Source organism: Desulforhopalus singaporensis, from assembly GCF_900104445.1.
Taxonomy (GTDB): Bacteria; Desulfobacterota; Desulfobulbia; order Desulfobulbales; family Desulfocapsaceae; genus Desulforhopalus_A; species Desulforhopalus_A singaporensis.
Genome location: NZ_FNJI01000027.1, coordinates 1 through 57,671 on the forward strand (window position 1 = coordinate 1; position 57,671 = coordinate 57,671).

Sequence of the window (57,671 nt, forward strand, 5' to 3'; positions counted from 1 at the left end):
GCTCTTGTTGAGGCTGCATGGACCTATCGTTTTCCCGCACGAGTTAGCCGTCAATTGAGAAAACGTAGTGACCGGTTGCCTGTTGCGATACGGCAGATATCCTGGAAGGCCCAATTGAGATTATGTGAGAAGTACAGGAGGCTAAGCGGTAGGGGAAAACCGAAAACGGTTGTAACCACAGCGATAGCCAGGGAATTAATCGCATTTATCTGGTCTATCGACAGAGAAGTTGATTTGCAAGGCAAAACCCGATCTGCGGGCTGATAATCCAAAACGGTAATTAATCCGCCCCGCCAAGCCTCAATATCCTCCGACGAGCATTTTTTTGAGGCCATTCTCGGAATCGAGCCTTGACGGGGCTACCGACGGTAGAAAATGCCGGGAAGCGGCTTTAACAAACCTAAAAAACAAAGAGAAGGAGGCAGGCAAGGAAAACAAGCTGACAGTCCGGCCCTGGACATTGTCAGAGGCGCAATCACGGTATGGGGAACCCTCGTTCCGGATTTTAGGATAAGGTTGAACCGAACTCCTGTTATTAATCCGGTGGGCAAATACGTCTTATCCGGATGCCGCTTTCGGGTTCGCGTCTGACTATCTGGCTGTTTATACGTCAATAAAATTGACTCCTAACTAAAAAATACGAAAAGTTTAAACCTAAATGCCCGCCGGATTAATATTAGAGAGAGGCAAACCCCACGACGTATCCAAGTCAGGCGGTATCTAACCCGCGAATATCAGTATGAGCAACCGTCGTTATACTGGTTCCGCCTCTGATAATGTCCAGGGAGATATAGGCAATAAAGCCGACAAAAACGGATGGGAAACTTGCGTTTTTCCTTGACCCTGTCAAACATATCAATCCGAAGGCTAAATAGCAGACATTGTCTAAATTTCAAACAAACCTATTATCAATATGTTACGAGTCAATTCCTCGTTAGCGAATGTCTACTAATCAACGTACTGATTAATAATTTGTGAGTTTAGGTGTTTACTTTGGAAGATGTTGGAGAAATAAATGAATAAGAATTTACACTAGTCGAGTGGTGTTGTGAAAATAAAAATAATTGTGGGAAAATTGTGTTTAAAGGAAGAAGAGTATGCAGAGTTGTTGTTCTGAAAAATCTATAACATATTGTAATGATGTGGGTAGTGATGTTGGTGTACTATTTTTGTTTGGTGCTTTTTGTTGATAGGAGGGAGGTTGTTTTTCTTGGGTGTTGATTGAAGTTTTCTTGGTATGTTTTCAAGCATTCGATTAATAATTAGGTGAAAAATGCAATGCTGTGGGGTGTAAAACTTTTCGATACGATAAATTAATTAATATCGAGCATGTTTTTTATTTCGGGGATGTAGTAGGTTGTGTCATTGTTTAGTGAAAAATTTTTCAAGACACCATTTTTCCCCCTGAAAGCAACACAGAACTTATCATTTTTCTTGTCTGTAAGCGGATCAATGTATCTGCATTTGTCTACTAAGATGACTGGAGAACTGTTCTTTTCTGCAAGAATTTTTTTGGTTAAGTAATTGCCCGATGATCGCTTCTTTTCATAAGGGAATCTCATGATAGTATTAAGTTGATCGTCGAGCTCAACTAATACAGGTATATTAAACTTGCGTAGACCGATCTTGACTATTTCATTTTTAATGTCTATTTGAAACTTCCCTGTAATTTTAGGGAAGCCCCATAGATTACTTATTTCTCTGCCCCAGTTTTTTATATTTTGGGCGATATGTATCCTGGTTTTTTCAGTTGTTGCGGATTCGTCAAAGAGATTTCTTCCTAAACCTATTTGTCCTTCAATTCCCAACACAGAAAGAATGGTTGAGCCAATGTCCAGAGTGGTACCTGCTACATCAATTTTTTTGTTTTTGTATTTTTCAGGATCGATAATAATTAATAAATTTCTTCTGTCTTGTCCTTTAAGAAAATCAGAGGCAATACTTCTCATTCCAAAATGATCTGACTGTAATACAATGATGGTATTCTGGGCAAATGAGGAGTTGAGAATCTTTTGTATAAAATTTGCAACCATCCGGTCAGAACATTTGACTGCATCCAATAAAGAATTGTCAAAATTTCCATATGAATCAGTTTCGCAGCTGGCAGACCGGTGCCCCTTTGGATGATGGGTATCCAATGTTAAGGTTGTGAGCGCAAAGTTTTCGTTGTTTGCGGATAATTTTAAATATTTTTCAAAAGCGATTTCAAAAAGGCTGTCGTCATAAAGGCCCCATCCATGCGCATAGTTCTGATTTTTCAGTTTAGGTAACAATTCATTTTTTCCTAAAACTTCATCGTATCCATGGGTTTGAAAAAACTTGCCTTTTCCCGCAAATGTGTGATCGGCTCCTCCTAAAAATGTCAGGTGATAGCCCTGTTCTTTCAGGATATCGCCAAGGCAAACGGCATAAGGTAGAAAGGTATCATAACTGGACATGGAGTTCCCGTTGCTTGGTGTATATAATGGGATTCCGCATTCGCTGGAAGTGATACCACCAATTGTCCAGCCGGTCTTTGGGGCTTGTTTGATTTCTGTAAAGGTAACGCCCAGTGACTCAAGATTTTTCAAGTCTGTTATAAGATTTGGAAAGAGCTCTGAATCGAAGTATGTTCTCTCCAGGCTTTCGACATAAATATGTACGAGATTTTTTGGATTTTTGAATCGTTGGTGAGTTTTGTCTCCCATATAGTAGTTGTAGAAATCTGATCTCGCTGTCTGGCTACCTTCAAGAGAGGTTTGATTTGTCTGATATAGGCGAGCTATGTCGAAAATACTTGGATTTAATAAAAAAGATAATGTTAAAAAAGTGTAGGTTGTAATCGATATTTTTCTGCTGATATATTTGCTTTTGTTTTCATATTTGAAAATGAGATAAGTGATTAATGTCAAGGAGGTGATCAGAGCTAATAAAGAAACTGTAATTAGAGATAAATAGTCCTTGAAACCTGCTCCATCAATTCCATATTTAAGATGAAAAATAGTGGAGTAATCAATTCCATTGCCAGTGAAATAATTTGCGATAAAATGAACTGCTGTCAAAAAAATTAATAAGAGAGAGAGGATATACGCAGGAATAGCTTGGCGTTTTGGGATTCTAAATTTCGCAAAAAGAAAAATGCTCAAGCAAAAAGTTAAAATAAAAGGGGCGTAGTATATAAGTTTATTTGTCATCTTTTATCAGTTCTCATCCTGTTGTCTGTCAAATGCTGGTCGTCTTTTCGGTAAAATGCGTAATGTTTTGTATATGCCGAGGTTTCGTTTCACAACGTAGATTGTTAAATTCGGCGGTTTTGGACTGAAGTGTCGAATAGATTAAAGCTGGAGATCATATGGAATATCGGAAGAATGACTGAATAGAACTTAATGTGAATGGGAATCATTTTCATTTATAAGGGCGCCGAATTACTGTTGTTGTGACTTGCGTCTCTTTATTGATTCAATAGACATTTGTGCAACCTTTTGGTGGGACCATAAACTGACGTTTTGCAGAGGTATTAGTCTTTCATCATACATACAGAAGTGAACCAGACGTTTAGTGATACTATTTAAGTATCAGTTTTATTCTTGTTTTGATAACTATTTTAAATAGTTAAGCTTAATGCGTAGCCAATATTATTATTTTGCACTTGTATGCTGTCCTGAAACCTTGAGATTTTATTTTAAATAGAGCGATAATCTTATCTTGATGTGAGTAAAGTGCAAGGCCTGTTTTTCTTCTAATGAAAATGAAAATTCTAATTTGCCAATGAAGATAAATTTTTGGCCTTTATTCCTCTTACTTGAATATTGCAGGCATGAATGAAACCGATTGAGCAATTTGTCCATCAAAAGATGATTCCGGTTTGGAGCTGGGCCGGAAATGGCAAGTCGTGGCTTTTGCCTGCAATTCTCAGCCACCAGTGTAGTTAGTGCTTATGTTAAGTCTGTTCGCAGGTTTCATGAAAGATGGTTCTGCGGCGGGCAATGTTTGTGGTTTTCAATGTTTCAGAAAATATATTGGTAAGTACTGATCATGAACGATCTGCCAAAACATTCACGTTCAATGAGTTATCTGGTGCATCCTAAGATAAGAATAGATACTGGATAATATAAGAACAAAGTGTTCAGAGCTCTTGAATCGGTCGGGTTTTGAAAAGTGATGGCTTGAGAGAGAAATTAACAATAATTTGCCTTGCTGGTTTAACACTTCATATCGTTTCCCCTCTACTCTTGGGTGGGTACAGTCATCTGCCTACCAGTCGGTTATCAATAATAATAGTGGTATAGCGGAAAAAACTATGGTTTAAGTGGATTCGGGACGGAAGGTTTGATTTGCTTATGTCACTGATGTCGAGATACTGAAGTAGGTGGTAACGTTCTGAAATATATAAGAAATAAAAAATACCGTAGTAGCGTATGAGTTTTTTAAAAAGCAATAAAGCAGTCATCGTTCTTGGTATGCACAGATCCGGAACCTCGGCATTGACCGCTGGGCTTACGGCATTGGGGTTTAACTTCGGGCACCTGGCTGAGCACAAAAGTATCGAAAATCCTAAAGGGTATTTTGAAAACCAGGGAGTGGTTCAGCTCAATGAGCGTATCCTCAACCATTTAGGGTATTCATGGTCCAATCCGTTTGTGATCGGCATCGGCGATTTGGCTGAAATTACCGATCAGTTTTATGTTGAAGCCAGTAATCTTCTTCAGAGCAATTATCAGGATTGTCCGTTATGGGGAATTAAGGATCCCAGGGTGAGTCTGCTGCTTCCTTTCTGGAAACGGGTAGTACGCGAGACCTTTAATGACACCGAGGTTTACTATGTTCATGCTCTGCGCTCTCCTGTAGAGGTGGCGGAGAGCCTTCGGGTCAGGAGCGAGAAATTTCAGCAGTTTCTCTGTGGTGACACAGAACAGAGCCTGCTTTTATGGTTTGCTTACCACTTTCATGCGCTGAAAAATGTTAAGGGAGAGCAAAATATTCTTGTCAGCTTTGAGGATCTGCTGAACGACCCGGCAAAACAACTCAAGAGATTATCCGCTTTTCTCGGGGTGTGTCCGGACCCCACGAGTGTTGATGAATACTGTGATTCCTTTCTAGAGAAAAAATTAAAACACCACTCGTCCCTTAGCATAGCTATAAAAGAAGACTATAGGGACTACCTGTTTATCGATGACTTTTTCCGTAATCTTCTGGGATTGACAGCAAGCAATAGTTTTGGTTCGTCGCAAATTAAGAGCATTGTATCCGATCTGCCTGATCTTCGTTATCTGCATACCTGTGCACGGGTGGGGGGAGCGGTTTTTCAAGACTTGGATTCGGCCAGGAGACAGCTGCAGGCAACAATAAAGGAAGCAGAGGTTCTGGCCAGACAGGTGCAATATACAGATGAAATGGAGCAGCACGTTTCAGGGTTGGAATCGAAGCTGGGAAACAGTGAGAATCAGTTGCATGAAACTGTGTCGAAACTGAAGGCCAGTCGTCTGGAGCATGCGATCATAAAAGCGGAACATGAACGAGTCGTTAACGGGACGGTATACAGATTCGTTGCGGCAGCCGGCAATGCGGTTAAGAAAAACAGCGTGTTCAGCTGGATTCTTGAGCGTCTTTTGGGAAGGAAAAATTATTGGTCGACCAGCGGAGCGCTCCGGCTTATAAATGCAAGTAACTCTTTTGACCGGAAATACTATTGTGATCATACGCCGGGCGTTGCAGAAAAAGGGGTTGACCCGGTACGTCATTTCCTGACTCAGGGGTGGAAACAGGGTGTCAGACCTAATCGTTTTTTTGATCCTCTGTACTATATTGAAGCGTATCCCGATGTTGCGGCAACGGGGCTGAATCCTCTGGTACATTATATAATAGCGGGAGAGAGGGAAGGACGCAGGACGGAGGATTCTGCATCAGACACCACCACTCACAAGCAAATTTCTGTAAGTGATAGGCAACAAAATTTTGATCCGGAGTTTTATCAAAAGGCGTATTCCGATGTCGGGGGGAGTGATCCGTATTATCACTATCTTCATTATGGGAAAAAGGAGGGGCGGTTAGCCAACGCAGCGCAGCAGCATGCGTGTGTTGGTGTTGACAAACTGGCGAAAAACAGAAAGACGGTCATCGTCGTAACCCATGACGCCAGTAGAACCGGTGGTCCGATGTTGACCCTGAAGATAATAGAGCAGTTGAAAAAGCGTTTCAACATTATCGGGATACTGCTTCATGGTGGCGAGCTGGTAGAAGAGTATAAAAATAAATGTGATGTCACGATAGGAGTGCCGGAAAGCGGTACGGAATATTTGATAGGTGCAATTGTTGGGCAGGTTGCCGCTCACACAGCGGTCTCTTTTGCCATAGCAAACACCATAGAGTCTCGCTACGTGCTTCCGGTGCTGGCAAAGATTTTTATTCCGGCACTTTGCCTTATACATGAGTTTGCGTCCTACGTCCGTCCTGTTGGAGCAATCGCCGAAGCCAATTTATGGGCAGCACGGCTTATCTTTTCAACGGAAATAGTATACAAGAACGCGGTTGAACATTGCCCGGATGTGGCCGGGGACCAGCCGCTGATTTTACCGCAGGGCCGTTCCGCACAACCGCTTGATAGAAATCGAGACGAGCTGCAGCAGGAGGGAACTCGGGTAAAAAACCTGATGCGACCGGGTTCTGATCCTGAGGGGACAGTTGTTGTTCTGGGGGGCGGGACCGTCGAGTTGAGAAAAGGTGTCGATCTCTTTATTTCCTGTGCAGCTGCCATATTGCAAAGATATCCGGAAAAGGCTTTTCGTTTTGTCTGGGCCGGGAAAGGGTTTGTCCCTGACACGGATACGGATTATTCAGTCTATCTCAACGACCAGATTGTAAGAAGCGGCCTGCAGGATCATGTAGTTTTTCTGGGTGAGCTAAAAGATGTGACCTTGGCTTATGAATTGGCAGATTTGTATTTTTTGAGTTCGAGACTTGATCCTTTGCCCAATTCGGCAATTGACGCAATGTTTTACCGGTTACCCGTGGTCTGTTTTGCCAACACAACGGGAATCGCTGAAATACTGAAAAAGAAAAAACTAACCAGGGAGTGCGTGGTTTCCTACCTCAATGTCGAACAGGCAGCAGACGTATGTGGTCGACTGTGTTTCGATCCTGATTACAGGAAACTGGTGGGAATGTCTGTTGAGGAGTTGGCAATGTCGACTTTTGACATGGAGACGTATGTAGAATCTCTTGTCCGGATTGGCGAGAAATGTGAGATCGAGGCGCGTAGGGAGGAACAGGATTGTCGATGTATTAGAGAAGAAAAGGCTATGGATCCTGATTTTTATAACTCTCCGTTTGGTAAAAAGAAGTCTCTGGAAGAATGCGCGGTACACTTCGTTAAATCATGGCGGGATGGAAATGGATCGCGAAAACCTTTTCCGGGGTTTCATCCGGGGATCTATCTGCAGCACCATGGCGTTTCCCCGGGTGGAAATCCCCTGGCCGATTTTCTTCGGCAGGGCCGTCCTGCCGGGCCCTGGCTGACCGAGATAATCCGCCCTGATTTCCAGGGGCCTCAGGACTTCGGGAATTTTACAGAGAAAGCAGCTCTTCATATTCATGTCTTTTATGACGATCTTTTTGAGACAATATGGAGTACACTGTCCGCCCTTGATTTTCCGTTGGATTTGCTCTTAAGTGTCGTTTCACCAAGTGTTGCCGCTAAGCTGGCCGGGGTAACAGCGGGGTATACCAATGGTCGGGTCGATATCAGAGTGGTGCCGAACCGGGGGCGGGATATAGGGCCGTTGTTGACTGAATTTAATCGAAAAATCGTGGAAAATTATTCCATAATCGGTCATCTTCATACCAAGAAAACCCTCGATATCAGTGAGTCAGCTGTAGGGCGTATATGGTTCGAGTTTTTACTTGAAAATCTGCTTGGAATAAAAAAACAGATGGCCAGGATTATTGTTGGCAGGATGGCAAATGACCCGAGTATCGGCCTGGTTTTTCCCGATGACCCACATGCCGTCGGGTGGGATGAAAACAAGAAGATTGCATCGGAAATGGCGGGAAAAATTGGGATTTCTGCAGGGATGGATAGATGTTTCAACTTTCCCGTGGGGACCATGTTTTGGGCAAGAACCGATGCTATAATGCCTCTTTTTCAGCAAAATTTTACCTGGGACTGCTATCCCCGGGAGCCGCTGCCTTATGATGGCACAATGTTGCATGCCCTGGAGCGTATTCTGCCTTTTGTTGTCAAACAGACCGGCTATCGTTCCGTGGTAACCCATGTGCCGGGAGTAACCAGGTAATCACAAAAAATTACGAAAACCATGTCAGAAAAATCAGGTATGAGAACAGTAATCCTGCATTACCATCTATTCAAGAATGCCGGTACATCGCTCGATGCTACCTTCCGTGATAATTTGGGTGACCAGGGGTGGGTAACAAAAGAATTCCCTCCGCAGCGGCCCAAAAACAGAGCGGAGGTTGCAGTCTGGCTCCAGGAGAATCGTACCGCAAGGTGTTTCTCTTCCCACACGGCAATGATGCCGCCTCCGCTCATTGAAGGGCTCAGGGTTCTGCCTGTTATTTTTGTTCGGCATCCTCTTGATCGGATTGCATCTGCATATTTTTTTGAAAAAAACCAGGCAAGTGATACCTTTGGAGCTGTACTGGCACGAAACACCAGCCTCGCCGGGTATATTGAAACAAGGTTGGCCCTGCCGCACGACCGGCAGTGCAGAAACTTTCATGTCGAGCGTTTTGCCAGTTTTTTTGATGAAACTGAAGGCGGTGAACTGGAGCGGGCCAAACGGGCCTTGGCGGCTCTTCCGTTTTTCGGTGTCGTTGAAAAATATGATGAGTCTCTTGCGCGGTTGCAGGCCTGGCTCCGGCAGGATGGGTTTGGCGAGTTAGAGCTTGAAGCGATGAAAAAAAATGTTTCCCAGAGAACAAGCAAGAAGCTGTGCGATAAGCTCAATAGCCTGGAAGAAGCTGTCGGAAAGAAACTGTACGCCAAGCTAAAGGAAGTAAACACGCCGGATCTTGAATTCTACAGCGAAGCCAGGAGAATATTTGGTGCATGATGCTGTGTGTTGAAAGGGTCGCCAAGATTTTTGCATACTATCCACGCGATGTCGGGAAAATGACTCCCGGATCCGGAACCCAGGGCCAGGAAACTTACTCATATCTGATGATCGAGAGGATGGGTTCATGTGGTGCTAACTGGTGAGGCCAGAATAATGTTACGTCAAATAGTCGAAAAAATATTTAGAACAAAACAAAAGCAAACAAACATAAAAGTAACAATTATCGGCAGTTGTCTGTCTAATTTTGTTGTAACAGATTATTTGGCGAATTGTTTAGATAATACTGAAATAGTCAGGTTGACAAGCGCGTTGCAACTTCGGAGCGATATAGTTTTAGAGATTATTGAAAACGATAGCTTTGACTACGATTTAGTGAATAGTTTTCTGTCCTGTGGGCAATGGGGAGGTTGCAAGGAAAAACAGGATTATGCAAAATGGTTTTCGTCGTTTGTCATGGACAAGGTTGACAATTGCAGAAACATAGCAATGGATATTCCTGATTTGTTAATCATGGATTCATTGTGTGACATTCGACACAGTCTTTATGCCCATAAGGAGAAGGGGTGGAAAGCGTTTTTCGGTAATATACAATTTAAAGATCCCGAAGTATCCCGACAGTTTAATGAAAAATTTCAATATATAGGTTTGCTTGACCCTCAGACACAGCTGGATAATATTGTTCGGATATACAATTTTTTTAGAAAAAAATCGCCAAAGGTGATTCTGTGTTATATGCATTTCCCAATGCATCCGAACTATTTGGATTCAAAGTGGATTCAGAGGAGTCTTGAATTCAAGGCGTTATTTGATGAGTACAGCAAAGGTGGCAAAATAGCGCAGTGCGAAATTATTTCACTTCCTGAGGATCGGATTAAACCTGTAACCGATCCTGATGACCCAAACTATAGCCCGCAGATTTGGAACCACTTTTACCCCGAGGTTTACCAGTTTTTTTCCGAAAAAATTTCAGACAAAATTGCTCTCTGTCGGTAAAAATTCAGTAATATCTTCTTATTATGATGTTTTTTGAGTGGCATGTGTTATGTTTCGCTTTTTGTATAAAACAGATGGGCAAAAATAAATGAAAACGCATGAGGTCGTCTGCGTCAGGCCGTCAACGTGGGGTTGTTAGAAACCAAAGGAAACTGTGCCGGCTTGTAATAGGCGACCCTTCTCTCAGGAGAGTTTCGTTTTAAGTTTTCACTGCCCTGCTCAATGAAACGCGGGATGGGGGGAAGATTTACCCAGTCTTATACATGGATGACGGAAAATTGTCTGGCAACTCATGAAGTTTTCTAGATGATTCGTAAATAAAAACGAAGAAACCTGTTTTTCCTGTTGCTGATTGCGTTGCAGGGTTGTGAAGTTCAAAAGTCTCTATATTGAATCATTTGAACGGTGATGAAATTGGGCGTTAAACCGCTGCCGCAGAGCAGGGAAATTGTTTGAAAGTTATAAAACAGCCAGCCATTGTTCCGACACTATGTTTAAAATATGCACTCGTATCCGCACTAAGTAATGTGCGGATCATTAAAAAAAATGAAAAAAGTGGTTAAAGATATGTTGTCCTCATCTTTGCGTTTTCCCCTTGCCGTAGCAAAGCTGCGCAGACTGTTGGCCCCCGCTGAAAAAAAGGACACGCAGGAACAAGAGGCTCTCATAGAAAAAGATACGGAGATCATTCGGTCTTCGGGATTGTTTGATGTCAATTATTACCTTGCAGCCTATCCTGATGTTGCCAGGTCCGGCATTGACCCTATTTACCATTTTGTGGTTCACGGCTGGCTTGAGGGAAGAGACCCGTCTCCCGATTTTTCAACGAAATATTATCTCGGTCGATATGCTGATGTCAAAGAGGCGGGGATAAATCCTTTTCTCCATTACGTTTCGTTCGGGCAATATGAGGGGCGTCATGGCTCCCTGGAGAGCGAACAGGTCTTTACAGGACAGCTGATCCCTTTCTGGCGCTATTTCCCTGAACTGGACCGGGAGGATTTGTCTATTGACAAGATCCAGCTGGATGTCCTCTATCAGTCGGGTAAGCTCTGCAGACACAGCATTCATGTAGCGATATTAAATGGTCAGCTGGCTTTTCAAAAATATGAGCACCCCGATATTTCTATTATAATTCCAGTTCACAACCAGATTGACTACACCCTGCAGTGTATAGCATCGATAAAAAACAATGTTTCCCCTGCGGTGACATATGAGGTTGTTGTTGTTGATGACGCGTCCACAGATGGCACCGCGGATATGTTGCAGACCATCGACGGTCTGCGGTTGATTGTCAATGACAACAATCTTGGGTTCGTCGGCTCCTGTAACAATGGCGCAATGGCTGCAAAAGGAAATTACCTGGTGTTTCTCAACAATGACACCATTGTCCTTCCGGGGTGGCTTGAGAACCTGCGAAAAACTTTTGCAACAATCCCTGGTACCGGTTTGTGCGGTTCGATGCTGCTCTATCCAAACGGGCTGCTGCAGGAAGCAGGCGGCATAATCTGGAAAGACGGTTCCGGGTGGAACTATGGAAATCGGGACAAACCTTATCAGCCAAAATATCTTTTCGCAAGAGACGTCGACTACTGTTCGGGGGCGAGCATCATGGTGCCCAGGGCGCTGTTTGACGAATTGGGGCGGTTTGATGAAATATATTCACCGGGCTACTATGAAGATACAGATCTTGCCTTCAAGGTAAGGGAAAAAGGGCTCAGGACCGTCTACCAGCCTTTTTCCCGGATAGTCCATTTTGAAGGTATGACGGCCGGTACCGATCTGAACAGTGGAATGAAAAAGTATCAGCTGGTAAACCAGGAAAAATTTGTCAAAAGATGGTCTGAGGTTCTCTCGGGCCATGATAACCCGGAAGATCGAACATATTATTTTCAGGATCGTTTAGCGAAAAATCATGTGCTGGTAATCGACGCTTCCACCCCGACACCAGATCAGGATTCCGGCTCCAATGACACTGTTATTCATATGGATTTTCTGCAGCAGGCCGGGTTTCGGGTCTCTTTCGTGCCTGGTGCCAATATGCTGCAGTTTGGCAAATATACAGAAGATTTGCAGCAGCGCGGTATTGAGTGCATTTATTCACCCGATTATTACAGTCTCGACAATTATCTTGAACGTGAAGGGTGGCGGTATGATCTTGTCTGGGTATACAGGTGGACCATGCTCGACAAGTACCTTGCAGATATCGAAAAATATTGTCCTCGGGCAAAGGTGGTTTTTGACACGGTAGATCTGCATTACCTCCGGCAGGAAAGAGAGGCGAAGCTGCGCGATGATGAAAAACTGCGGGCTGTCGCAGAAAAGGTTAAAACCCGGGAGCTTGAGTTAATGAAGGAGGTCGATACCACCATTGTCATAAGCGAGGAGGAAAAGAATCTTCTCGACCGGCAGGAGCAGGTTGACAATGTCGTGGTTCTGCCCATGTGCCGGACTATCCCCGGACGGGTGAACAAATATAGTGAAAGAGGACGCAATATTGTCTTTATCGGCGGTTTCCAGCATTCGCCAAACGTAGATGCCGTGTTGTATTTTGTTGAGCATGTCTGGCCCGTTATCTACAGCAAGGTCCCCGAGGCAACGTTTCTTGTCGCCGGGAGTAAGGCGAAAGAGTTTCTGCCGCCAATATCTGCCGATGGGGTCAAGGTCCTGGGGTTTGTGGAGGATCTGACAAAACTTCTTGAAAACTGTGTGATGACGATCGCTCCGCTCAGGTTTGGTGCCGGGGTGAAAGGCAAGACGCTGTCCAGTCTCAGTCATGGAGTTCCCACCGTACTGTCTTCGGTAGCGATTGAGGGAACGGATATAGTCCCGGGTAAACATTGTCTGCTTGCGGATACGCCAGCCGAGTATGCTGCCGCAGTATGCACTTTGCTGGAGGATGAACAGAAGTGGTATGATCTTTCCGATGCAGGGCTTGGGTTGATGAACGAGTCCTATTCAATGGGTAAGGTGCAAAAGAAATTTACTGAAATTCTAAGCGGTCTGGGGTTTTGACACTCTTTTGTCAGGTAATCGCCCTGCATAAGGCAATTTCTCGCTTGTCTTCATGGCCCACTCTTCAACAACTTTGGAATTTGCCGGCTTTCATCGGAGTTGTTTGCATCAAGGCGACAAAGGTTGTATAACAGTGACCGGTTCAGGAGAGGTTTAAGTATACCGGCAGTCGCGGCACTTTCATGGATCCGTTTCGTGCTTTACATTTTATAAATCCCGGGTCACAACCAGGCCGAATAAAACACAATGCAACAATTCCCCCTTTCTCCCCGAGAAATGATAGTCAGTCCCTGGCGCAATCGTTATCTCATAAAAAAAACAATACAGCGTGAAGTTGTTGGCCGTTACAGAGGATCTTTTCTTGGTGTTTTCTGGTCTTTTTTTACGCCGCTCCTGATGCTTTCTGTTTACACTTTCGTCTTCAGCGTGGTCTTTAAGGCACGGTGGGGAGGAGGTGGCGAATCGAAAACCGAATTTGCCCTTATTTTATTTGCCGGGCTGACTGTCTACCAGCTGTTTGCTGAATGCATAAATCGGGCTCCGGGGTTGGTCGTCGGCAACAGCGACTATGTAAAGCGGGTTATTTTCCCCCTGGAGATTCTGCCCATCAGTAATATGGGAAGTGCTCTTTTTCACGGCTCGGTCAGCATGGCTGTATGGCTGCTTGCCTATGTGGTCCTGTTTGGGACGCCCCACCTGACCATCTTGCTGTTGCCTGTTGTTGTCATGCCCCTGATTTTTTTTACCTTGGGTTTTTCATGGATGCTGGCGTCCCTTGGGGTCTACCTTCGTGATGTTTCACAGGTAACCGGTATCGTAACGACAGCTCTTCTGTTTTTATCTCCTATTTTTTATTCGGCGTCCAGGCTCCCTCCGACGTACCGGATATTTCTCAACCTCAATCCCTTGACAAGTATTATAGAGCAGTCAAGGGGAGTGATGCTTTGGGGGCAGCTGCCAAGTATTACAACCTTGATTATCCAGTACGTTTTCTCTCTGCTGGTTTGCTGGCTCGGGTTCGCCTGGTTTCAAAAGACTCGTAAGGGGTTTGCAGATGTTCTCTGATTTTGCGATCAAAGTAGAAAATCTCTCGAAGTGCTACCAGATCTACGACAAGCCGCACTACCGGCTGCTGCAGATGCTCAGGCGAGGGCGCAAGCAATACTATCGGGAGTTCTGGGCCCTTAGAAATGTAACGCTGGGGGTTAAAAAGGGTACCACCGTCGGTATACTCGGTAGAAATGGTTCAGGTAAATCCACGCTGCTCAAAATGATCTGCGGTACCTTGAATCCCACCGATGGCGTAATCGAAACACATGGGCGAATCGCAGCTATCTTGGAACTCGGTTCCGGCTTTAACCCCGAATTTACCGGACGTGAGAATGTCTATATGAAGGGTTCGATACTGGGGCTGAAAAGCGATGAGATCGATTCCAGGTTTGCGTCAATAGCGTCGTTTGCCGAGATCGGCGACTTTATGGACCAGCCGGTCAGAACCTATTCCAGTGGCATGATGGTTCGTCTTGCTTTTGCAGTGTCGGTCAATGTCGACCCGGAAATACTGGTCGTTGATGAAGCGCTCTCGGTAGGCGACGAGCGTTTCCAGAGAAAATGTTTTTCCCGCATAGAGGCAATTCGCGAGGCGGGGGCGACCATACTGTTTGTCTCCCACTCCGGTGCAACCGTGGTACAGCTTTGCGACCATGCCGTGCTGCTTGATGACGGAGAAAAGCTGGTAACCGGAAGCCCAAAAGAAGTCTATGGGCGCTATCAGCAGCTTCTGTACGCACCCGATGACAAGCGTGAACAGATGCGCCGGCGCATAAAAAAGGCAAGTGAGGCTGGAGCCGCTGCTGCAGGCGAGAAAAACGCTGGAGATAACCGGACACAGCGGGCCGGGGCCACTGCGCCCAACAATTCTGCAGAAAACTCCGATGAGCTCAGGGAGAGTTTTAATCCATCGTTGACACCTACCAGTACCATCGCCTATGAGTCCAGCGGTGCGGTAATCTCCGAGCCGAAAATAAAAACAATTGACGGCAAGCAGGTGAATAACCTGGTCAGGGGGAAAAAATACCACTACTGTTACCGGGTAAAATTTACCAGGGACGCCGGGTTCGTACGGTTTGGCATGCTGATAAAAACAAAGTCCGGGGTGGAATTGGGTGGTGCCGCATCGGCCCCCGGGAAAAGTATGGCGCTGGAATCGGTTCAAGCCGGTGATGAATTTGACATCGCGTTTGAATTCGGCTGCGCCTTAAACCCCGGCACCTATTTCTTGAATGCCGGAGTGATGGGAGAACTTGATCTCAGCGGCAACGAGATTTCCATGCACCGGTTGCTCGATGCGGCAATGTTCAAGGTTCTTCCTGATTCCGGGAGGACGAGCACCGGGATAGTTGATTTTGGCAGCAGGGTGTTGATAGACCGTTGTGACGATTGATGGTCGAGGTTCTTTGTTGTTCTCTTGTCAGCCCCAGTGAAACCAGTGCGCCCATGGTGAAAAACAGGCCGGTTGTTAGGTAAAGCCAGAAGAACGAGCCGAAATATTCGCTCGACCAGCCGCCGAGTAAATTTCCGAAAAAAGCGGTGGAGACGAGCAGCAGCGTGCCGGCTGATACGGCCGTGACCGAAGACTCGGGGGCGAGGATCTTCGACATGTACGCCGGGGCAAGACCGTAGATGACCGCCTGGGCAATGCCATAGCAGACGGCCATCCCCATTACCTGAGCGGTCGTGATCGGCATGCAGATCAGAACGGCTGAAACAGCTGCGAGAAAAAAAGTGAGAAACAGGGCAATCCTGGCGCCCATCCTGTCAGTTATCACTCCCATCACTAGTCCTCCGCCTATTCCGGCTATCCCCATTACCGACCACATTGCCCCGGTGACGGCGATTGTCAGATTGAGATTGTCCCGGAGATAGGATGCCAGGTAGGTCTGGAAGGGGGTGAACGTGAGTCCGGTGAGAGCAAAAACAACAAAAGTTATCACGCCGCTTCTGGTTTTCGCCCATTTGAGCAGTTCGCCATAGGACCTTTTTTTTCCACTCCTGCCAGCTCTTTTGTATTCCCACGCATTTACCCGGCATAGACCCAGCCACGCCGAGACGCCAAAGACAAGACAGCAAAGAGCTGCTGTTGGCCACAAATAGCGCCAGTGATGGCGTTCAAGAAAGTAGGATGATAGCGCGCCGTCGACAAAAACAAAGAAACAGGCACCGGAAGACGCGACGGTGAGCATGGTGGCTCGCCACTTGAATTCGATGTGCTCTGCTGCGACCATCACCAGCGGAATCCAGACCAGCAGCGGCCAGCCTCGCATCAGCAATACGACAATCAGGAGGCTGAAAAAACCCTGCACGTAGTAGAGTGCGAGCAGCAGCGCAGCGCCGAAAATCTGGCTGAAAACGATAAGGCGCAGCCCGCCGACCCTGCCCGTGAGGTAGCCCGCCAGCGGAATCATGAACAGTGGCGCGGTCTGGGCTGCGGCGGTGATCACTCCTGCATCGCTGTAGCTGAGCTTGAGGTCGTGCAGTATCTCCGGCATGACCATTGGAAAAAGATATAGCCCGAACCCATAGGAGGCTCCTGTGAGCATGGTGCATACCAGTGTGATGATAAGCGGTCTGAGCTTTTCCTGTGGCAGGATGATCCTGGCTGTCGGGGGCATGACTTTTCGTTTTTACCGGCAAGGTGGATTTGTTGGTCCGTTATGTGGATCTTGCGGACAAAACGGGGCTGCGGTTGTTGGGTTCTGTTTTTTGGCGGATTTCGCTGTTAAAGATTATTGGTCGCCAGCCATGAAATCCAGTTGCCGATACCTTCTCCGGTTTTGCTTGAGAGCGCAAAGATGTTGATGTCCTGGTTCAGGTTCCTGACTCGTTTTTCAAGCACGGCCAGGTCAAAGTCGGTGAAAGGGGTGCCCAGGTAGTCGGTCTTGTTTACGATCAGGACGTCGCAAGTGGAAAACATCAAGGGATATTTCAGTGGCTTATCGTCACCCTCGGGTACGCTCAGGATCATCACGTTAAGGGTTGCCCCGGTGTCGAACTCAGCCGGACAGACAAGGTTGCCGACATTCTCGATAAAAATGAGGTCGAGATTATCCAGGTCGAGGTTTTTCAGCCCTTCCTCTACCATGGCCGCATCCAGGTGGCAGAATCCGCCGGTCTGGAGCTGCACCGCCTTGGTGCCGGTGCGACTGATTGTTTCAGCATCAACCGTTGAGTCGATGTCTGCCTCAATCACCGCCATCCGTGCCTTGTCCCTGAGCCCTTCAATGGTTCGGAGCAAAAAAGTGGTCTTGCCGGCTCCGGGGGACGACATCAGGTTGATCATGCAGATATTGTTTTTCCTGAGCCGGTTGCGCAGTTCACCGGCAAGGGTTTCGTTGTCGGCGAGGATATTTTCCTTAACCTTGATGATCTTCAGTTCTGTTGTCATTTTGCCGCCATCTCCTCAATAAAATATTCTCTTCCCGAGAGAATGGAAAATCGTTGCTCCGCCCCGCAGTGCGGACATTTTTCATCGGCCATTTTTTCTTTTGTCGTTTCGCAGCGGGTCTGGCAGACATTGCATTTGAGCACAATCGGAACCCGGATGACGACAAGGTGAGCGCCGGCGGCGATGGTGTCTTTACTCAGGTAGTCGAAATAGTGGTTGAGCCATCTGTCCTCCAGGTCGGTCAACTCGCCAATTTTCAGAGTGATCGAATGGATCCTGGATAAACCGTGCTGCTCTGCGTGAGCAAGGGCTGTTTCAAGGATTTTTTCCGTAACCGGCAGTTCATGCATGGGCTTGTCTACTCTGTCTGTCTGGTGGCAGGTTTTGCTGCAAGCTTACCTCTCTCCTTGGCCATCCGGAGATAGGTCTGGTAGGTGAGCTTGGGAGGAACATAAGTGTTTTCCTGCGGTTTGGCCCGCAATTGGATAGCCGATGTCGGACAGGCTGGGACACAGACACCGCAGCCGATGCACCTGTCAAGGTTAATCTCGGCGTGGTCGTCTACGATGATGGCGTCCATGTGGCACCGTTCTTCACAGTCGCCGCAAGCCACGCACTCATCGTCATCTACCACGGCGAAATAGTTGCTGTGCACTTCCTCTGCCGGTTTTTCCAATACCTTGATGTTTTTGAGGACCTGGCAACAGCAGCTGCAGCACATGCAGATGTTTGCCGACTTCTGGGCATTGCCCGGCTGAATGATCAGGCCGGCCTCCCTGCCGGTCTCAAGGATCTTCAGGGCTTCCTCCACATCGATTGATCGTCCGATGTTGTTCTGCTCATAGTAATAGGCGGCTCCGCCGAAAGAAAAACAGACTTCAAGAGGATACTGGCAGGGCTTGCCGACGACCTCGTGCTCTTTGCGACATATGCACGGCTGTACCGTTATCTTGGACTGTGCACGGATCAGTTGTTCCGCATCCTCGTATGAGGCTATCGCGGTCTCCGGTGCGACCGAGGCCGAGACCGGGACTACCCTCAGCTGCTTGGTTTCTACTTTGTCCCAGACCTCGCGGGCCAGGTGCGGCAGGTATTCGTTGACATCGTTGACCAGGTCCGCGTCAAGATCGTGTACATGGTATTCCCATATTCCTATGACGAACATGGCGGCGGAATACATCACGATGCCGTCCTTGTAGGTCCTGAATATCAGGCCTTTGCCTGCCATACTTTCCAAGGTTTCGCCAAGTTCTTCGCGATTGTCTCCGGTGCGCCGGGCAAAGGCGTCGACAGGCTCGGGCTTCATTGTCAGCTTGGTTGCCACCAGGGCTTCTTCGGGGGAAAAAAGTCTTTTGAGTATCCTGAGCTCTACGCCGCTTGCCGTTTCCGGGAATCCGCCCGGAAGATTGTCCAGATGCGTCGCAAGTTCTTTGTAAATATCGCCCATCTCCTTTCCTCCTTACAAGTTTTCAGCATCGGGGAGCTGTGTTGGTTGTCGAACCCGTCTATATAATGGAAACATACCGATCGGTATTTTTTGTGTCAATATAAATATGGTCAAGGTTTTCCTCCATGAGATGAGATGGCGCCAGCCGGCTATGGCTCCACCTGATCAGCAGAGGATAATTATTTTTACAGCTATCTGGGCCGTGGCCGTTGCAATCGCCAGGGTAGGGGAGCAAATGTGTCTGCTGCACCTGGTGGGGGACTCCCGAAATCGGCAGAAAAGGTAGTGGATGGCTGTCGTTTACGGTTGGTTATGGTTGGTATTTGTCTCTAAGTTTTTGAAATATAATTATTTTCGCCAGGTTTGGCCTGCATTTTGTCAGGCCGGATTTATACGCATTTTCAGCCAATTGCGGAAAATCCTTGACAGCGGCAATGGGGTGGTATACAAAACATGTGTTTTAAAATTGTATTCAATTGTTGTATGCAATCGATATTTCAGGGTCATAGGCGGAAAATATCGAAAAATCAATGAGAGTGGCAGTTTGTATTTTTTCAAAATGCGGTAGACTACAAGGAGATATTGGAGCTCTGCCTTGGCTCTTTGGTAAAAATTTTCAAAGGGTCCTGAAAAATTCGAACTGATGCATGTACATAAAACGAATAATCGGCTGTCAACTTAGGAATATCTTTCAGGAGGCCAACCATGTTGAATAAATTTATCTCCCGCGCCCTGCCCTATATGCCACAGAAGCTGGTGTGGCAGTTTTCAAAAGAATACATAGCCGGTGAAACGATAGAAGACGCTATTCGTGCTTCAAAAGAGCTCAATGAAGAGGGAATTCTCACAACCATTGACGTGTTGGGGGAATTTATAAAGACCCTTGATGAAGCTGAGGCGAACAAGAAAGAATATCTCGAGGTTATCGAGGCGGCGGAAGCGGCAAAGGTTGATGGGAACTACAGTCTCAAGCCGACATTTTTCGGTCTTCTCATCGACAAGGAGGTCGCGTACCGGCATATTCGGGAAATTGTAGAAAAAGCGGCATCGTATAACAACTTTGTCCGTATCGACATGGAGGACTCGCCGTGCACCGACATGGAGATCGAGATCTTCAGGCGCCTAAAGGAAGAATTTCCGGAAAACGTGGGACTGGTTCTGCAGGCGTATCTTAAACGAACCTATCAGGACATAAAGAATCTCAGTGACCTCAACAGTCCCGAGGTGCCGTTGAATTTTAGGCTGTGTAAAGGGATTTATGTTGAGCCGGCCTCGATTGCCTACAAGGATTATCAGGAAATCAACGAACATTTCCTGCAGGACATCGAGCTGATGCTCAAGGAGAATATGTACCCGTCAATAGCCACCCACGACAAGCCGGTGGTTGAAGGAGCTTTCAGGTTGCTCGAAAAATACAAACCGGCGAAAGACAGGTATGAATTTCAGATGCTCTATGGTGTGACCCCGGCACTTCGCAAGTCAATTGTTGACGCCGGTCACAAAATGCGTGTGTATGTGCCGTTTGGCAAACAGTGGTTTGGCTACTGCACCCGCCGTGTCAAGGAGAATCCGGCAATGGCCAGCGTGATCATGAAAGCGATCTTTTTCAAGGGATAACGACAAAAAAGGTGCCCCGAGGCAGAGTTTAAAACCACAGGGTCTGCTGTGACTGCAGAAGCACAACAAGAAACGAGGAGAATTTGACGTGTTTGATATATTGAGGATAAATACAGTAACGGAACAGGTAGAGAGAACAACTGAAAACTCAAAGAGATTTCTGCTTGGCGGGCGGACGTTGTCGTCTTACCTGGTCAGCGAGGAAGTTCCCGCTGCCTGTGAGCCTTTTGGCAGAAAGAACAAGCTGTTTTTTTGCAACGGAGTGTTGAGCGGTACCACCGTTTCCAGCTCCAACCGGTTATCCATAGGCGGCAAGAGCCCTCTGACAGGCGGTATTAAGGAGAGTAATGCGGGTGGCATAGTCGGGCTGAGAATGGCGCAGCAGGGGTTGCGGACTATCGTGCTCGAAGATACTCCTGCACCGGACGCCCCCTGGAAAATTATCGTCATCGGCAAAGATAAGGTGGAATTTGTCGACGGCAGCTTTCTTGTCGGCAAGGGAGTCTATGAAAAATCCGATCTGCTGAATGAAAAATTTGGCGATAAGGCCGGATGCGTCACCATCGGACCGGCCGGTGAAAACCTGCTCTTTGCTTCCGGCATCGCCTGTTCCGATCCACACGGCGTCTGCTCGCGCTATGCCGGTCGCGGAGGACTTGGTGCGGTTATGGGCGCCAAGCGGATCATTGCCATGGTTATCCTCAATGATGGTGAAGTCAAGGCTGAGTACAATGACATAGACGCGTTCCGCAGCAGTTCCAAGCGGATCATCACCCTGCTCAAGGAGAACCCGGTTTCCTCTAAATTTACCAAATACGGCACTGCGGCAATGGTCGATATCTGCCAGTCGCTGCGCGTTCTGCCGACCCGCAATTTCACCCACGGAACCATGGACGGGGCGGAAAAGATCAACGCCCAGACCATGTATGACACCATCAAGGAGAGGGGCGGCGAAGGCCTTACCCAGCACGCCTGTATGAATCCCTGTGCCATCCAGTGTTCCAACGTATATCCGGACAAGGACGGCAAGCTGCTCTGTTCGCCTATCGAGTATGAGACCATGGCGCTGATGGGCTCGAATCTCTGCCTGAAAAATCTTGATACCGTGGCCCAGATGAACCGGCTGGCAAATGATGCCGGAGTGGATACCCTTGACTGCGGTGCGGCCATCGGGGTTGCCATGGAAGCCGGTCTCGCGGAATTTGGCGATGACAAGGCGGCTATCGCGATGATGGAGGATATCCGTAACCAGACGCCCCTGGGCCGTATTCTTGGTTCGGGGTGCAAGGTCGCCGCCCAGGTTCTTGGGGTTCGTCATGCCCCCCATGTGCTGGGCCAGGCGATTCCGGCCTATGAGCCTCGGGGCACTAAGGGGATGGCGATGACCTATCTCTCTTCTCCCATGGGAGCCGACCATACCTTCGGATTTACCCTGCGTGACGAGGATGTACCTACGACCAAAGAGGGCAAGGTGGCGCTTTCGAAAAAATTTCAGGTGATCGGGTCCCGCATGGATGCGATGGGGGTGTGCAATTTCGTCCGCTACTCGGTTCGTAACGATATGTCGCCGCTCCTTGATTTGATAAAGGCCCGCTACGACGTAGAGATCAGCACCGTTGAATTCGACGATTTCGTTAAAGACACCCTGCGAAGGGAACACAAGTTCAACGGTGAGGCCGGCATAACCGCCAACGAGCATCGTTTCGCCGAGACCTTTTACGAGATAACCCAGCCGGAGACAGGGGAAGTTATCGATATAACGGATGAGGAGTGTGCCCAGGCGCGAACCTGGTAACCAACCTGTTGGTGTATCTTTTGTAAGAGCTTCCTGTTCCAAAACGGCCCCTTCCCTGTCCCAGGTGTTGTGCAATCCTGGTGGGAAGGGGCCGGTGCTCAAGATTGTTCCCTGCTGTTTCTTCGCTTTTTCTCCGCCAGCTGAAACCCTGGTGAAAAATTGGCCTGATTGTCAGTCTTCACGACAGGTTAACACTTCTGCAGTTTACATGTTCCCGCAGTTTCGGTACATTGATTACAAACGGTTGCTGTCAAGAACATCTCTCCTCCAATATGGAGAAACATCATGGAATACCGATACAAGAGGGTCTATGGAGGCCGGGTGCAGCTGGTGGTCTTCGACTGGGCGGGAACTACGGTGGACTTTGGATGCCAGGCTCCGGTCGAGGCGTTTGTTGCCGGCTTCAGGGACAAAGGGGTTGAAGTGAGTGTTGCCGCAGCGCGCATCCCGATGGGCATGGAAAAACGTGATCACATCAAGGCCATGGCGGAATTTGACGAAGTCGCTGCGGCATGGAAAAGAGTCCATGGCCGCGCTATTGGCGACCGTGACATCGATATACTGTATGACGATTTTGCCGGTCATCTGCTGAACAGTATCGAAGCCAAGAGCACCCTTCTCAATGGTGTTGTAGAAGTGGCCGCTCTGCTGCGGGAAGATGGGGTTAAAATAGGGGCCAGTACCGGCTATTTTTCCGATGCGGCTGAAATAGTGGTGAATAAGGCAGGCGAATCCGGCTATAAACCCGATTTCGCGGTCTGTGCCTCGGATGTGGAAGGCGGCAGACCGGCTCCGTGGATGCTTTATCGGGTCATGGAAGCGCTCCAGGTGTATCCCCCTGAAGCTGTGATCAATGTGGGCGACACCCCGGTTGACATGGCAACAGGCCTCAACGGCGGGGTCTGGAGTGTGGGAATTGCTCTTACTGGCAATCAGATGGGGGTGAGTGAGCAGGAGCTGGCCGCGCTTGATCCGGTGGAATATAAGCGTCGTCTTGGCGAGGCGCGAAAAAGCCTGTACAGGGCCGGAGCCCATTATGTCATCGATACCATAACCGAATTTCCCCGAGTCGTGGCGCAGATCAACGACTGCCTGGCAAGAGGGGAACGGCCATAACGCAAACAATTTTTCCACAGGCGGGGCAGGCATACAGGGAAGAGCTGCCAAGAAAAATTCCATAGATGTGTTGTCGGCCGGATTTTATAAAATCTCTCAGGGGGAACCAGGCGTTGAAAGATTCGCACGTTGCAAAACAGCTTGAAGAAAAGCAGCTCAATCACGCCAAACAGCAGGACCAGCCCATGGGGCGGGTCAGCCACCGGCCGTACTGGGTTCTCAATCTTTCAATTGTGATTCGGGCAATCCACCAACTGGGAGTTGCCGTCTATCTCGCGTCGTTTCTTCTCCCTGAAGTAGTCCAGCCGCCGCGCGGTTATATCGTTCTCGCTTTTGGCAGCGGAGTGGTGCTGGTGTTGACTGAATGGCTGCGTCACAGACAGCTTTACCGGGAATTATCGGGGGTTGTCGTTGTTATCAAGCTCCTGCTGCTGGGGGGGGCGGTCCACGGTTTCCTCCCGGTTGTGCCAACGGTTGTCGCCGCCTTTTTCATATCGTCAATAGGTGCCCATGCACCGAAACTGGTGCGGCACCGGCTGATCTTTTAAGCGGTGACTGCCAAAGAAAAAAGTCACCAGGATATCTGTTTCTTGTCTCGGTAAAAGCACCCGCTGGTACTATTATCCTCTCGCGTTGCAAGCCAGACGATTGTTGCCGCGCCCTCGCCAGGGGATCTGGGGGCATCGGGACCACCCATATCGGTACGAACCCAGCCGGGGTCTGCTGCATTTACGGTAATTCCCCTGTCGGCAAGAGATGCTGCGAGGTGTCTGGTCAACATGTTCAGGCCGTTTTTTGAAAGACTGTACGCTGGGGTGGTGCCATCCTGGCTGGCGATGGTGCCCGCCCCGCTCGAAACGTTTATGATTCTGCCGCCCCGCTCCATGCAGGGAAGCAAGGCTATGCACATTCGCCAGGGTCCCATGAAGTTGACGCTCATGGTGTACTCGGCTTCGATGATATTGACATTTGCCGCGTTATGCCATGTGTCGTAATTAGTTCCGGCACTGTTGATGAGAATGTCAATTTTAGGGTATTTTGCCTTTACATAGGATGCGAACGCCTCGACGCTCGTGCTTTCGCTGACATCAAGAGGGTGGTAGTCAAGTGACCGGCCCGGCTGTTTGAGCCTGGCCAGGGCGGTATACCCATCATGGGGGTTGCGGCTGGTGAAAAGAGTGGTGATACCATGATCGCAGAGCCGGGCGACAATCTGGAAGCCTATTCCCCTGTTGCCGCCGGTTACTATAGCTGTATTTTGCTGCACCATAATGGCCTCCTTGCGGCTGTTAACTGTTAATAAAACATATGGCAGGAGCCGGTGGTTTTCAAGAAGGCCTCAACGCTGTGGCACCATGCTGTCGGTTATTGCTGCTGCATGGCGGAAAAAAAGACTTTCTGGTTGTCCATGAATTCTACCCCGATGATAAAAGGGAAGGTGGAACCGTCGGTGGCTTTGTCCATCCATACCGACTGGGCATCGATTTTAAATCCAGCGTCGAACCGGAGTTTATCAAGCAGCGGCTGGGCCGGTTCAAGTATCAGGGTATGGGTGTGTCTTTGTAAGGTGCTGAAAAAAAGATGGGTTCTGTTCAGAAAGAGTTTGGAAATACGTATATTGGCACCGTTTTTGGACAGGTTTACCACGATGGCGGTTAACTCACCGTCAATTATTTTACCAGTACGGTTCTCCCGAAGCCGCACCTTAAGCTTAAAATCAGTCTGGATTCTATGATTTCTCATTGTAAAACCGGTCATCTGACATCCCCGACAGGATTTGGGAGGAAGCAGGTCATGCGGGTGAAACGCTTCCTGGAACGAAACATTAATCTGTTAAAATACACCGACTTAACGATCTTGTCAAAGTGCAGAATAGCAGGAGAAGGAATGTCGGTCACGATTTTCCCCGACAAAAGGAAAATCTTATTGTTTTTATCCGAAAAAGTCATACCGTAAAAAGCACGAAAAGTTACATTGGCGTGGTTTGCACGCAACTAGCGGGAAAGAATGAGAATATGGATATAACAGCTGTCGTTAAGCGCCTTGAGGCGATTGTAGGGGCAGACAATGTGTCTGCTGCCAAATCGGACAGAATTACTCACTCCTACGATGCAACCCAGCAAAAGCACCTCCCTGACGTAGTGGTTTATGCCGCATCTGTTAACGAAGTCGCACAGGTTGTGCAACTGGCAAATGAGGTGGAAATGCCGGTATTGCCAAGGGGAGCGGGAAGCGGATTCACCGGAGGCAGTCTGCCGGTCTACGGGGGCATTGTACTTGTACTTTCCAGAATGGACAGGATTCTGGACATAGATACGGAAAATTTAACCGCCGAGGTGGAGCCTGGGGTGGTGACCGCAACCCTGCAGCGGGAGGTGGAAAGGCTCGGCCTTTTTTATCCGCCGGATCCGGCGTCGAAGGAGTTCTGCACCCTCGGCGGTAATGTCGCCGAATGTGCCGGGGGGCCGCGGTGTGTCAAGTATGGCGTTACAAGAGATTATATTCTTGGCCTTGAGGTGGTGACTCCCACGGGAGATATCATAACAACAGGGGGCAAGACTCTGAAAAATGTCGCCGGATACGACTTGACGCGGCTTTTTGTCGGCTCTGAGGGAACCCTCGGGATCGTAACGAAAATCATCGTAAAGCTTCTGCCCAAGCCGGCGGCGAAAAAGACCATGCTCGTCCTGTTTAAGACAATCGACGGCGCCGCCAGGTCGGTCTCGGCAATTATCGGGGCCAAAATTATTCCCACGACCCTTGAATTCCTCGACGGGGCAACCATTGACTGCATAAGGGGTAAAAGCAGTATCGACCTTCCCGAAAACTGCAGGGCGGCTCTGATAGTGGAAGTCGACGGCGATGAAGATCTGCTGGACAGACAGATGGCGAGGATCCGGGAAATCATCGAACCATCAGGGACCCTCGCCGTAAAAGTGGCTGCCACCGACGATGAATCTGAACAAATCTGGCAGGTACGCCGGATCGTCTCCCCAAGTCTTAAACAGATAAGTCCCGATAAATTCAACGAGGATATTGTTGTGCCCAGGTCGAAGGTGCCGGACATGATTCGGGAGCTGGAAAAAATTTCCAGCGAATATGGCGTCTCGATCGTAAACTTCGGCCACGCCGGGGATGGCAATATTCACGTAAATATTATGGTGGATCTTAAAGAAGAGGGGATGAAGGAGAAGGTTGAAATAGTTTTGGACAGAGTGTTTGGTGCTGCCGTGGCGCTGCGGGGGTCGATCTCCGGAGAGCACGGCATCGGTACGGCTAAAATGAACTACCTGCACATGGAGCTTGATGCGGCGACCATAGATTATATGCGCCGGATAAAAACAGCCCTTGATCCCAAGAACATACTCAACCCAGGCAAGATCTTTCTCGAAAAATCGTCCGGGGAGTCAGCATAAGGGGATAGGTCTGGTCATGGTCAGGAACAAGACATTAAAGGATTTTGAAGAAGTCATACGCAAGTGTGTCAAGTGCGGGGTCTGCCAGGCCCACTGCCCGCCGTATCTGGTGAAAAAAAGAGAGGGGGCGGTTGCCCGGGGCAAAATCGCTCTTGCCGCAGCTGTGCTGGATGGTGAGACGGGGATCGAAAAGAGATTGCAGGAAGACATCAGTCTTTGCCTGATGTGCGGCTCCTGTGTGAAAAAGTGTCCCAACAAGGTTCCGACCGATGGTATAATCGGCGCCATGAGGCGGGAAATAACCGACAGGAACGGGTTGCCTGTCATGGCTAAATTGCTCGCAGGGACAATCGGTTCCGCCAGGATGAAGAACACTTTGTCCAAGGGGGCGGCGTTTCTCCGCCCTTTGTGGAGCAGAAAAATACCACAAAGCAGCGGGCTGCACCTGCGCTTTGGGCTGCCGGGAATGGAAAACAGGACGGTCCCGGAGCCTGCCTTCAGCAATCTTTTCGACAGGGTCCCTGAATTTTCCGAGGGACAGCCGGGCAGGCCTGTCGTCGGGTTTTTCGCTGGGTGTTCAATCACCTATATCTATCCTGAAATCGGTGAGATGATGGTTGATATCCTTGTCCGGATGGGGTGTTCGGTATTTTTGCCGAAAAACCAGGGATGTTGCGGAATACCCGCGCTCTCGTCGGGGCACGGCAAACTTGTCGAGGAACTGGCCGACAACAACATAGAGGTTTTTGCCGGTAAAAAAGTTGACTGGATAGTGACCGCCTGCGGCTCCTGTAATGGAGGAATCGGGGAATATTACCGGACACTGGAGGGAGCCGACCGCTCATTTACCGATAAAGTTGTCGATTTCAGCGTGTTTCTTGAAAAGGAAGGTTTTTTGGAAAAACTCCTGGAACAAAAAAGAACGGCCGATCCGGTGAAGGTTACCTATCACGATCCCTGTCACTTGAAAACACAGGGAATAACCAGAGAGCCGAGGGATTTATTGCGGGCGCTGCCCTATGTCGATTTTGTTGAAATGGAGGATGCCGACGCCTGTTGTGGACTTGGCGGAACCTTTTCCCTGTACCATTACGATGTGAGCAAGGCTGTCGGCGCAAGAAAGCTTCGCGGTTTGGAGGAAAGTGGTGCGGAATATGTCGCGACAACGTGTCCCGGCTGCGTGATGCAGCTGCAGGACACGATTAATCATGCCGGCTTGAAGGTCAGGGCCGTGCACATCCTGGAACTGCTGTTGCGGATGGCACCTGACTGAAAGACAGCGCGCGGCTACCAGTTTTCCCCAAGCAGTTCGAAATGGTCGATGGCATGGTCGCAGGCCGGGCACCGTTCTTGCGCTTGCTTACCGGTGTGCAGGTAGCCGCAATTCCGGCAGCGCCAGGTTACAGCCCGGTCTCTTTTGAAAACACGATCCGCTTCAATGTTCGCCAGCAGGTCTTGATAACGCTTCTCGTGCTGTTTTTCCGCCACCGCAATTGCCAGGAAGATATCGGCTATCCGGTCGAACCCCTCCTCCCTTGCCGTCTTGGCAAACTCCGGGTACATGGCGGTGTGTTCATAATTTTCGCCGGCTGCCGCTTCCCTGAGGTTGTCGGCCGTGGTTCCAATGACCCCGGCAGGGAAAGTTGCAGAGATTTCAACCTCTCCTCCTTCAAGGAGTTTGAACAAGCGCTTGGCATGTTCTTTTTCCTGGTTGGCGGTTTCTTCGAAGATCGCCTGGATCTGAACGAATCCGTCTTTTTTGGCCTGGGAGGCGAAATAGGTATAGCGGTTGCGGGCCTGGGACTCGCCGCAGAAGGCGGTAAGGATATTTTTTTCCGTTGCTGTTCCTGTTAACTTTGCCATTATTGCACTCCTGATGGTAACTGGTTGGAAAGGAAATGCTGCTTCACTATGCCTGACTTAAAATAGCACGTTGAAATAATGTTTTCAAACTGTAATATGAAATATACTTGTCTGGGGTGGGGTAAAAAATGTATATAATTTCAAGGGGAAACAGATGCGTCTTCACGACCATGGCAAAGCATGGGTGCATGGTTTTGACTGGAACGAATGTCAAAACTCTCTGAAATCGACCGTTATGCAGCTGGGGGATGCCAGGGAGGGACTGGCGCGGCAGGCGAAGCTTATTGCCGATTGCTATTCATCCCTGGAAAGCATTTTCGACAGGCTCTGTCATGAAAGTTGTATCAACTGCGACGATATTTGCTGTGCCCGGGCCACGGTATGGTATGATATCAGGGACCTTGTTTATCTGTTGCTGGCAACCGGTGAATTGCCTCAGCACCAGATTTATCGCAAAAAAGACGGATGCTGTTGTCATCTTGCCACGACGGGATGCCGGCTTCTGCGCTGCAACCGGCCTTTTATCTGCACCTGGTATGTCTGTTCCCGGCAAAAAATGAAGCAGGCGCTGATTCCCGATATAAACTGGAAGGCGGTGGCTGAGCGTATCGCTATGATTAAAGAGATGAGGAAGCAACTTGTAATCCAGTACGACACCGCGGTGGCTACAACAACTCACAAGGAAGACATATGAAGATTTCACGAATCCGGCCTGTCTATTTTTCTCCAACCTCCACCTCAAGAAAAATTGTCGAGGCTATCGCCGAGGGTTTTTCATCCATCAAAACCGCCGATCCTGTCGACCTGACATATCCCGGCGTATCTGCGGTATCGGAGGTGGGAGGTGATGAGCTGGCAATTATCGCAGTGCCGGTTTACGCCGGTCGGGTAGCCCCCCTTGCGGCAGAGAGGTTGCGGACAATACGTGGCGGTTTGGGGCCGGCAGTTGTCGTCGTGCTCTATGGCAACCGGGATTATGAGGATGCGCTGATCGAATTGCGCGATATCGCAAACGGGCTCTCTTTTGTGACCATAGCCGGAGGGGCTTTTATCGGGGAACATTCGTTTTCTAGCCAAACCGTGCCGCTGGCTCCGGGACGTCCCGACGAGAATGATCTGGCCGTGGCAAAAGATTTCGGCAGCAGGGTGGATGCTCTTCTTGATGTGGGTATCGGTAACGGGTTGCTTGAGGTGCCGGGAAACGTACCGTATAAAAAGAGGATGGGCAAGATTCCCGCCACCCCTCAATTTAATGGGCAGATGTGCAGTGAGTGCGGATTTTGTGTCGACCTCTGCCCGGCCGGGGCGATTTTGTTTGACGGTCAGGTGAGCGTCGATGAAGAGGCGTGTATTTTCTGTTGCAGCTGCGTCAAAAACTGCCCTGAAGGGGCGGTGGCCGTGACGGCTCCTTTGGTGAGGAAGAAAATAGCGTGGCTTTATGAAAACTGTGCGGCAAGAAAGGAGCCGGAGCTTTTTTATTAAGACATCCCGCTGGAGCGGGAGAAATCAGTATCAGCCGACGGGGCGTGAGAAGGAGCGTGTGAGCAAGGATGCGGGTTTGTGTCGATGGGGGTGAAGCATGAAAAAAATGGATGTGGTGGTTATCGGAGCCGGTACTGCCGGACAGACCGTTGCTTACGATCTTGCCGTTGAGGGCTATGAAGTCGTAGTTGTGGAGAAAAGTGAAACGCCCGGAGGGGTTTGCTCGCTGGCCGGCTGTCAGGCCAAGAAATATTTTTATGAATTAACTGAGCTTGTTGCAAAATCACGCCATCTCGCAGGAAAGGGCGTGGTCGCAGAGCCAGAAGTGAGTTGGTCCCAGATAGTTGCGGCGAAAAATGAATTCACCTCGAAAATTCCCTCCCAGACCGTTGCCGGCTTGAAAGGAACCGGCATACGTTATCTGGAAGGGCAGGCCAAGTTCGTCAATGCCGAGACGGTCCAGGTGGGAGATGAGGTGTTTACGCCCAGGTTTATTGTCATCGCGACCGGAGCCAGGCCAATGGCCCTTTCGTTTGCCGGGGCCGAACACCTGGTAAAAAGCGACGGCTTTCTTGAAATGAAGCAGATACCACGCCGTATGACCTTTATCGGCGGCGGCTTCGTTTCTTTTGAATTTGCCCATTTTGCAGCCCGGCTGGGGGCAGAGCAGGTGACTATTCTGGAAAACACGGACAGGGTCCTCGGACCGTTTGACGCCGATATGGTTGACCAGCTGGTTATGGCCGGCAGAAAAGATGGCGTGGAGGTGCGAACCGGCATATCCATCACTTCAATCTCGGAACAAAACGGAGTCTATAGCGTGCTGCTTGATTCCGGGGAGATCCATGAGACGGATCTTGTGGTCCACGGTGCCGGACGGATTCCCAATATAGATTTTCTCAATCTCGAGGCCGCAGGAATCAACTGGAACCGCCGGGGAATTGAGGTGGATGAGCTGATGCGAACGACCAACAACAACGTATATGCCGTAGGGGATTGTGCGGCAACGCCGCAGTTGGCAAGGGTCGCCGATATGGAGGCGCATACCGCCGCGGCGTCCATCGTCTCCAGGGAAACGGGTGAAGTGTCGCTGCCGATCGACTACGAAGCGGTACCCGCAGTGCTGTTTACCTATCCGCAACTGGCGATGGTGGGAAAAACTGAGGAGCAGCTGCAAAGAGACAAGATACCGTACTGGAAAAGCACCGAACTCGACCTCAGCTGGCCGACCTATCGCCGAATCGGCATGAAACATGCCGGCTATAAAATTCTGGTTGACAATGACGGCAGGATTCTCGGGGCGCATGTGCTCTGCGATAACGGTTCCGGACTGATCAATACCCTGAAGCAGGCTGTCATCGATTCCGTTACCGCGGCCGAACTGTACCAGACTAACATCATGAGCCCCTATCCGTCCCGGGAGAGTGATCTCATATATATGCTTGAACCTCTGCTCGATTAAAAATTTCTATCAAGGAGCCGGTCAGCCTGGATATTGAAAAAATCTTCCAGGCTTGATCCGGCGTTGGGAAAAACCAGCCGACAGAATTTTGGCCGATTTTTGCTAATCAGGAATTTTGGTTATCGGGAGGGATGCACTTTCTGCCGGCCGCCATGTAGAAAATGACCGAGCTGAGAATGAGGTACCCGTACATCTCCACGTTTTTTGTTTTAAAAACGATAGCTATTGCGACAACGATGGTGGCGCATACCGTAAAAAATATCGGCCTGGGAATCTTTCGCAGGATAATCCTGCCAAAATGGGCAAAACGTATGTGGCTGACCATCAGGACTGTGGACGATATGGCGACGGCGGAGAGGATATTGGGAGTAAAAACAAGTGCTGCGCCGAGTACGATCAGGGCGCCAGCTGGGCTTGGCAACCCGTTGAAAACCCCTTCTGGAAGATCTGTGCGGTGTTTGTCTATGGTGACGAACCGGATCAGCCGGTAGGCTACCCCGATGATGAAGACTGCTGCAAAAAGCCAAGAAAATTTTCCGCCCGACTGGATAATGACATAGGCCGGTGCAAGACCGAAGCTGACAAAGTCGGCAATATCATCGAGGTAGGGCCCGTATTTGGTTCCTCCATGCTTTTCCGCCATCCTGCCGTCAAAAAGATCAAAAAGCTGGCCGATGATAATGATGCTGATGGCCCAGGCGAACCTGTGCTGGCTGGTCATGTAGAGACTTGTTATGCCGCAGGTGAAGTTCAGTGTAGAGAGGATGTCGGCATAGAGCCTGTTGGGTACGAATTTAAAGATGATTGAGGCGGCGGCAAGGAGGATGCATGCTATGAGGACCTGGTCGCCAATGTTGATTATATATGGATTTTCATCGAGCAGTGCGCTGAAAATAACCAGGCCGAAACAGATGATGGCCTTGATCTTGCCGAAATTATTGGCAGCTCCGGACGAGTTGAGCAGGGAGAGTATCTTGCGCGCAAAAAACTGACCGGCAAATTCGATTATCAAGAGAATCCAGACAAGCTTGACCGATAATATACCGCAGTAGGCAAAGCCGAGCATCGGCGGGAGATAGGTAAGTTTATCGCATAAGGGATCGAGTGATTCTCCCCAGCTGGTGACAAGGTTGCAATTCCTTGCCACCACCCCGTCAACCCCGTCGAGGATGGCGGCGAAAGTGAAAATCAGAATCGCTATATTTTCCATGCCGAAATAAAAATAGAGGGGCAGGGCAATAAGTGCCATCGCCGCCCGCCAGTAGCAGATGGCGTTAGGATGGCAGAACCATAAGTGGTTAACTACGTACTTTTGGGCTGCCGGGTTACGGATTACACGGGATACCCACGCGTAGAAGCCGGTGCCGATAAGTGCTGCGATGCTTATTACAAAAACTCTGTCCATTGTTGTTATCCTGCTGCGTGATAGCCTGTCTTGTCCGGCAGGAGCCGTTTGTTTGTGTCCTCCTGGATGTCACGACTGTTTACCACGTTATGGGTTGTCTCGTCTACGGTTGATTGCTTTTCCGGCAAGGAATACGGGAAGATGGAAGTGCCCTGTGCCCTGTCTGCCGGCAGGAAATAAGCGGGTGACATCACTGTTTCTGTATGGTGGGAGTTATGGGGGCCGGACGTGTTCTCCTTTCACTGTTTGGCAAGCAGAGAGTAGAGCTTCCCGCTTTCTCCGGCAGAGGTGTCGAAAAAACGGATACCGGCACCATTTCCGTCAGTACGAACGATTTGCCCTTTTATGTGGAGTGTCTCGGCGTTAGCCCCTTCGCCGACCGTGACGATGACTTCACACTGTTCGCCGATGGTGACGTCGTGGTCGAGAGGGAAATAACATCCTCCCTGGCTCAGGTCCAGGATTGCCCCTGAATAACTTATCTCACCTTCGAAAATATAAAGTGTTGCCGGTAGATCAACCTTGACCCTGGCAAATGCCCTTCTCTCTTTCCGCATAACTGTCCTGTGAATTTTGCTTCTGAAAACAACCCTGCGGTCGGCCCAGGGCTTCATTGATGAAACGGCTGAGCCTGGGGATTGTGATAGGCTTTTCCAGGATGAACGATACTCCCAGTTTCCTGGTTTTCTCAATTTCGCCAGGCTTGGCATATCCGCTAATGATGATTACCCGCTGTTCGGGTATGGTTTTACGAATGATTTCCAGTGCCTGTCTGCCGGTTAATCCTTCGCCCATCATCATGTCCAGCAGGATGAGGTCGGCGCGATGTTCTTTGAGGTATTCGATTCCCCGTTCACCGCTGGTGACTGAATGTGTGTTATACCCAAGACTCTTCAGTGATGCTTCAAGGGTCTCGTTCTGGTCTTGCTGGTCGTCGATAATAAGAATATGTTCACCGGCTCCTCTGATAAATTTCTGGTCTTTTCCGGCAGGCTCAAGCTTTAAGGGATCGTTGGTCGCTGGCAGGTATATTTCGAAGACAGCCCCCGGTCTGTTGTTTTTCAGCTCTATCCATCCGCCGTGTTGCTGGACAATATTCCAGACAATCGACAACCCGAGGCCGCTGCCGCTTTTGCCCATTATTTTTGTTGTATAAAACGGATCGAAGATTCGGTCGGCGTCTTTTTCGCTGATTCCCGGACCGTTGTCGGCGATGGTCAACCGCACATGTTCAAGCCCGTGGTTTCTGCCTTCATTGGCCAGTTCGGGATGAACAAAGAGACAATTTCCTGTAGTAATAGTTATACACCCTTCCTTGCCTACGGCTTCAATGCCGTTGCCTATCAGGTTGAGCAGCAGTTTATGAATGTTGGCTGGAGAACAGTAAACGTTGTGTATGTTTTTTTGCAGCCTGGTCTGAACCGAGATATCGGGGTACCGGGCCAGCCGTTCTCCGTGTTCGATGGAGTTGAGATACTCGAGGACAATGTCATTGAGGTTATGGACATCCTGCGGGCGCTGGCTGCCCCGGGTAATTGCCACCAGGTCGGAGACCACCGCCGCAGCACGTTGTCCGGCTTCCTGGATCTTCTTGATCTGCGGGTAGAACCTGCTCGTTTCATCCATCTGCATCAGCAGCAGATCGGGATAGCTGACGATTCCTGCCAGGATATTGTTCAGGTCATGGGCGATGGAGCCGGCCATAAGGCCAAGGGCATTTAACTTGCTTGTTGCGGCAAGTTTTTTCTGCAGCGCGAGTTTTTCCTCTTCGGCTCTTATCCGTTCGGAAATATCCCTGATCGCGCAGACGGCTCTGGGCCGGTTGTGGTAGGTCATGGTGCGGGATTTTATCTCAATAACCAGAGCCGTGCCGTCCTTTTTCCTGGCATTTACGGTGAAGCTGCCGTATTCTCCCTGCAATATCGAGGTGGCGGATGTATCGGCCGGAGCGGTATCAACAATGTCGCTGAGTGTCAGCCCCCGCTCGATATCGTCGGCTCCATACTGAAACAGTGAAAGAAATTGTTCATTGGCCTCAATGATCTTTCCTCCGGCGTGTATAACAATACCTTCCCAGGCGGCCTCGGCGAGGGTCTGGAATCGTTGTTCGCTGACCACCAGGTCTTTTTTTAACCGGTTGTGCTGGTGGGCCTTCTCCAGGGTTTTGAGCAGCAGCTCGTGGTTCAGCGGCTTGTTCAGGAAGTCATAGGCGCCGTCTTTCATCGCCTGTACGGCGATTTCGACGGTGTTCATGCCGGTGAGCATGATTGTCGTTGTCGCGATATTGCTCTCTTTTATCTGCCGGGCAATATCGCACCCGGAAATATCGGGCAGATCAACATCTAAAAGCGCGAGATCGAAATCCTGTTCGCTGAGCATGTCCAGTGCTTCGGACCCGCTGTACGCTTTACTGCACTGGTAGTCAAAGTGATTCAGAATGGTATGGAGACTGTCGATAAAACGGGGTTCATCATCAACAAGCAGAATGTTTGGCTTTGCGTTCATTCTATTCTGCCGGTGAGTGGTTTGGACGCTTTTAAGGGAAGGGCGATGGTGAATGTGGTGCCGTGGCCCGGTTCGCTGGAACAACTAATTTTGCCGCCTATATCGTTCACTGTCTTGTGAACCACGGAAAGCCCCAGTCCGGAATGGCCGTTTTGTTTGGTTGTCACAAAAGGCTTGAACAGGTTGTTTTTCACAACGTCGGATAGCCCGGGGCCGGTGTCCGAGACGATTATCCTGATATGATGCTGGTCAAGAGTGTCCGTCCCACTGCACTTTACGGTTGAGACAGTGATTCGTTCATGGGGCGGCACCGCTTCCGCGGCATTCTTCACCAGATTGATCAGTATCTGTTTGACCGCATCCTTTGACGTGATGATCGGCGGTATATCGGAACCCGGTTCAAAAGATATGTTTGGCTGCGGATAATCAAAAAATGAGGTCTTGGCAATCCGTATCAGGTCCGCGGCCACCTGGTTTATGTCCACCGGTTCAAAATCGGCAAAAGGAGCCTGGGAGAACATCTGCATCTGGCTTACCATCTTGGAGATGCGCCTTATCTCCTCGTCGACGGTGTCCAGATCTTCCTGCAGATTCTGGTCCTGGCCCAGCTTGATCTTAATTGCCGCGAGATAGTTGGCAATAATGCCAAGGGGATTGTTGATCTCGTGGGCAAATTTTCTCGCAGTGACGGAGATAGCCTCCATTCTCTCTGAATGGATCTCTTTTTCCCGTTGCTCCTTGATTTTTTCCACCTGGAGCGCAAGGGCGGTCTGTTGCGTCAGGGACCTGGCGAGCTGAAAGTCGTTTTCGGAAAGCGAATCCTGGTGCAGGGGGAGTCCCAGAACGACCACCCCTATGGTCTGTGTCTTGACTGTGAGCGGGAAATACATTGCTGTTTCACAGCGTAGCAGAGAAAGGATCTGGCGGTCTGCAAGGCTGTTATCACCTTCTTTGCCGGAGATATATCCAGACTGCCCGGATCGGGAAAAAGCCTGTACGATCCTGCTTGTACTCTGGTTGACCGGCAGGGTCAGGCTGTGACACATGTTGTGAAGAATATTTCTGGACGATGTTTCACCTTTGAGCAGGACACCACTGTCGTCGGGAAAGAAAAAGAGGGTGTTGCCGGTACCCAGCAGGATGTTGACCGATTTCTCAAAAGCTGCCAGAACGGCCTGAATGTCGTCGGCTTCGGTTAAATCTTCAAGAAAGGAGCTGAGCAGGGCGAAATTGGTCACACGTGCGGCGATCTTATCCTGAACGGACTTGCGGTGCGGTTCCTCCCTGTTGCTGTTTTCAGAAGGATTGGCTCCTGACACGACCGGTCGTGCCTGCCCGGCGTTCGAGTTCTCCTGCACATTGTGGGGAAGGTTCTCTTTAAAAGAGTTGATGCTGAGTTGAATAGACATATTCAAGGCTATTGTATCAACTTCCGTTTTCGCCTCCATGGACATTTTTCCCAGCTCCTGCCGGCCGATTTTGAGCAGGACTGTGCCGATGTCATATCCCGAGGTGGAATCTATAACGTTTCTGGTGAGTGCATTGGCGGTGTAGACAATCTTTACCAGCGGGAACGCTTCCTCAATCTTGGCCAGAGGAAGATGGTGGCAGAGAATGGCGTCTGCAATGAGTGGGTTTACATTCCAATCCCGGACGAGCCGGGCTCCCGCTTCACAATGGTGCATGCCGAAGAGCTGTTCCTCAAGTATCAGAAGATCAGCGGCGCTGTTTTTGGCGTTGGCGGCGATTGCGGCAAACTGCGCGGGAAAAGCGGTGGCCAGAGTAAGCTGGCCGATATTGTGCAGCAACCCTGCAAGATAGGCTTCGTCTGTGGAGGTGTTGCCCTCGTATCGTGCAAGTTTTTCGGCGATACAGGCGCACAGCAGGGATCGGTACCAGAACATCGCCGGGTCGAGATGGTTGTTCCCCCGTACCTGGTGAATGGACATCGTGACTGCTAGGTTTTTTATGGCGTTAATACCAAGATGACCGATAACCTGGTCAATGGTGCAATACGGGTCTCGGAACCCGTAGTAAGCGGAGTTGGCAAGTTGCAGAACCCTGGCGCAGAGAACCGGATCGTGACTGATAATATCGGCCATTTCGGTTACTGTCGGGTTTTCGTTTTCACAGATTGATAACAATTTCAGCAGGATTTCCGGCAGCGTTGTAAGATTGCCGGATTCCTTTATCTGGGAAAAAGCGGTTTCCTTACTGACCATTATTCAACCTGAGACGCAATGTTGATGGTGTTGTCACACATTCTGTAAATGTAAATGAAAAAAAAATGATGCCGAGGACACACCTCCGGAAGAGGGCGATCGCAAACCACCCAGACTGTAAAACTTTTGTAATCGGTGCACCCGAACAGATTATACCCTGAGTGATACCATCTTTAATGTCTATTTAAAATATTTTTTTAAATTTTTATCTGGAAATTTATGTAGATATTGGCGCGTTCCAGTACCTGGTAAAACCTCGTTTTGTCAGCCGACAGTTATTGTCATTGTAGGTTGTTCAGGTAACATCTGAAGTTTTGGTAAAAAAGTCCTTGACGTGCAATTGATAATCAAATACATTTGATATCAATTACTAAAAAGGATAAGGATATGCAGCTGAGAATGACAAATCAGCGGGAGATTATTCTCCGGGTGCTGCGCAGCAATAAGCAGCATTTGACAGCCGATGAACTCTATGATGTAGTGAAAAAACTTATGCCGCGCATAAGTCTGGCTACGGTTTACAGGAACCTGGAGATCTTGTCTGATGCGGGGATGATCGGTAAGCTGGAAATCAGTGGAAGACAGAAGCGTTTCGATTATGACCCCAGCGACCATCATCACATCTATTGTGCCGTTTGTCATCGAGTTGACAACCTCCCGGATAACTGTCAGGGGGTCAAACAGAAGGATTTAGGTAGAGTCAGGGGATATTCCGTGACGGGGTATCGTCTTGAGATAGTGGGAATATGCCCTGACTGTCAAGCTTTAGAGGAAAAGGAGAAAAAAGGCGATGAGTGACGAAAAGAAAATACTGCAGGCTTTGGCCGATGCGCAAAAACCATGTGGAAACAAGGACCTGGCGGAGGTTACCGGTCTTGATAAAAAAGTCGTCAGCAAACATGTTGCGGCAATGAAAAAGCAGGGCCTTGTAGACAGTCCTGTTCGGTGCAAATATGGAATAACCGAGAACGGCAAAAAATCTCTTGAGTAGTTTTTTCCGCTCGATAAAACAGTTAAAATGACAGTAAAACCCGTGACCGTTTGGTTCACGGGTTTTTTTGTATGATGGCAAGTTGACCGCTGATTGTGGTATAAAGCTGGAGGTGAAAGCTGGTGAAAAAAAGAAGATGTTAACGCGATTAGGATTTTAGAGGTGAACAGTTATGCAGGAAAAGATAGCTAAGGTACGGACTTTCAGACGGTTTGTTGAAAAAGAGCCGATAAGTTCCGATCTTCTGCAGAGCTTGGTGGATCTTGCCCGGCTCGGAGGTTCCGCCCGCAATGGTCAGCCGTGGCAATATATGATCGTCAATACCCCGGACATGTGTGAAAAAATATTCCCCTTCCTTGGCTGGGCGAAATATCTGACAGACTGGAAGGGACCTGCGCCCGGGGAACGGCCGAGCGCCTACGTGCTCTGCTTCCTCAACCGCAACCGCCTCAGGGGATCTGAAGGTGAAGCTCAGTTCGACCTTGGCATCGCCACCCAGAACCTGCTGCTGGGAGCCATGGATCATAGAATAGGCGGGTGCCGGATCGGTGCTTTTAGTCCGAGGCTGGCAAATCTTTTTAAGGTTCCCGAATACCTGCAGCTCTCGTTGGTTGTCGCCCTCGGAAAGCCCCGTGAAACAGTAATCCTTGAGGAGTCCCGCGACGAGGACGACATCAAGTACTGGCGGGACGAACACGGTGTCCACCATGTACCCAAAAGGCCTCTGAGCAGCTGCCTGATCGACCTGGACAAAGCGTAAGGACTGGCGGATTTCCGATATGGTTTCTGCAGTGACACTGGAATCGTCCGCCATACTCTGGTGACGGGAGGTTATGGTGGAGAAGAGTGGGCCTGTTCGCACATTTAGTTATCATTACCGAAAAAAATATGGCCATGGTGTCGGCAAGGTGCCCCTGGATGTAGGGGTGGTGTGCCCCAACAGGGCGCGCGGCGGCTGTATTTTCTGCCGCCCGTCCAGTTTCACTCCCTCGTATCTTGACAGTAAAGACGATCTGAAAAGTCAGCTTGCTAGCGGGAAAAAGTCTCTGCTCAAGGGGCGTTTTAAAAAATATCTCGCCTATTTTCAGCAGGAAACCTGTACCGTGCTGCCCCGGGAGAAGCTGCTTGACCACTTTGCCATTCCGCTTGTCGATCCGGATTGTATCGGCCTTATCGTTTCCACCCGTCCCGACTGTGTGGACAAAACATTGCTGGTGGTGCTTGCAGAACTTGTTCTGCAACATGACAAGGAATGCTTGATTGAGCTCGGCATACAGTCCGTGCACGAAAACAGTCTTGCCCTTCTTAACAGAAATCATGGATTTGCCGATTTTGTCTCAACGGCGAACCTGGTGAAAAGCTTTGATTGTTTTGAGCTGGGGGCTCACCTTATCCTCGGTATTCCCGGAGAAACTGTCGGGGACATGATCAGGTCGCTGGAAACTGTGTGCAGTTTTCAGGTCGACGCCCTTAAACTGCACCATCTTCAGGTGATCAAGGGGACGCCGCTTGAAAAAAGGTACCTCCGCCGGGAAGTGGCCGTTTTTTCTCTTGAGGATTATCTGGTGCTGCTGACGCAACTGCTGCCCCGGATACCAGCTCGGGTGACCCTGCACAGACTCTGGGCCACGTCGCATCCGGATCTTCTCGTTGCTCCGAGATGGAATGTTCTTGCCAGCGATTTGAGTCGTCGGCTGGTTGCGATGATGAAAGACGAAGGAGTGTGGCAGGGGAAGTACGCGCCTTACTGAGATCGAAGACCTGGCCGGTGCCGGTCGCTGGCCAAAAACTAAAGAGTTTTTCTATGCATAGCAAACTGTTCAGAGAAATGGTACTATTGGCGGACCTGTAATGCACGGGCAATGAATAATGTAACGCATGCTTTTATGAAAGGATGCACTGTGGGAAAGTTTTCGAAGAGCGCGGCTCTCAAGGAGTGTCAGAGGTATCATGGAAGAACAATTTAAGATACGATTTGCCGATCGAATGAATCAGCTCCCCCCTTATCTTTTTGGCATGATCAACAAGATGAAGATGGAAAAGCGGTGGGCGGGAGACGACGTTATTGATCTGGGGATGGGAAACCCCATGGATCCTACCCCGGAACAGGTTACCAACAAACTCTGCGAGGTCGCGGCCGACCCCAAAATACATCGGTATCCGGTGGCCGGCGGGATGAAGAACCTCAAGAAAGAGATCGCCATCTACTACAAGCGAAATTACGGGGTCGACCTGACCGGAGAGGACGATGTTATCTGCACCATCGGCTCAAAAGAGGGAATATCGCATCTCTGCCTGGCATTACTGGGACCCGGCGATACCGTCCTTACCCCTGCCCCGGCCTTTCCCATCCACGTGTACGCAGCGGTCATTGCCGGCGCCAATGTGCTTCGCATCCCGATTACCACTGAAGACAGATTCCTGGAACAGATCAACAGGATGTGTAAATCGCTCTATCCGGGACCTAAGCTTGTAATGCTGAATTTTCCCCATAATCCCACCGGTGCGCTGGCTACCAGGGAGTTCTTTGCCGAGGTGGTGAAACTGGCCCGCAAATACCGGTTTATGGTGATAAACGATTTCGCCTACTCGAAGATAACTTTCGACGGCTATGTCGCTCCCAGTTTTCTGGAAGTTCCCGGGGCGATGGATGTGGGGGTTGAGTTCGGTTCCTTTTCCAAGTCCTACAACATGGCCGGTTGGCGACTCGGCTATTGTGTCGGCAACGAAGAGATGATAAGCGGCCTATCCAAGATAAAAGGCTACTACGATTATGGCATTTTCTCAGCCATACAGGTTGCAGGCATTGTGGCAATGCGCGACTGTGAAGATCAGATAGATGAACAGGCCATGGTCTATCAGAAGCGGCGCGATTTCCTGTGCGATGGGCTGAACAAAATGGGTTGGGAAACCGATGTTCCCAAGGCCGGAATGTTCCTCTGGGTCAAAATTCCGGAACCCTACTCGCAGATGGGGTCGGTAAAATTTTCCATTGAGATGATGAATCGCGCCAATGTCGCCCTTGCCCCAGGGGCCGGTTTCGGGGAAGAAGGGGACGGCTACCTGCGTCTTGCTCTGGTTGAAAATGAAAACAGGATGGCCCAGGCCCTGAAGCAGATAAGACGCGCCCTCAAGGAGATCGACGGTGAGGTGGAAGCGGGTAGTTTTGAGCTCAAGCCGTAATATGGCTGTGGTGGCCGGGGTTACGGCTTGTAGACCCTGGCCAGGTACGCCTTGAGGTAACGTGTCTCGGGAATTGCGGGATGGACGGGGTGGTCCGGACCCTGCATGCCTTCGAATAAAAGCTGGGAGTGGCGGCCGGTTTTTACTGAGCCGCTTCTGATGACGTCAAGGAGTTCTGCCCGCTTCAGGTGCATTGAACAGGAGGCGGCCATGAGGATGCCGTCGGGGGCGAGAAGGCGCATGGCAAGTTCGCCTATCCGCTGGTAGGCGCGCAATCCCTTGACGTGGTCTTTTTTCCTTTTTATAAAAGCGGGTGGGTCTACAACGATTACATCAAAGTATTCCCCTTCCTCCCGCAATGCTCTGAGTACTTCAAAGGCATCTCCCAACACACTGTAAAACCGGTTTTCCACGCCGTTTTGTGCGCCGTTTTCCAGGGCGTTTTCCAGGGCGGAACGGGACGCGTCGACGCCCCACACCTCTTCTGCCCCGGCAACGGCACACTGGATGGCAAAACTACCGACATAACAGAACACGTCAAGGACCCTTTTGCCCCTGACATATTTTGACAGTTCCGCCCTGTTTACCCGCTGGTCGTAGAACCATCCGGTCTTCTGGCCGTGTCGCAGGGGAACAGTCATCTTTACATCGTTTTCGATCACCTCCACCTCTGTCGGCGGATCACCGAATCCCGCTTCGATTGCCAGTGGAAGCTGTTCCAGTTTTCGCACGCTGCTGTCGTTGCGCAGCAGGATCGAGGCCGGGTTCACCACTTTTCTCAATCCGTCCAGGACCCTCTCTTTGAGAACATCCATCCCGGCGCTGTTCAGCTGGACGCTCAGGTGGTCGCCAAAACGATCGACGATAAGGCCGGGAAGAAGATCCGATTCCCCGTAAACCATCCTGTAGTAAGGTTTGTCAAACAGACGGTTGCGAAGAGCCAGGGCTGCTTCGAGCCGCTGCACCAGCTGTTTCTGGTCAAAATGTTCTCTGCGGCGGGAAAGCAGCCGGCCGGTGATCAGCGAGTGAGGGTTGAGATAGGCGATGCCCAGAAATTTCCCGTCACTTGCAATCACCTCAGCCATCTCCCCTTTGGTGAACTGGCTGAGCGGTGTTTTTTTTGTATCAATCTCGTTGCTGTAGATCCACAGATGTCCGGCCTGGATCCTTCGTTCCTCTCTGCGTTTGAGCTGAATGGTGTTGCGTTTCATGAAATCGTGGTGGTTGTATTGTCGGACCATGTGGAAATACAGCGTCAATCACCTGATCCATGACCATACGGGCCTTTGGGGTCCGCAGTAAATTGCCCGAAGGGTGGGCTGCGTTAGTTGCTTAATGACAAAATTTACGATAATAATAGTTCTTGATCTTCAGGATCTGTTTATGCAAATAAAAGAGAGACCACCGAACAGGGGAGGATTGCTCCCCGGAAATATAAAATAAACTATGGAGAAAAAGATGGCTACAACTACTGACAATCTCAAGGACGCCTTTGCCGGTGAGAGCCAGGCGAACCAGAAGTACAAAGCTTTTGCCAAAAAAGCCGAAAAGGAAGGTTTTGCCAATATCGCAAAACTGTTCCGTACCACCGCCGAAGCAGAGAGGATTCATGCCGAAGGGCACCTCAAGGCCCTGGAGATGATCGCGTCAACGGCCGAAAACCTGCAGGCGGCAATCAGCGGCGAGACTTTTGAGTATAAGGAGATGTATCCCCCCATGCTCGACCAGGCGCAGCAGGAAGGCCACCGGGCCAAGACCATGTTCAAGTTTGCCCTCGATGCTGAAGAAGTTCACGCAAATATCTACCAGAAAGCGCTGGCAGCGGTACAGAACGGGACCGATATGGATGTGAGCGATTTTTATCTCTGTCCGATCTGCGGATATATCGAAGTGGGCAAAGCTCCCGAGAAGTGTCCGGTTTGCGGCGCCCTTGGCAAAGTCTTCGTTCAGGTCGACTAACCAACCCCTGGCGATTGTGTTGATGGGCTTAACAGCGGCTCTGTGAGCCCCCGGCTCCCCCGGAAAATAGTGGTCGGGGGGAGCCTTGGCTTTCCTGCTGAATTGCTGGTGAACCTCGGTTAAAGGTACTTTTCCCGCAACAGCTTTTTGTCGGTCTTGCCGACCGAGGTCTTGTCGATTGCGTCGACGAATTTTACCTTCATCAGTACGGCAAGCTTGTTCATCAGTCCCTTGTCGATATAGGCTTTTACGTGCTGGATGATCTTTTTTGCGTCAACCGCCTCAGCCGTCTGGTCGACAACCACCAGGGCCAGGGGCTTTTCGCTCCATTTGTCATCCTCCATCCCGATTACCGCGACCTCCGAGACGCTTTCGTGAAGATTGATGATGTCCTCGAGTTCAAGGGACGAGAGCCATTCTCCGCCAATCTTGATAACGTCTTTTATCCTGTCGGTAATGTTGACGTAACCTCTGGCGTCGATATTGGCGACGTCACCGGTATGAAGGTAGCCGCCGTGCCAGAGGTTTTCTGAATTTCTTATGCCTTTCCAGTATCCCTGGGTGAGCCACGGGGCACGAACAGTAATTTCTCCCACCGCTGTTCCGTCCGGTTCCACCTCCTGCATCCTGTCGTCCAATATTTTCATCTGTACCAGCGGAAGGGGCCGACCTGTTTTGCAGCGCCTTTCGATTTCTGCGTCCTCGTCCAGGTCCTGATTGCCGACATGGGCGATGGTGAGCACCGGACAGGTCTCCGACATCCCGTATCCGGTAAATATATCTATGCCCTTTGCCCTTGCGCTCTTACAAAGTTTTTTGGGCAGGGAAGCGCCGCCGATGACAACCTTCCAGTTTGACAGATCGGTTGTGGCGAATTCGGGGCTGGTTATCAGCATATGCAAAATGGTGGGGACGCAGTGCGAGAAGGTGACTTTTTCCCGGTCTATGAGCTGGAGCAGATTGGCCGGGACATATTTGCCGGGGTAGACCTGTTTGATTCCCATGGTGGTGGCGATGTACGGAAACCCCCATGCATGGACGTGGAACATGGGCGTGATCGGCATATAGACATCCTGCTGATGAATACGGCCCTGCTCTGCCGACGTTGCAAGCATCGTCATGGTGCAGAGGGTATGCAGCACCAGCTGGCGGTGGCTGAAATAGACTCCCTTGGGCATGCCGGTTGTGCCGGTGGTATAGAAGGTTGTGGCCCTTGTGTTCTCGTCAAAATCCTCGAAGGTAAACTGGTCCGAAGCGGCACCTACCAGCGCTTCATATTCCCCGGTAAGCGTGATCGATGTTTTTGGCAGTTCTTCCTTGTCCTGGAGTACGATAAAGTGTTTTACGGTGTTGAGCCTGCCCTTGATCTTCTCTATTAGCGGAAGAAAATCACTGTTTATCAGCAGGAAATCGTCTTCCGCGTGGTCGATGGTGTAGATGACCTGTTCGGGTAACAGCCTCACGTTTACCGTATGCAGTACCGCGCCTATCATGGGAACGGCAAAAAAACATTCAAGATAGCGATGGCTGTCCCAATCCATCACAGCCACCGTATCACCCGGCTTGACTCCAAGATCGGTGAGGGCATTGGCAAGTTTTGCAACCCTTTGTTTGAATTCGGCATAGGTGAACCGAAACCGGTCTGCATAGATTATTTCCTGGTCCGGGTTGTCGGCCACCGGCGCGAACAGAAGATTCTTGATAAGCAGCGGATAAGCGTAAGCGGACGGGGTCCTTGGGATCAGGTTGTCAGGCATGTTTTTTCTCCTTTTTCCGGATATTCCGGAATCAATGTCATTTTGGTGATTGGTAATAAGACCTTGCCATTTGCGAGACTTCGCCGGTCATTGTCAGTACTTTTTCAGCAAGCTCCGGACTCAGTGAACCGGTTCCGCAGGACGGGGCTATCAAAATCTGTGATATGAGCCGTCTTTCCGGGATGGTGAAAGTTGACAGCGTGGCCAGCTGTTGCCGCAGTCTGGTAAAAAGTGACAGGCTGTTTTCCCGTTCTACCACCTGCGGATCGGAGGTGGGCACAATGCCCCAGGCAAGGATTCCGCCGCGTTTGAGAAAATCGGTCAGCGGCTCTTTGTAGAGAATGAAATTGTCAAAGTAAAAATAGGCGTCAAAACTGATAATGTCGGCAGGCGAGGCAAGAGCCGGCGTCCAGTCGCCGTTGGCGCAGATATGGATTCCCGCAAGCCCCCCGGCCCAGTGGAGATGTTCTATTACTTCGGTGACGCTTTGTGTTACCATCTCCCTGGTGACACCAGAAAAACCTGTGGAACCGAAACTTACGATTCCCGGTTCGTCGATAAAGATTATTGGTTTTGCGGAGCCGGTAAAGCGGTGCAGATTTTTTATCTGCCACACTCCCTTCAAGGCCAGATGCTTCACCATCATGTCCCGCAGGTTGTCGTCGTAAATGACTGCGTTGCCCCGGGTGTCGCGCAGCCCTGTTCCCGCGGTCACCGGTCCGGTTATCTGGCCCTTCAGGGTGATAAAAGAATGCTCACGGGTTTCCAGCGCATCGAGCAGGGCGAAAAAACCGGCCGCCGCATCATGGTCGAGGGCAAAACGTGAATGGTTGAGAGCCGAAGGGTTTTCAGAGCAGAGGAAATAGTCCTCGTAAAAGGATGCCATCTCCGCTGCAAAATCATCACCTTCGGTGTCTATCCGATAATTCTTTCCTTCCTCGGTGAGTCCGGGAAAGCCCGTAAGGAACTGCCGGACCATTCCTTCTCGTGGTTGTTGCGGTAATTGCGGCCACAGAGGAATTTGCGGACAATGACGCAGCACCAGGCGAACGGCTTCTGCATGGGTGGAATGTGGAAGGCTGCCGATGAGAATCGGATGACAGTTTGTCTGTATCATGATTGTTTGCTGCTCCTGACAACAATGTTGGGCGTGACTCGATCTGTAATTTTTTTTAATACCAAGTGTTAAACGCTTTCATCAAGTGCTTTTTGCCTCCATTCTGGCAACTTCGTTGTATTTCCTATCGACTTAATATCTCTTGAGAATATTGCCAGACCATGGAGCCGGCTGCTTGGCGGTACCGGCTGCAACCGGGGTAAAAAAGCCCGTGGCGGTGTTGTCAGGAATTTCTTATGAACTCAGCGACGATCGGGTTGACCTCTTCTGGGTTGGTGACCGGTGACATGTGGCCTCCTGAAACATAAGATATTTGCACATTGGGCAGCCGGTCGCTTAGAATCTGGGCGATACGCCGGGACAGAGGCGGACTCCGGTGGCCCGCAATCATACAGACGGGAAGCTGCAGCTTACTGAAATCGGCGGCTCTCGCCGTATCCTGCGTTGCCGCCTGAAAGTCCAGGACGACTTTTTGTATACGGGTGTCAAAAAAAATCTTCTGTTCGTCTTTGAGGCCGTCGTAGGTTCCGTTACCGCTCCAGAAGTCGATAAATGTCCTGGTGGCAGAGGAGCTGTCGTTATCGTCGAGCAGCCTGCATATCTGCAATACAAGCCGGTCCAGTTCTGTTCGCATCGGATCCTCCCGGTGGAGCAGGTGGAAGGCAACAGGCTCGAAAAGTGCCAGGCTTTTGATGCGATGGGCCTGTCTTGTCACCAGCTTGAGGGCGGTTGCTCCGCCGTAGGAGTGACCGACCAGGTGAAAAGGGTCTCCGTTGATTGTTTCGTCGATGATCGTCTTTACTCTTTCGGCTTCACGGCTGAGGGAAAAATTTTCCCGATCCTCGGGAAACTCTCCCTCGCCATACCCGTAGAGATCAACTGCAATGGTGCGAAAGTCTTGCTTTAAAAGGGCTGTGAGCCGGTGCCATTGCGCCTTGGTCTGCATGGAGCTGTGGAGCAACACTACCGGCTCTCCCTCTCCCTCGATCACATAATCTTTTCTGCTGTTCATGATAAATGGTTAATATTTAAAGGTAAAAACTGAATTTAAAGGTTGCCGATCGCGTTGTGGTAAAGGGTTTTGGTATCGGTGGTGAAAAACGTCACCCTGCTGCCGGATGCCATGGTCGCGCAGGAAAAAATATGGCTGCCACCTGCAGGTTGCGATAAAAACATCCAGGAAGGGGGGGCGGCAGAGAGGTGTCCCAGACGATCAGGTGGTATAAGGACCGGCTCCCCGGGGGGGACCAGATGAGTAAAATCAAGCGATCTCAGAAGCACCCTGAGTCCCTGGCCAACAGCTTTGACATAGGCTTCCTTCAGGGTCCACGAGCGGTAGAAAAAGAGTCTTCTCCCCTGTGGCGCCAGGTTGAGGTAGAATTGGTGTTCCCTTGCGCTGAAGACCTTCTCCGCAAGTCTTTGCTCTGAGCCTCTGGGTCTTATCAGTTCGATGTCGCATCCCGTTTTCTCCTCCCTGCTGACAGCGCAGCAGATAAAGTCCCTGGTGTGGGAGAGACTGAAGAAGAGGTCGAGTCTTCTGCCGCCATATATCCAGTAGGGCCGGCCCAGTTCGTCTGCTGTGGTGGTGATATCAGCTTTATCGCCCGCGAAATAGGTGTCGAGCAGGTGACGCAGGAGCAGCCTTGAAAACAGGAATTCGAGTTTCTTGCGCTCCACCTTGAAATGCTTGTATCTCGCAAGATCCTGCCCCTTGAGAACAGTCGACGCCGCCTGCTCGGACAGCGGTGAAATATTTCGGTCTTCTGCAGGCAGAAGCCAGATATGGAGCTCGTCTGAAGATATCGATTTTATTTGCATCCCTGTTTTTTAACAAGCTTTGCCATGATTTCAAGAACATAATCGATATCAGCTTTGGTATGGGCGCAATTTATCTGGAAGCGGATGGTTTCGTCCCCTTTGGGAACCACCGGGAATGTGAGGCCCACGGCAAGTATACCATGATCAAAAAGGCCATTTACCAGCATCCGGGTTCGCATTGTATCCCGGACCAGCAGCGGAACGATGGGATGGGGACCGGGAATGGTTTCCAGTCCTATTTGTTCCAGTCCTTCCCGGAACTGCCGGGTTCTCCTGTTCAATGTCTTCAGCAGGTCGAGTCCCTCCTTGCTGTCGCAGATATCGATGGCTCTGGTTGCGGCCGCGCAATCGGCCATGCTCAGTGGATTGGTGTAAATATAGGTATCGGCTTTCTGTCGTATCGTCTCGACGATGGTAGCGCTGGTGCAGACAAAACCGCCGTTTACGCCAAAGGCCTTGCCGAAGGTGCCGACTATGATATCCGGAGCGGCACCGCAGAATTCGGCTGTGCCCCGCCCTGTCTTGCCGTAGGCCCCGATCCCGTGAGAGTCGTCTATTACCGAAATGATGCCGTCGGCAAACCTGTCTTTGTGTTTTTCTATTACCTGCAGGATTCTGTCGGTTGGCGCAAAGTCTCCACGCATGGAGAAAATCCCGTCGAACACGACGATGACCCGGGTTATTCCTGGAGCGGCGCTGTCAAGACACCGGTCCAGGTCCTGCACATCGTTGTGGTTGAAGATGGCCTTGTTCTCCCCGGGAACACCACAGATCCTCATGGCCCTGATGATCGAGTTGTGGTTGAGCCGGTCTCCTGCCCAGAGGGTTGTCGCACTGTTTATGGCCAGTGCCAGGCCGCAGTTTGCAGTGTAGGCCGAGTTGAAAATTTTTGCCGCAGGCTTGTCCATGAAGAGGGCAATTCGTTTTTCAAGGGCGGTGTGATGGCAATAGGTCCCGTCGATAAAGCGGACCGCTCCGGGGCCTGTGCCGAACCTGCGGGTCGCTTCGTCGGCGGCGGCAATCAGCGCGGGATGGTTGCCAAGCGAGAGGTAGGAATTCGAGTTCATCCTGATGAATAATCCTTGTTGACCTTCCAGCCGGTAGCGCGGTCCCGATCCGTTTTTTGCGGGAACGTAGTCGGTAATAACTCTTTCCCTGGGTTTGGCCCGGCCCTGCTCCGCGAGCTGCTGTAATTCCCTTTGTAACGTTGCGTCAATTTGTTGCAGTGACATTTTCTAGTCCTCGTCTTCGGTCCAGGTAAGCACCACTTTGCCTGATTCTCCGCTGCGCATGGCCGCGAAACCTTCCTGAAAATCGGTGTAATGGAAATGGTGAGTGATAAGTGGAGTGATATCGAGTCCTGTCTGGATCATCGAGGTCATCTTGTACCAGGTCTCATACATTTTCCGGCCATAAATCCCCCTGATGGTCAACCCGTTGAAGACCACGGTGTTCCAGTCAAACATGGTATTGTCAGGCATGATGCCGAGCAGCGCGATATTGCCGCCATGGCGCATATTGGCCATGATCGAGCCCAGCGCCGCCGGATTGCCGGACATCTCCATCGCCACGTCAAAACCTTCTTTCATCTGCAGTTCGTTAGGAATGTCGCTCACATTTTCGCGGGCCACGTTTACGGTGCGGGTGGCGCCCATTTTCTGTGCGAGTTCGAGTCGATAGGAGTTGACGTCGGTAATTACCACATGGCGGGCACCGGCGTGGCGTGCCACGGCGGCGGCCATGCAGCCTATCGGGCCGGCCCCGGTTATAAGAACATCTTCGCCCAGTATGTCGAAGGAAAGCGCGGTGTGCACCGCATTGCCGAAAGGGTCGAAACAGGCCAGGACGTCAAGGGCTATTGAGGGATCACAGGCCCAGACGTTGCTGTTGGGGATGCAGAGATATTCGGCGAAGCATCCGGGACGGTTGACTCCCACCCCGGCGGTGTTCTTGCACAGGTGGCGCTTGCCGGCAAGGCAGTTCCGGCAATGGCCGCAGATCAGGTGGCCCTCGCCCGAAACCAGGTCGCCGGTCTTGAATTCATAAACATTGTCCCCAACCCCGACCACTCGTCCTACGAATTCGTGGCCTATCACCATGGGGGTGGGAATGGTTTGCCTCGCCCAGTCGTCCCAGTTGTAAATGTGCAGATCCGTTCCGCAGATTGCGGTGCGCAGGATCTTGATGAGCACATCATTTTTCTCAACCACCGGTATGGGAACTTCGTCAAGCCGCAATCCTTGTTCGTCTCTTGCCTTCACCAACGCTTTCATCGTCTCCATGGGCAGCTCTCCGGTAAGGATTTGTTTACTGTTTTCGTTTAGATAATTATATCTCCTGGCTTGAGTGTATGCAACGGCGGGTGAACCTCACCCGCAGCATCCAGCTCCTGGAGCGCCATGTCGTCGGGTATTGGGGCGGTGAAGTGAAGTGGCGCGGAGGTGACCGGGTGGAGCATGTCGATTTTCCAGGAATGGAGGCACTGGCGGTTGAACGTGATCCCGGCTATCGAGCGTGTGCCGCCATACTTGATATCTCCTGCAAGGGGGCAGCCCGCTTCACTAAAGTGAACTCTGATCTGGTGGGTTCTCCCCGTTTCGAGCCGGACCGCAACGAGTGAAAGGCGGGAAGAGGAAGTGAGCACCCGGTAGTGGGTGATCGCCTCCCTGCCTCCCTGCTGCACCGATTTCATGACGTTTGACCGCCGCTGTTTGGCGAGAAAGGAGCGAATCGTGCCCTGCGGAGGATCGGGTCGGTGTTCGACAAGGGCGAGATAGTGTTTGCCCATTGAGCGCTGCTGTATCTGGTGGGACAGTCCTTTGTGGGAATTGGGATGGATGGAGAAGACGATAAGGCCGCTGGTATTGCGGTCGAGCCGCTGGGACATCCCGATGTGCAGTTTACGGCCGAACCGCGTATCCCTGTCCAGCCATATCTGCAGGGCCTCATAGAGGGTTCCCTTGTATCGCGACGGGGTGGGCTGACATTCTATGCCCGCCGGCTTGTTCAGGACGATGAGATGCTTGTCCTGAAAAACGATGTGTTCCGGTGCGATGCGAAACGGCTCCAGGGGCTGGTTGTCGTGATGGAGTTCCACCTTTTCACCCAGAACCATTTGTCTGCCGCATTTACGCACTCTTTTGCCGTCTATATGCACGCCGCCGAGATCTATTATCTTGCGGATGGCGCTCTTGGACAACTCATCGATAGTTTCGGCAAGATAGTTGTCAAGACGGACCCCTTTCGCCGTGTCGGCAATGGTAAAGCGGTGTATCATTTACGTTCCCCTGTTTTTCCCCGGCGCATGGCACAATGGAACCATGGTAACCGGTTTGCGAAAAAGTTCACTGTTTTTGTGCCGGCTGTCCAGCCTGCGTTTTTTGCTTGAGAAAACGGGGCCAATGTTTATCTTATTTCGGCAAATTTGCCATGTTTTATTGTAAAAGACAGCGGGTTACCCGGTGTCGCCAAACAAGAAGAGGAAGCGATGAAGAAGATGTTCTGTCTGGTTATTGCTGCCGGAACCATAATGTTTTTCTCCGGCTGTACCCAGGAAACCCAAAACAAGATAGGGCGCTCCATCCAGAACTGGACCGGTACTGACGGGATTCTCGAAGTTTATGCCGGCGACAAGCTGGTAAAGCGATTCATGAAAATTGATAAACTGACGACGGCTTCGGCTACCGGCAATAAATCGGAACGGCCCTACCGCTTCGGTTACGGGGTGTTTGATGCCAATATGAACGGTGTCGCCGACAAGGATGAAAAAAAGGTCTATTTCGAATTCAGCGATTACTCGACGTCGTATATCTTTTACGAAGACCCGAAATAGGCCGGGGGGCATCTGGATAAAAGAAGGGTCACTGCAGCTCGGTTGCGTGCAGCTCGGGCCGTACCAGCGTGCCCCAGTTTTTGTCGTATGGATGCACGGCGTGGACCCTTGCCCCGTTTCTGGACAGGGGATAGTCCTTGTTGGCCCACTCGAAGATGCCCCCACGGAGGTTGTGCACTTTTTTGTAGCCGCGCCCAATCAGGCTCCTGGCAAATGCGGCGGATCGTATCCCTACCGAGCAATAGACCACGATGGTACTGCTTTTGGGCAACTGGATCGCCGTCGGATCCTCGCTATGGATCGCTCCCGGAAGATGGCTTACACGGTATTCTTTTTTTCCCCGGACATCTATTATGGTTACCGCTTGCCGGGAGTTGAGCAGGTGCTTGAGACTGTCGCTGCCGATATCGCTGACTTCGGGGTAGTTACGGTCGATTGCCCGGTTTATCTGCTGCCAGCTCGGTTTGGAGAAGAAAAAACCCGACAGCAGGGCCGACAGCACCAGGATGACGGCGAAGTGGGGAAAGTATTTTGCTTGACAGACTGCCAGGGTTGGGTAGACTCGCATTTTCGATTATTTTATTTTTGGCTTGAAAGGTTGCATTGTCAAACGACAATGATACACTGACGTCTCTCTCACCATAAATAGGAAGTTCACGTGTTTTTGTAAAGCTGAGGATACCGATGAGACTGTTTCTGACGGGGATTGGGGTTGTGTTGCTGTTGGCCGGATGTGGTGGGGTGAAAAATTTTGGTTCTTCACTCAAGTACGATATCATGGCTGAATATTATCTGGAGCAGCAAACCTATACGCAGGGTGCTTCCTCTTTTCGCAGGATACTGGATGAGGACCCGGGAAATGCCAAGGCTCACTACTATTACGGTCGTATGGTGCTGGCGGAAAAACAGTACGGTGAGGCTCTTTCTCACTTGCAGCAAGCGGCGCTCGGCAGGCCAGAGAGCGGGGATTGCCTCTTCTGGCTGGGAGTGGCATACGGCAAAAACAACAATCCTGCCAAAGAGAGAGCAAGTTATATCAGGGTGCTGCAGCTGGACCCAAACCATGTAGGAGCCCTTGTCTACCTGGGCCACAATCTGCTCAAGGCGGGGGAGCATGAAAAGAGTCTTGCCAGGTATCAGCAAGCGCTCGACCTCAACCCCCACCATGCCCAGGCCCTATACAACAGAGCTTTTATTCTCAGAAAACTAGGGCGTAGTCCGGAAGAGCGGATTGCCTGGCTTTTGTATCTCGATTCTTATCCTGCCGGAAAATTCGCGAACCTTGCGGCGGACAGGTTGAACACACTGGAAAATTATTCCTATCGGAACCATAACCTGGGGGGAAGGGTGGTAACCCTGACCGATGTCGGCTTTGTTCCCTTCAAGGATGAGCTTCTTGACTATACCAGAGAGTCTCTTGATATTGTCGGTACGATCCTGTCGGAGATGCGCCAAGGTACCCTGCAGATTGAGGTTTACCAGAAGAACGATAATAAACTGGCAAAAAAAAGAGCCCTTGCCCTGCGCAGCTATCTCTGTAAGAAATTTCCGCAGTTGGGAGCGGCAAGACGGATTGAGGTGAGCTGGTTCGACGTTCCCGAGTCCAGAGTGGTACTGAAGAAAAGGTTGACGATAGACGAGTCGGTGCGGTTTGTGGTAACCGGGGCGGATGAAAAAAGATATATAAAAGCGGAAAAAAACAAGAAAACCTGACGCCTGTGCCGAAAAATCGGTCTTGGCAAGGCGGGAAAAGTTCTTCCGCTTTTTTGAAGAACCTGATAAATAATAAGAGTGACATAACAGATGAATAGTTGCCGGGAAATTACCCATATTGTTTCTGGAGGAAAAATTATGGACGCACTGAGAAAAATGGTGGTTGGTCTGCTTTGTGTTTTGCTGATTTCGCTGGGAACGATCGATATCGTAACGGCTGAGAACGGTGTCGATGACGGAACCAATGTTGAGGACGGTGGCTCGACACCTGATGGTGGCAGTGATGATGGGGGGGCTGGCGAAAACGACGACGGCACTCCCGATGACGGATCCGATGATGCAACCGGTGACGATCTCGGTGCGGGGACTGCTTTTGGCAGTCCGGCGGAGGCGGCCCGCACCGAGAATCTGGCCAAATCGTATGTTGATGGCCTGACCGATGACGCCGTCAGTGAAACCCTGGCTGCGACTGCAACTGAGCCCACCGCTTATGATGAGTCAATGCGTGAAGAGCTTGCCGCTCAGGTTGAGGCCGACATCAGGGAGATGCGGCAAGAAGAGCACATGGGCTGGGGACAGATAGCCCATGAACTTGGGGTTCATCCCGGCCGGCTCGGGCTCGGCCACTATAAGAACGTGGACCAAGGTTTTGCGGTTGACATACCCGATGACGAACTGGCCGCCGCAACCGAGCTGGACACCAGCGGAACCCCCGGTCATGGGTATGGCCGGAAGGATGGAGAGGCAGTGCATGGCGCGGGAGCAGGCAAATATGGTCTGCATTCCCGGGATAAAGGCAAGGGACTCTCCGGAGGCGGATCTTCCGTGACCGGAGCCGATAAGGCGGCGAGGGGCAACAGCTCCAAAGGTGAGCGCAGTGGCGATAATGGCAGGGGAGCAGACAAAGGAGATAGCTCCGGCAAAGGAAACAACGGCAAGGGCGGAGGCAGCGACAAAGGAAACAACGGTAACGGCAAAGGCGGTGGCAAAGGAAAGAATTAATCGGTCACGAAACCGCTTACTCCGTTGTCACTGTTTTCCTGCACCTGCACCTTTGGCCCGGAGAATTTCATATTCCCGGGCCCGGAGAATTTCCTTGTTGGTCCTTGTCCCTGACGGGTCCCTGTAGGGGATTCCCTTGACTGAGTTGATCAGGTGCAGGTCCCGTTCGGGGAGTTCTCGGGTGATCAGCGACTGGTTCGGAGATGCGATTGTTCCGCTCCGCTCCCTGCCGAAAGGTTCTGTCTCTCCCACATGAAAACCTGCCTGCATAAGACCGGAGCGGACCGGAATGGCCGCGCAGTAGGTGAGAAGAAGGCCGTCGCTTTTGAGCAGGGGATAGAGGGTGCGGAAAAAATCGACACTCCAGAGTTCGCTGTTCTTCTGCGTTGAAAAACCGTCCAGCCAGATATAGTCGAAATTCGCCCCTGCCCTGGTCGCCGTGTAGCGGGCATCTCCCCACAGAAGCTCTATGGAGCATCCGCGGTGTTGCCAGCGGCCGTCCCGGCACAGGATATCCAGGCAATTGTTCCAGTCGAACAGGTTGTTTTTCATTCGTATCTCTCTGGCGGCTCTTTCCACCACCTGGCGGTCCAGCTCCAGCGCCGTTATCTCCAGGGCTGCCGAATTCTCGATTGCCAGCTCGCATGAAACCAGGCTGTTGTATCCGAGCCCGAAACAGATGTCGAGGATTCGTACTGTTTGATCTCTTTTCAGCTTTTCTTCAAGTCCCGAAGGCGTGCAGAACTTGTTTTCCGCTTCCGACCTGGCTCCGGCCAGGGTGTGGTAATGCTCTTTTACTCTCTTGTTGTAAAAGGTTACCGAGCTGTCTTCGGTCACCACCGCCCTGTCCTGCACGGTGGATGGCGGCCTGACTGAAGCGGCTGAGTTGTCGCGGAGCGCACAGCCCTGGGCGACGGTTCTTGCACGCATCTGCGTTGCCAGATATTTACGGAATTGTCCCTTTGACATCGACCATTGCGGGGCCAGCAGTCCTGACGGCGGACTGTCGGTGGTCAGCCTTATGATAGGGATCTGTTCCGGGATCTGGGGCAGCAGCTGGAGAAGGATTTCCGCATACTCATGCTCAGAGAGCACTTCAAACCGGGACGTACGATACTCGTCGGCAAGCTTTGTTCCTTCCAGGATGTGGAGGTTGTGCAGTTTTATCGCATCGATGGGAAGTGCGGCCACCTTTTTTACGGTCTGCAGATATTCCTCAAGACCTTCGCCCGGAAGCCCGATAATAAGATGTGCGGCAACCGAAATATCCGCGCGGTGAAGCTTTATGATCGCCTCGCAACTCTCTTTCCAGCCGTGTCCCCGGTTGATGCGCTTGAGCGTTTTATCGTGACAGCTCTGGACCCCCAGCTCAATCCAGACATCGAGCCTGTTGTTCAGTGTCCTGAGAAAGTCCACAACCTCGTCGGGCAGACAGTCGGGCCTGGTGCCGAAGGCGATCGCCCTGAAGTTGTGTTTGCTGCAGATTTTTTTCACCAGCTCTTCGAGCTGTTCCACAGAGCTGAAGGTGTTGGTGAAAGCCTGCAGATATGCCATAAACGCGGTGGCCCCGTATCGTCTTTGCGCAAACCGGACGCCTTTTTCGATCTGCTCCTCGATCTGTTCAGCATCGCCAAGCTGGACGGCTCTTGCGCCGTCTTCCGGACAGAAGGTACAGCCGCCCTTGTTATCGCTCCGGCGATGGGGGCAGCCCAGGCCGGCATCGATAGGCACCCGGTAGAGGATTTCACCGTAGCTCTTCTGCAGGTAGTCGCGGTATTCGAAGATATCGAGTTTCAGGCTCATTGCTTGGTGTCGCCGGTGCATCTACCGGCACCAGGTTTGACTTTGATGATTATTTTCCGGAAAAATCTCTTGCTACAGATAGTTCTTGTAGAGCGCCTGGGTGCCGAAATTTTCGCCTCCCTGTTCGGCAAGCTCTTCATACATGGATTTTGCAAGAGCCAGCCCTTTGGCGGACAATCCTATCTCTTCTGATGATTCAAGGGCGATCCGCATATCTTTGATAAAATGCTTCACGTAAAATCCGGGTTCGAAGTTGCCGTTTATAATCCGCGGACCAAGGTTGCTCAACGACCATGAAGCTGCTGCTCCGGATGCAATTGTTTCAAGAACCGTACCCGGATCGAGCCCTGCCTTTTCGGCGTATCGGATCGATTCGCAAACCCCCAGCATGGTGGAGGCGATGGCGATCTGGTTCGCCATCTTGCAGTGCTGTCCGCTTCCGGCGCTGCCCTGGTAGACAATGTTTTTGCCCATCAGGGAGAAAATCGGCATAACTGCATTGAATACATCTTCGTCTCCCCCGACCATGATGGAGAGTTTCCCCTCTTTTGCCCCGATATCACCTCCTGAGACCGGCGCGTCGAGCACGGCGACCCCTTTTTCCCTTGCCTTGTGGTAAATCCGGGCGGCCAGCTGCGGGCTGGAGGTGGTCATGTCCACCGCG

General features: G+C 50.5%; 48 protein-coding genes and 1 pseudogene (1 of these 49 running past the window's edge). 25 read left to right on the forward strand and 24 right to left on the reverse strand.

What is annotated here, in order from left to right; all coding sequences use genetic code 11:
- Positions 1-264: pseudogene (locus BLQ17_RS22945) on the forward strand (IS110 family transposase); the annotation flags it as partial.
- A 1,049-nt stretch (positions 265-1,313) separates the two neighbouring features.
- Here the strand turns inward: BLQ17_RS22945 and BLQ17_RS16255 are convergent.
- The gene (locus BLQ17_RS16255; RefSeq protein WP_092224751.1) at positions 1,314-3,173 is read right to left on the reverse strand and encodes a sulfatase-like hydrolase/transferase; all 1,860 of its coding nucleotides are present in this window, start codon (positions 3,171-3,173) and stop codon (positions 1,314-1,316) included.
- A 1,224-nt stretch (positions 3,174-4,397) separates the two neighbouring features.
- Here BLQ17_RS16255 and BLQ17_RS16260 point away from each other — a divergent pair.
- The 6 genes from BLQ17_RS16260 to BLQ17_RS16285 all read left to right on the forward strand — a co-directional run bounded on the left by BLQ17_RS16260 (position 4,398) and on the right by BLQ17_RS16285 (position 15,501).
- Positions 4,398-8,270, forward strand: a complete 3,873-nt coding sequence (locus tag BLQ17_RS16260) for a rhamnan synthesis F family protein (RefSeq protein WP_092224753.1) — start codon at positions 4,398-4,400, stop codon at positions 8,268-8,270.
- A gap of 39 nt (positions 8,271-8,309) precedes the next feature.
- Positions 8,310-9,047, forward strand: a complete 738-nt coding sequence (locus tag BLQ17_RS16265) for a sulfotransferase family 2 domain-containing protein (protein WP_092224848.1) — start codon at positions 8,310-8,312, stop codon at positions 9,045-9,047.
- A 156-nt stretch (positions 9,048-9,203) separates the two neighbouring features.
- Complete coding sequence (locus tag BLQ17_RS16270; protein WP_143005532.1) at positions 9,204-10,043, forward strand: hypothetical protein; 840 nt, start codon at positions 9,204-9,206, stop codon at positions 10,041-10,043.
- A gap of 546 nt (positions 10,044-10,589) precedes the next feature.
- Positions 10,590-13,058 (forward strand): glycosyltransferase, encoded by a 2,469-nt coding sequence (locus tag BLQ17_RS16275; protein ID WP_176761274.1) that lies wholly within the window; start codon positions 10,590-10,592, stop codon positions 13,056-13,058.
- 246 nt (positions 13,059-13,304) lie between these two features.
- Positions 13,305-14,123 carry an ABC transporter permease gene (locus tag BLQ17_RS16280; RefSeq protein ID WP_092224758.1) on the forward strand — a complete coding sequence of 273 codons (819 nt, stop codon included), beginning with the start codon at positions 13,305-13,307 and terminating at the stop codon, positions 14,121-14,123.
- Entirely contained in the window at positions 14,113-15,501 is a 1,389-nt protein-coding gene (locus BLQ17_RS16285; RefSeq protein WP_092224760.1) for an ABC transporter ATP-binding protein, read from the forward strand. The genes BLQ17_RS16280 and BLQ17_RS16285 overlap by 11 nt, the downstream gene beginning before the upstream one ends.
- On the opposite strand, the gene BLQ17_RS16290 is transcribed toward BLQ17_RS16285, so the two are convergent.
- The 4 genes from BLQ17_RS16290 to BLQ17_RS16305 form a co-directional block, all read right to left on the reverse strand.
- On the reverse strand, positions 15,416-16,729 hold the full coding sequence (locus BLQ17_RS16290) for an MFS transporter (RefSeq protein ID WP_092224762.1): 1,314 nt from the start codon (positions 16,727-16,729) through the stop codon (positions 15,416-15,418). The genes BLQ17_RS16285 and BLQ17_RS16290 overlap by 86 nt on opposite strands.
- 107 nt (positions 16,730-16,836) lie before the next feature.
- Complete coding sequence (gene hypB, locus BLQ17_RS16295) at positions 16,837-17,502, reverse strand: hydrogenase nickel incorporation protein HypB (RefSeq protein ID WP_092224764.1); 666 nt, start codon at positions 17,500-17,502, stop codon at positions 16,837-16,839.
- Positions 17,499-17,852, reverse strand: coding sequence for a hydrogenase maturation nickel metallochaperone HypA (locus tag BLQ17_RS16300; RefSeq protein ID WP_092224766.1), 354 nt, complete (start codon positions 17,850-17,852; stop codon positions 17,499-17,501). The genes hypB and BLQ17_RS16300 overlap by 4 nt, the downstream gene beginning before the upstream one ends.
- Before the next feature lie 8 nt (positions 17,853-17,860).
- Positions 17,861-18,949 (reverse strand): ATP-binding protein, encoded by a 1,089-nt coding sequence (locus tag BLQ17_RS16305; RefSeq protein WP_092224768.1) that lies wholly within the window; start codon positions 18,947-18,949, stop codon positions 17,861-17,863.
- A gap of 705 nt (positions 18,950-19,654) precedes the next feature.
- On the opposite strand from BLQ17_RS16305, the gene BLQ17_RS16315 reads away from it, so the two are divergent.
- The 4 genes from BLQ17_RS16315 (at position 19,655) to BLQ17_RS16330 (ending at position 24,025) form a co-directional block, all read left to right on the forward strand.
- Entirely contained in the window at positions 19,655-20,566 is a 912-nt protein-coding gene (locus BLQ17_RS16315; RefSeq protein WP_092224772.1) for a proline dehydrogenase family protein, read from the forward strand.
- An 88-nt stretch (positions 20,567-20,654) separates the two neighbouring features.
- Positions 20,655-22,361, forward strand: a complete 1,707-nt coding sequence (locus BLQ17_RS16320; protein ID WP_092224773.1) for an aldehyde ferredoxin oxidoreductase C-terminal domain-containing protein — start codon at positions 20,655-20,657, stop codon at positions 22,359-22,361.
- A 285-nt stretch (positions 22,362-22,646) separates the two neighbouring features.
- On the forward strand, positions 22,647-23,477 hold the full coding sequence (gene phnX, locus BLQ17_RS16325) for a phosphonoacetaldehyde hydrolase (RefSeq protein WP_092224775.1): 831 nt from the start codon (positions 22,647-22,649) through the stop codon (positions 23,475-23,477).
- 113 nt (positions 23,478-23,590) lie between these two features.
- A complete protein-coding gene (locus tag BLQ17_RS16330; protein ID WP_245695192.1) occupies positions 23,591-24,025 on the forward strand; it encodes a hypothetical protein in 435 nt (144 codons plus the stop codon).
- A gap of 23 nt (positions 24,026-24,048) precedes the next feature.
- On the opposite strand, the gene BLQ17_RS16335 is transcribed toward BLQ17_RS16330, so the two are convergent.
- The gene (locus BLQ17_RS16335; protein WP_092224777.1) at positions 24,049-24,747 is read right to left on the reverse strand and encodes an SDR family oxidoreductase; all 699 of its coding nucleotides are present in this window, start codon (positions 24,745-24,747) and stop codon (positions 24,049-24,051) included.
- 95 nt (positions 24,748-24,842) lie between these two features.
- On the reverse strand, positions 24,843-25,235 hold the full coding sequence (locus BLQ17_RS16340; protein ID WP_092224779.1) for a hypothetical protein: 393 nt from the start codon (positions 25,233-25,235) through the stop codon (positions 24,843-24,845).
- A 257-nt stretch (positions 25,236-25,492) separates the two neighbouring features.
- Here BLQ17_RS16340 and BLQ17_RS16345 point away from each other — a divergent pair, with 257 nt between their 5' ends.
- The gene (locus BLQ17_RS16345; protein WP_092224781.1) at positions 25,493-26,893 is read left to right on the forward strand and encodes an FAD-binding oxidoreductase; all 1,401 of its coding nucleotides are present in this window, start codon (positions 25,493-25,495) and stop codon (positions 26,891-26,893) included.
- A 16-nt stretch (positions 26,894-26,909) separates the two neighbouring features.
- A complete protein-coding gene (locus tag BLQ17_RS16350; protein WP_092224784.1) occupies positions 26,910-28,166 on the forward strand; it encodes a (Fe-S)-binding protein in 1,257 nt (418 codons plus the stop codon).
- Between the two features lie 14 nt (positions 28,167-28,180).
- On the opposite strand, the gene rbr is transcribed toward BLQ17_RS16350, so the two are convergent.
- Entirely contained in the window at positions 28,181-28,756 is a 576-nt protein-coding gene (gene rbr / locus BLQ17_RS16355; protein WP_092224786.1) for a rubrerythrin, read from the reverse strand.
- Between the two features lie 154 nt (positions 28,757-28,910).
- Here rbr and BLQ17_RS16360 point away from each other — a divergent pair, with 154 nt between their 5' ends.
- The 3 genes from BLQ17_RS16360 to BLQ17_RS16370 all read left to right on the forward strand — a co-directional run bounded on the left by BLQ17_RS16360 (position 28,911) and on the right by BLQ17_RS16370 (position 31,700).
- Positions 28,911-29,450: a hypothetical protein gene (locus BLQ17_RS16360; protein ID WP_092224788.1), complete on the forward strand. Its 540-nt coding sequence runs from the start codon at positions 28,911-28,913 to the stop codon at positions 29,448-29,450.
- Positions 29,447-30,238 (forward strand): 4Fe-4S binding protein, encoded by a 792-nt coding sequence (locus BLQ17_RS16365; RefSeq protein WP_092224790.1) that lies wholly within the window; start codon positions 29,447-29,449, stop codon positions 30,236-30,238. The genes BLQ17_RS16360 and BLQ17_RS16365 overlap by 4 nt, the downstream gene beginning before the upstream one ends.
- Before the next feature lie 97 nt (positions 30,239-30,335).
- Positions 30,336-31,700 (forward strand): dihydrolipoyl dehydrogenase family protein, encoded by a 1,365-nt coding sequence (locus tag BLQ17_RS16370; RefSeq protein ID WP_092224792.1) that lies wholly within the window; start codon positions 30,336-30,338, stop codon positions 31,698-31,700.
- Positions 31,701-31,806: 106 nt separating this feature from the next.
- Here the strand turns inward: BLQ17_RS16370 and BLQ17_RS16375 are convergent, their stop codons facing one another.
- Genes BLQ17_RS16375 through BLQ17_RS16395 form a run of 5 tightly spaced genes read right to left on the reverse strand, consistent with a single transcriptional unit; the run spans position 31,807 to position 37,832 of the window.
- Positions 31,807-33,105: a CDP-alcohol phosphatidyltransferase family protein gene (locus tag BLQ17_RS16375; protein WP_092224794.1), complete on the reverse strand. Its 1,299-nt coding sequence runs from the start codon at positions 33,103-33,105 to the stop codon at positions 31,807-31,809.
- 5 nt (positions 33,106-33,110) lie between these two features.
- Positions 33,111-33,296, reverse strand: coding sequence for a hypothetical protein (locus BLQ17_RS16380; RefSeq protein WP_092224796.1), 186 nt, complete (start codon positions 33,294-33,296; stop codon positions 33,111-33,113).
- A 48-nt stretch (positions 33,297-33,344) separates the two neighbouring features.
- Positions 33,345-33,662 carry a PilZ domain-containing protein gene (locus BLQ17_RS16385; RefSeq protein WP_176761275.1) on the reverse strand — a complete coding sequence of 106 codons (318 nt, stop codon included), beginning with the start codon at positions 33,660-33,662 and terminating at the stop codon, positions 33,345-33,347.
- A complete protein-coding gene (locus tag BLQ17_RS16390) occupies positions 33,622-35,610 on the reverse strand; it encodes a hybrid sensor histidine kinase/response regulator (protein ID WP_092224800.1) in 1,989 nt (662 codons plus the stop codon). The genes BLQ17_RS16385 and BLQ17_RS16390 overlap by 41 nt, the downstream gene beginning before the upstream one ends.
- A complete protein-coding gene (locus tag BLQ17_RS16395) occupies positions 35,607-37,832 on the reverse strand; it encodes an HDOD domain-containing protein (RefSeq protein WP_092224802.1) in 2,226 nt (741 codons plus the stop codon). Before BLQ17_RS16395 ends, BLQ17_RS16390 begins: the two co-directional genes overlap by 4 nt.
- 387 nt (positions 37,833-38,219) lie before the next feature.
- Here BLQ17_RS16395 and BLQ17_RS16400 point away from each other — a divergent pair, with 387 nt between their 5' ends.
- From BLQ17_RS16400 to BLQ17_RS16415, 5 genes are all read left to right on the forward strand, one after another.
- The gene (locus tag BLQ17_RS16400; protein ID WP_245695194.1) at positions 38,220-38,630 is read left to right on the forward strand and encodes a Fur family transcriptional regulator; all 411 of its coding nucleotides are present in this window, start codon (positions 38,220-38,222) and stop codon (positions 38,628-38,630) included.
- The gene (locus tag BLQ17_RS23255) at positions 38,623-38,823 is read left to right on the forward strand and encodes a winged helix-turn-helix domain-containing protein (RefSeq protein WP_245695196.1); all 201 of its coding nucleotides are present in this window, start codon (positions 38,623-38,625) and stop codon (positions 38,821-38,823) included. The genes BLQ17_RS16400 and BLQ17_RS23255 overlap by 8 nt, the downstream gene beginning before the upstream one ends.
- 172 nt (positions 38,824-38,995) lie before the next feature.
- The gene (locus tag BLQ17_RS16405; RefSeq protein WP_092224804.1) at positions 38,996-39,583 is read left to right on the forward strand and encodes a nitroreductase family protein; all 588 of its coding nucleotides are present in this window, start codon (positions 38,996-38,998) and stop codon (positions 39,581-39,583) included.
- 73 nt (positions 39,584-39,656) lie between these two features.
- A complete protein-coding gene (locus BLQ17_RS16410) occupies positions 39,657-40,574 on the forward strand; it encodes a tRNA modification radical SAM protein MnmL/YtqA (RefSeq protein ID WP_092224806.1) in 918 nt (305 codons plus the stop codon).
- Between the two features lie 199 nt (positions 40,575-40,773).
- Entirely contained in the window at positions 40,774-42,006 is a 1,233-nt protein-coding gene (locus BLQ17_RS16415; RefSeq protein WP_092224808.1) for an aminotransferase class I/II-fold pyridoxal phosphate-dependent enzyme, read from the forward strand.
- 20 nt (positions 42,007-42,026) lie between these two features.
- Here the strand turns inward: BLQ17_RS16415 and BLQ17_RS16420 are convergent, their stop codons facing one another.
- Complete coding sequence (locus tag BLQ17_RS16420; protein WP_218121822.1) at positions 42,027-43,247, reverse strand: class I SAM-dependent rRNA methyltransferase; 1,221 nt, start codon at positions 43,245-43,247, stop codon at positions 42,027-42,029.
- A gap of 217 nt (positions 43,248-43,464) precedes the next feature.
- Here BLQ17_RS16420 and BLQ17_RS16425 point away from each other — a divergent pair, with 217 nt between their 5' ends.
- On the forward strand, positions 43,465-43,965 hold the full coding sequence (locus BLQ17_RS16425) for a rubrerythrin family protein (RefSeq protein WP_092224854.1): 501 nt from the start codon (positions 43,465-43,467) through the stop codon (positions 43,963-43,965).
- Positions 43,966-44,084: 119 nt separating this feature from the next.
- Here BLQ17_RS16425 and BLQ17_RS16430 read toward each other — a convergent pair whose 3' ends face one another.
- From BLQ17_RS16430 to BLQ17_RS16460, 7 genes are all read right to left on the reverse strand, one after another.
- Complete coding sequence (locus BLQ17_RS16430) at positions 44,085-45,722, reverse strand: fatty acid--CoA ligase (protein WP_092224810.1); 1,638 nt, start codon at positions 45,720-45,722, stop codon at positions 44,085-44,087.
- Between the two features lie 37 nt (positions 45,723-45,759).
- Positions 45,760-46,839: a uroporphyrinogen decarboxylase/cobalamine-independent methonine synthase family protein gene (locus BLQ17_RS16435; protein WP_092224812.1), complete on the reverse strand. Its 1,080-nt coding sequence runs from the start codon at positions 46,837-46,839 to the stop codon at positions 45,760-45,762.
- A gap of 223 nt (positions 46,840-47,062) precedes the next feature.
- Positions 47,063-47,851, reverse strand: a complete 789-nt coding sequence (locus tag BLQ17_RS16440) for an alpha/beta fold hydrolase (RefSeq protein ID WP_092224814.1) — start codon at positions 47,849-47,851, stop codon at positions 47,063-47,065.
- A 35-nt stretch (positions 47,852-47,886) separates the two neighbouring features.
- Positions 47,887-48,657: a 4'-phosphopantetheinyl transferase family protein gene (locus BLQ17_RS16445; protein WP_092224815.1), complete on the reverse strand. Its 771-nt coding sequence runs from the start codon at positions 48,655-48,657 to the stop codon at positions 47,887-47,889.
- A complete protein-coding gene (locus BLQ17_RS16450) occupies positions 48,648-49,889 on the reverse strand; it encodes an aminotransferase class I/II-fold pyridoxal phosphate-dependent enzyme (RefSeq protein WP_092224817.1) in 1,242 nt (413 codons plus the stop codon). The genes BLQ17_RS16445 and BLQ17_RS16450 overlap by 10 nt, the downstream gene beginning before the upstream one ends.
- Positions 49,890-49,892: 3 nt before the next feature.
- Positions 49,893-50,939 carry an L-threonine 3-dehydrogenase gene (gene tdh / locus BLQ17_RS16455; protein ID WP_245695197.1) on the reverse strand — a complete coding sequence of 349 codons (1,047 nt, stop codon included), beginning with the start codon at positions 50,937-50,939 and terminating at the stop codon, positions 49,893-49,895.
- 38 nt (positions 50,940-50,977) lie between these two features.
- Entirely contained in the window at positions 50,978-51,934 is a 957-nt protein-coding gene (locus BLQ17_RS16460) for an RluA family pseudouridine synthase (RefSeq protein WP_092224819.1), read from the reverse strand.
- A gap of 210 nt (positions 51,935-52,144) precedes the next feature.
- Between BLQ17_RS16460 and BLQ17_RS16465 the strand changes: the two genes are divergently transcribed.
- The gene (locus BLQ17_RS16465; protein ID WP_092224820.1) at positions 52,145-52,489 is read left to right on the forward strand and encodes a hypothetical protein; all 345 of its coding nucleotides are present in this window, start codon (positions 52,145-52,147) and stop codon (positions 52,487-52,489) included.
- Between the two features lie 28 nt (positions 52,490-52,517).
- Here BLQ17_RS16465 and BLQ17_RS16470 read toward each other — a convergent pair whose 3' ends face one another.
- Entirely contained in the window at positions 52,518-53,057 is a 540-nt protein-coding gene (locus BLQ17_RS16470; protein WP_092224822.1) for a rhodanese-like domain-containing protein, read from the reverse strand.
- A 116-nt stretch (positions 53,058-53,173) separates the two neighbouring features.
- On the opposite strand from BLQ17_RS16470, the gene BLQ17_RS16475 reads away from it, so the two are divergent.
- Positions 53,174-54,202: a tetratricopeptide repeat protein gene (locus BLQ17_RS16475; protein WP_092224824.1), complete on the forward strand. Its 1,029-nt coding sequence runs from the start codon at positions 53,174-53,176 to the stop codon at positions 54,200-54,202.
- A 138-nt stretch (positions 54,203-54,340) separates the two neighbouring features.
- A complete protein-coding gene (locus tag BLQ17_RS16480) occupies positions 54,341-55,204 on the forward strand; it encodes a hypothetical protein (protein ID WP_092224826.1) in 864 nt (287 codons plus the stop codon).
- Positions 55,205-55,231: 27 nt separating this feature from the next.
- Here BLQ17_RS16480 and BLQ17_RS16485 read toward each other — a convergent pair whose 3' ends face one another.
- Complete coding sequence (locus tag BLQ17_RS16485; RefSeq protein ID WP_176761276.1) at positions 55,232-57,007, reverse strand: tRNA modification radical SAM protein MnmL/YtqA; 1,776 nt, start codon at positions 57,005-57,007, stop codon at positions 55,232-55,234.
- A 72-nt stretch (positions 57,008-57,079) separates the two neighbouring features.
- Positions 57,080-57,671 carry the 3' portion of an NAD(P)-dependent oxidoreductase gene (locus BLQ17_RS16490; protein ID WP_245695199.1) on the reverse strand. It continues 287 nt past the right edge of the window, so only the last 592 of its 879 coding nucleotides appear in the window; the start codon falls outside the window, past its right edge; it ends in the stop codon at positions 57,080-57,082.

What these genes read in the sequence shown, in the direction of transcription:
- BLQ17_RS16415 (WP_092224808.1), top strand. Translation starts at nt 40,774, where the DNA reads ATGGAAGAACAATTTAAGATACGATTTGCCGATCGAATGAATCAGCTC.
- BLQ17_RS16445 (WP_092224815.1), bottom strand. Translation starts at nt 48,657, where the DNA reads ATGCAAATAAAATCGATATCTTCAGACGAGCTCCATATCTGGCTTCTG.
- BLQ17_RS16300 (WP_092224766.1), bottom strand. Translation starts at nt 17,852, where the DNA reads ATGCATGAACTGCCGGTTACGGAAAAAATCCTTGAAACAGCCCTTGCT.
- BLQ17_RS16375 (WP_092224794.1), bottom strand. Translation starts at nt 33,105, where the DNA reads ATGGACAGAGTTTTTGTAATAAGCATCGCAGCACTTATCGGCACCGGC.
- BLQ17_RS16280 (WP_092224758.1), top strand. Translation starts at nt 13,305, where the DNA reads ATGCAACAATTCCCCCTTTCTCCCCGAGAAATGATAGTCAGTCCCTGG.
- BLQ17_RS16345 (WP_092224781.1), top strand. Translation starts at nt 25,493, where the DNA reads ATGGATATAACAGCTGTCGTTAAGCGCCTTGAGGCGATTGTAGGGGCA.
- BLQ17_RS16435 (WP_092224812.1), bottom strand. Translation starts at nt 46,839, where the DNA reads ATGATACAGACAAACTGTCATCCGATTCTCATCGGCAGCCTTCCACAT.
- BLQ17_RS16405 (WP_092224804.1), top strand. Translation starts at nt 38,996, where the DNA reads ATGCAGGAAAAGATAGCTAAGGTACGGACTTTCAGACGGTTTGTTGAA.
- BLQ17_RS16400 (WP_245695194.1), top strand. Translation starts at nt 38,220, where the DNA reads ATGCAGCTGAGAATGACAAATCAGCGGGAGATTATTCTCCGGGTGCTG.
- BLQ17_RS16285 (WP_092224760.1), top strand. Translation starts at nt 14,113, where the DNA reads ATGTTCTCTGATTTTGCGATCAAAGTAGAAAATCTCTCGAAGTGCTAC.
- BLQ17_RS16395 (WP_092224802.1), bottom strand. Translation starts at nt 37,832, where the DNA reads ATGGTCAGTAAGGAAACCGCTTTTTCCCAGATAAAGGAATCCGGCAAT.
- tdh (WP_245695197.1), bottom strand. Translation starts at nt 50,939, where the DNA reads ATGGAGACGATGAAAGCGTTGGTGAAGGCAAGAGACGAACAAGGATTG.
- BLQ17_RS16350 (WP_092224784.1), top strand. Translation starts at nt 26,910, where the DNA reads ATGGTCAGGAACAAGACATTAAAGGATTTTGAAGAAGTCATACGCAAG.
- BLQ17_RS16440 (WP_092224814.1), bottom strand. Translation starts at nt 47,851, where the DNA reads ATGAACAGCAGAAAAGATTATGTGATCGAGGGAGAGGGAGAGCCGGTA.
- BLQ17_RS23255 (WP_245695196.1), top strand. Translation starts at nt 38,623, where the DNA reads ATGAGTGACGAAAAGAAAATACTGCAGGCTTTGGCCGATGCGCAAAAA.
- BLQ17_RS16270 (WP_143005532.1), top strand. Translation starts at nt 9,204, where the DNA reads ATGTTACGTCAAATAGTCGAAAAAATATTTAGAACAAAACAAAAGCAA.
- BLQ17_RS16265 (WP_092224848.1), top strand. Translation starts at nt 8,310, where the DNA reads ATGAGAACAGTAATCCTGCATTACCATCTATTCAAGAATGCCGGTACA.
- BLQ17_RS16260 (WP_092224753.1), top strand. Translation starts at nt 4,398, where the DNA reads ATGAGTTTTTTAAAAAGCAATAAAGCAGTCATCGTTCTTGGTATGCAC.
- BLQ17_RS16315 (WP_092224772.1), top strand. Translation starts at nt 19,655, where the DNA reads ATGTTGAATAAATTTATCTCCCGCGCCCTGCCCTATATGCCACAGAAG.
- BLQ17_RS16340 (WP_092224779.1), bottom strand. Translation starts at nt 25,235, where the DNA reads ATGACCGGTTTTACAATGAGAAATCATAGAATCCAGACTGATTTTAAG.
- BLQ17_RS16460 (WP_092224819.1), bottom strand. Translation starts at nt 51,934, where the DNA reads ATGATACACCGCTTTACCATTGCCGACACGGCGAAAGGGGTCCGTCTT.
- phnX (WP_092224775.1), top strand. Translation starts at nt 22,647, where the DNA reads ATGGAATACCGATACAAGAGGGTCTATGGAGGCCGGGTGCAGCTGGTG.
- BLQ17_RS16360 (WP_092224788.1), top strand. Translation starts at nt 28,911, where the DNA reads ATGCGTCTTCACGACCATGGCAAAGCATGGGTGCATGGTTTTGACTGG.
- BLQ17_RS16305 (WP_092224768.1), bottom strand. Translation starts at nt 18,949, where the DNA reads ATGGGCGATATTTACAAAGAACTTGCGACGCATCTGGACAATCTTCCG.
- BLQ17_RS16465 (WP_092224820.1), top strand. Translation starts at nt 52,145, where the DNA reads ATGAAGAAGATGTTCTGTCTGGTTATTGCTGCCGGAACCATAATGTTT.
- BLQ17_RS16480 (WP_092224826.1), top strand. Translation starts at nt 54,341, where the DNA reads ATGGACGCACTGAGAAAAATGGTGGTTGGTCTGCTTTGTGTTTTGCTG.
- hypB (WP_092224764.1), bottom strand. Translation starts at nt 17,502, where the DNA reads ATGACAACAGAACTGAAGATCATCAAGGTTAAGGAAAATATCCTCGCC.
- rbr (WP_092224786.1), bottom strand. Translation starts at nt 28,756, where the DNA reads ATGGCAAAGTTAACAGGAACAGCAACGGAAAAAAATATCCTTACCGCC.
- BLQ17_RS16430 (WP_092224810.1), bottom strand. Translation starts at nt 45,722, where the DNA reads ATGCCTGACAACCTGATCCCAAGGACCCCGTCCGCTTACGCTTATCCG.
- BLQ17_RS16290 (WP_092224762.1), bottom strand. Translation starts at nt 16,729, where the DNA reads ATGCCCCCGACAGCCAGGATCATCCTGCCACAGGAAAAGCTCAGACCG.
- BLQ17_RS16450 (WP_092224817.1), bottom strand. Translation starts at nt 49,889, where the DNA reads ATGTCACTGCAACAAATTGACGCAACGTTACAAAGGGAATTACAGCAG.
- BLQ17_RS16365 (WP_092224790.1), top strand. Translation starts at nt 29,447, where the DNA reads ATGAAGATTTCACGAATCCGGCCTGTCTATTTTTCTCCAACCTCCACC.
- BLQ17_RS16425 (WP_092224854.1), top strand. Translation starts at nt 43,465, where the DNA reads ATGGCTACAACTACTGACAATCTCAAGGACGCCTTTGCCGGTGAGAGC.
- BLQ17_RS16420 (WP_218121822.1), bottom strand. Translation starts at nt 43,247, where the DNA reads ATGGTCCGACAATACAACCACCACGATTTCATGAAACGCAACACCATT.
- BLQ17_RS16255 (WP_092224751.1), bottom strand. Translation starts at nt 3,173, where the DNA reads ATGACAAATAAACTTATATACTACGCCCCTTTTATTTTAACTTTTTGC.
- BLQ17_RS16370 (WP_092224792.1), top strand. Translation starts at nt 30,336, where the DNA reads ATGAAAAAAATGGATGTGGTGGTTATCGGAGCCGGTACTGCCGGACAG.
- BLQ17_RS16390 (WP_092224800.1), bottom strand. Translation starts at nt 35,610, where the DNA reads ATGAACGCAAAGCCAAACATTCTGCTTGTTGATGATGAACCCCGTTTT.
- BLQ17_RS16475 (WP_092224824.1), top strand. Translation starts at nt 53,174, where the DNA reads ATGAGACTGTTTCTGACGGGGATTGGGGTTGTGTTGCTGTTGGCCGGA.
- BLQ17_RS16335 (WP_092224777.1), bottom strand. Translation starts at nt 24,747, where the DNA reads ATGGTGCAGCAAAATACAGCTATAGTAACCGGCGGCAACAGGGGAATA.
- BLQ17_RS16410 (WP_092224806.1), top strand. Translation starts at nt 39,657, where the DNA reads ATGGTGGAGAAGAGTGGGCCTGTTCGCACATTTAGTTATCATTACCGA.
- BLQ17_RS16275 (WP_176761274.1), top strand. Translation starts at nt 10,590, where the DNA reads ATGAAAAAAGTGGTTAAAGATATGTTGTCCTCATCTTTGCGTTTTCCC.
- BLQ17_RS16380 (WP_092224796.1), bottom strand. Translation starts at nt 33,296, where the DNA reads ATGTCACCCGCTTATTTCCTGCCGGCAGACAGGGCACAGGGCACTTCC.
- BLQ17_RS16485 (WP_176761276.1), bottom strand. Translation starts at nt 57,007, where the DNA reads ATGAGCCTGAAACTCGATATCTTCGAATACCGCGACTACCTGCAGAAG.
- BLQ17_RS16385 (WP_176761275.1), bottom strand. Translation starts at nt 33,662, where the DNA reads ATGCGGAAAGAGAGAAGGGCATTTGCCAGGGTCAAGGTTGATCTACCG.
- BLQ17_RS16470 (WP_092224822.1), bottom strand. Translation starts at nt 53,057, where the DNA reads ATGCGAGTCTACCCAACCCTGGCAGTCTGTCAAGCAAAATACTTTCCC.